The organism is Persicimonas caeni (genome assembly GCF_006517175.1).
Taxonomy (GTDB): domain Bacteria; phylum Myxococcota_A; class Bradymonadia; order Bradymonadales; family Bradymonadaceae; genus Persicimonas; species Persicimonas caeni.
The window spans coordinates 7,927,844-7,985,514 of the sequence record NZ_CP041186.1; the positions used below are offsets into that span (position 1 = coordinate 7,927,844).

At 63.7% G+C, this 57,671-nt stretch carries 46 protein-coding genes and 1 pseudogene (1 of these 47 cut by a window edge); 23 read left to right on the forward strand and 24 right to left on the reverse strand.

What is annotated here, in order from left to right; genetic code table 11:
• The first annotated feature begins 201 nt into the window (after nucleotides 1-201).
• The 3 genes from fsa to FIV42_RS29455 are packed head-to-tail and all read left to right on the forward strand — an operon-like array spanning nucleotide 202 to nucleotide 2,071.
• Nucleotides 202-849 (forward strand): fructose-6-phosphate aldolase, encoded by a 648-nt coding sequence (gene fsa, locus FIV42_RS29445; RefSeq protein ID WP_141201165.1) that lies wholly within the window; start codon nucleotides 202-204, stop codon nucleotides 847-849.
• Nucleotides 850-876: 27 nt separating this feature from the next.
• Entirely contained in the window at nucleotides 877-1,404 is a 528-nt protein-coding gene (locus FIV42_RS29450) for an FxsA family protein (RefSeq protein WP_141201166.1), read from the forward strand.
• A gap of 28 nt (nucleotides 1,405-1,432) precedes the next feature.
• On the forward strand, nucleotides 1,433-2,071 hold the full coding sequence (locus tag FIV42_RS29455; protein ID WP_141201167.1) for a PHP domain-containing protein: 639 nt from the start codon (nucleotides 1,433-1,435) through the stop codon (nucleotides 2,069-2,071).
• A gap of 21 nt (nucleotides 2,072-2,092) precedes the next feature.
• Here the strand turns inward: FIV42_RS29455 and FIV42_RS29460 are convergent, their stop codons facing one another.
• Nucleotides 2,093-2,980, reverse strand: a complete 888-nt coding sequence (locus FIV42_RS29460) for a carbohydrate kinase family protein (protein ID WP_168211026.1) — start codon at nucleotides 2,978-2,980, stop codon at nucleotides 2,093-2,095.
• A gap of 371 nt (nucleotides 2,981-3,351) precedes the next feature.
• Between FIV42_RS29460 and FIV42_RS29465 the strand changes: the two genes are divergently transcribed.
• Nucleotides 3,352-6,576: a beta-propeller domain-containing protein gene (locus FIV42_RS29465; protein WP_168211027.1), complete on the forward strand. Its 3,225-nt coding sequence runs from the start codon at nucleotides 3,352-3,354 to the stop codon at nucleotides 6,574-6,576.
• 1,045 nt (nucleotides 6,577-7,621) lie between these two features.
• Here the strand turns inward: FIV42_RS29465 and FIV42_RS29470 are convergent.
• Both FIV42_RS29470 and FIV42_RS29475 read right to left on the reverse strand, forming a co-directional pair.
• Nucleotides 7,622-8,491, reverse strand: coding sequence for a mechanosensitive ion channel family protein (locus FIV42_RS29470; RefSeq protein ID WP_141201170.1), 870 nt, complete (start codon nucleotides 8,489-8,491; stop codon nucleotides 7,622-7,624).
• 2 nt (nucleotides 8,492-8,493) lie between these two features.
• Nucleotides 8,494-11,928 (reverse strand): coiled-coil domain-containing protein, encoded by a 3,435-nt coding sequence (locus FIV42_RS29475; RefSeq protein ID WP_141201171.1) that lies wholly within the window; start codon nucleotides 11,926-11,928, stop codon nucleotides 8,494-8,496.
• 219 nt (nucleotides 11,929-12,147) lie between these two features.
• Between FIV42_RS29475 and FIV42_RS29480 the strand changes: the two genes are divergently transcribed.
• The 7 genes from FIV42_RS29480 (at nucleotide 12,148) to FIV42_RS29510 (ending at nucleotide 18,350) form a co-directional block, all read left to right on the forward strand.
• Nucleotides 12,148-13,152, forward strand: a complete 1,005-nt coding sequence (locus FIV42_RS29480) for a tetratricopeptide repeat protein (protein WP_141201172.1) — start codon at nucleotides 12,148-12,150, stop codon at nucleotides 13,150-13,152.
• On the forward strand, nucleotides 13,149-13,889 hold the full coding sequence (locus FIV42_RS29485) for an ABC transporter ATP-binding protein (RefSeq protein ID WP_141201173.1): 741 nt from the start codon (nucleotides 13,149-13,151) through the stop codon (nucleotides 13,887-13,889). The genes FIV42_RS29480 and FIV42_RS29485 overlap by 4 nt, the downstream gene beginning before the upstream one ends.
• A gap of 3 nt (nucleotides 13,890-13,892) precedes the next feature.
• The gene (locus tag FIV42_RS29490; RefSeq protein ID WP_141201174.1) at nucleotides 13,893-14,663 is read left to right on the forward strand and encodes an MlaE family ABC transporter permease; all 771 of its coding nucleotides are present in this window, start codon (nucleotides 13,893-13,895) and stop codon (nucleotides 14,661-14,663) included.
• 4 nt (nucleotides 14,664-14,667) lie between these two features.
• Nucleotides 14,668-15,504: an MlaE family ABC transporter permease gene (locus tag FIV42_RS29495; protein WP_141201175.1), complete on the forward strand. Its 837-nt coding sequence runs from the start codon at nucleotides 14,668-14,670 to the stop codon at nucleotides 15,502-15,504.
• Nucleotides 15,505-15,779: 275 nt separating this feature from the next.
• Nucleotides 15,780-16,451 carry a hypothetical protein gene (locus tag FIV42_RS29500; protein ID WP_141201176.1) on the forward strand — a complete coding sequence of 224 codons (672 nt, stop codon included), beginning with the start codon at nucleotides 15,780-15,782 and terminating at the stop codon, nucleotides 16,449-16,451.
• A 5-nt stretch (nucleotides 16,452-16,456) separates the two neighbouring features.
• Nucleotides 16,457-17,212 (forward strand): ABC transporter ATP-binding protein, encoded by a 756-nt coding sequence (locus FIV42_RS29505; RefSeq protein WP_141201177.1) that lies wholly within the window; start codon nucleotides 16,457-16,459, stop codon nucleotides 17,210-17,212.
• Between the two features lie 88 nt (nucleotides 17,213-17,300).
• Nucleotides 17,301-18,350: an MlaD family protein gene (locus FIV42_RS29510; RefSeq protein WP_141201178.1), complete on the forward strand. Its 1,050-nt coding sequence runs from the start codon at nucleotides 17,301-17,303 to the stop codon at nucleotides 18,348-18,350.
• 51 nt (nucleotides 18,351-18,401) lie between these two features.
• On the opposite strand, the gene FIV42_RS29515 is transcribed toward FIV42_RS29510, so the two are convergent.
• Nucleotides 18,402-20,582, reverse strand: coding sequence for an O-antigen ligase family protein (locus FIV42_RS29515; protein ID WP_141201179.1), 2,181 nt, complete (start codon nucleotides 20,580-20,582; stop codon nucleotides 18,402-18,404).
• A gap of 261 nt (nucleotides 20,583-20,843) precedes the next feature.
• On the opposite strand from FIV42_RS29515, the gene FIV42_RS29520 reads away from it, so the two are divergent.
• Nucleotides 20,844-21,848 (forward strand): SDR family oxidoreductase, encoded by a 1,005-nt coding sequence (locus FIV42_RS29520; protein WP_141201180.1) that lies wholly within the window; start codon nucleotides 20,844-20,846, stop codon nucleotides 21,846-21,848.
• On the opposite strand, the gene FIV42_RS29525 is transcribed toward FIV42_RS29520, so the two are convergent.
• Together FIV42_RS29525 and FIV42_RS29530 are read right to left on the reverse strand one after the other, a co-directional pair.
• Nucleotides 21,825-22,631 carry an endonuclease/exonuclease/phosphatase family protein gene (locus FIV42_RS29525; RefSeq protein WP_141201181.1) on the reverse strand — a complete coding sequence of 269 codons (807 nt, stop codon included), beginning with the start codon at nucleotides 22,629-22,631 and terminating at the stop codon, nucleotides 21,825-21,827. The genes FIV42_RS29520 and FIV42_RS29525 overlap by 24 nt on opposite strands.
• A gap of 4 nt (nucleotides 22,632-22,635) precedes the next feature.
• On the reverse strand, nucleotides 22,636-24,813 hold the full coding sequence (locus FIV42_RS29530) for a VTT domain-containing protein (protein ID WP_141201182.1): 2,178 nt from the start codon (nucleotides 24,811-24,813) through the stop codon (nucleotides 22,636-22,638).
• Nucleotides 24,814-24,989: 176 nt separating this feature from the next.
• Here FIV42_RS29530 and ku point away from each other — a divergent pair, with 176 nt between their 5' ends.
• A complete protein-coding gene (gene ku, locus FIV42_RS29535) occupies nucleotides 24,990-25,817 on the forward strand; it encodes a non-homologous end joining protein Ku (protein ID WP_168211028.1) in 828 nt (275 codons plus the stop codon).
• Here ku and FIV42_RS29540 read toward each other — a convergent pair.
• The gene (locus FIV42_RS29540; protein WP_168211029.1) at nucleotides 25,814-27,898 is read right to left on the reverse strand and encodes a hybrid sensor histidine kinase/response regulator; all 2,085 of its coding nucleotides are present in this window, start codon (nucleotides 27,896-27,898) and stop codon (nucleotides 25,814-25,816) included. The two genes, ku and FIV42_RS29540, sit on opposite strands and share 4 nt — an antisense overlap.
• Before the next feature lie 133 nt (nucleotides 27,899-28,031).
• Nucleotides 28,032-29,237, reverse strand: a complete 1,206-nt coding sequence (locus tag FIV42_RS29545) for a 2,3-bisphosphoglycerate-independent phosphoglycerate mutase (RefSeq protein ID WP_141201185.1) — start codon at nucleotides 29,235-29,237, stop codon at nucleotides 28,032-28,034.
• Nucleotides 29,238-29,526: 289 nt separating this feature from the next.
• Between FIV42_RS29545 and lepB the strand changes: the two genes are divergently transcribed.
• From lepB to FIV42_RS29560, 3 genes are all read left to right on the forward strand, one after another.
• Nucleotides 29,527-30,522: a signal peptidase I gene (gene lepB, locus FIV42_RS29550; protein WP_168211030.1), complete on the forward strand. Its 996-nt coding sequence runs from the start codon at nucleotides 29,527-29,529 to the stop codon at nucleotides 30,520-30,522.
• Between the two features lie 154 nt (nucleotides 30,523-30,676).
• Nucleotides 30,677-32,590, forward strand: a complete 1,914-nt coding sequence (locus FIV42_RS29555; protein ID WP_141201187.1) for an ABC transporter ATP-binding protein — start codon at nucleotides 30,677-30,679, stop codon at nucleotides 32,588-32,590.
• Entirely contained in the window at nucleotides 32,587-34,479 is a 1,893-nt protein-coding gene (locus FIV42_RS29560; protein WP_141201188.1) for an ABC transporter ATP-binding protein, read from the forward strand. The genes FIV42_RS29555 and FIV42_RS29560 overlap by 4 nt, the downstream gene beginning before the upstream one ends.
• A gap of 100 nt (nucleotides 34,480-34,579) precedes the next feature.
• Here FIV42_RS29560 and FIV42_RS29565 read toward each other — a convergent pair whose 3' ends face one another.
• The gene (locus FIV42_RS29565; protein WP_168211031.1) at nucleotides 34,580-35,266 is read right to left on the reverse strand and encodes an LON peptidase substrate-binding domain-containing protein; all 687 of its coding nucleotides are present in this window, start codon (nucleotides 35,264-35,266) and stop codon (nucleotides 34,580-34,582) included.
• A gap of 141 nt (nucleotides 35,267-35,407) precedes the next feature.
• Between FIV42_RS29565 and FIV42_RS29570 the strand changes: the two genes are divergently transcribed.
• Nucleotides 35,408-36,433: a histone deacetylase family protein gene (locus tag FIV42_RS29570; RefSeq protein ID WP_141201190.1), complete on the forward strand. Its 1,026-nt coding sequence runs from the start codon at nucleotides 35,408-35,410 to the stop codon at nucleotides 36,431-36,433.
• A 14-nt stretch (nucleotides 36,434-36,447) separates the two neighbouring features.
• Here the strand turns inward: FIV42_RS29570 and FIV42_RS29575 are convergent, their stop codons facing one another.
• From FIV42_RS29575 to hisG, 10 genes are all read right to left on the reverse strand, one after another.
• Complete coding sequence (locus tag FIV42_RS29575) at nucleotides 36,448-36,981, reverse strand: helix-turn-helix domain-containing protein (RefSeq protein ID WP_141201191.1); 534 nt, start codon at nucleotides 36,979-36,981, stop codon at nucleotides 36,448-36,450.
• A 12-nt stretch (nucleotides 36,982-36,993) separates the two neighbouring features.
• Complete coding sequence (locus tag FIV42_RS29580) at nucleotides 36,994-37,296, reverse strand: DUF4258 domain-containing protein (protein WP_141201192.1); 303 nt, start codon at nucleotides 37,294-37,296, stop codon at nucleotides 36,994-36,996.
• Nucleotides 37,297-37,937: 641 nt separating this feature from the next.
• Nucleotides 37,938-39,191, reverse strand: a complete 1,254-nt coding sequence (locus FIV42_RS29585; protein ID WP_168211032.1) for an ankyrin repeat domain-containing protein — start codon at nucleotides 39,189-39,191, stop codon at nucleotides 37,938-37,940.
• Between the two features lie 72 nt (nucleotides 39,192-39,263).
• Nucleotides 39,264-40,535, reverse strand: a complete 1,272-nt coding sequence (gene hisD / locus FIV42_RS29590; RefSeq protein ID WP_141201194.1) for a histidinol dehydrogenase — start codon at nucleotides 40,533-40,535, stop codon at nucleotides 39,264-39,266.
• A 3-nt stretch (nucleotides 40,536-40,538) separates the two neighbouring features.
• On the reverse strand, nucleotides 40,539-41,801 hold the full coding sequence (gene hisE, locus FIV42_RS29595; protein ID WP_141201195.1) for a phosphoribosyl-ATP diphosphatase: 1,263 nt from the start codon (nucleotides 41,799-41,801) through the stop codon (nucleotides 40,539-40,541).
• A gap of 72 nt (nucleotides 41,802-41,873) precedes the next feature.
• Nucleotides 41,874-42,635, reverse strand: a complete 762-nt coding sequence (hisF, locus tag FIV42_RS29600) for an imidazole glycerol phosphate synthase subunit HisF (protein ID WP_141201196.1) — start codon at nucleotides 42,633-42,635, stop codon at nucleotides 41,874-41,876.
• A complete protein-coding gene (hisH, locus tag FIV42_RS29605) occupies nucleotides 42,629-43,228 on the reverse strand; it encodes an imidazole glycerol phosphate synthase subunit HisH (RefSeq protein WP_141201197.1) in 600 nt (199 codons plus the stop codon). The genes hisF and hisH overlap by 7 nt, the downstream gene beginning before the upstream one ends.
• Nucleotides 43,229-43,230: 2 nt before the next feature.
• Nucleotides 43,231-43,818 carry an imidazoleglycerol-phosphate dehydratase HisB gene (gene hisB, locus FIV42_RS29610; protein WP_141201198.1) on the reverse strand — a complete coding sequence of 196 codons (588 nt, stop codon included), beginning with the start codon at nucleotides 43,816-43,818 and terminating at the stop codon, nucleotides 43,231-43,233.
• Nucleotides 43,815-45,530: an aminotransferase class I/II-fold pyridoxal phosphate-dependent enzyme gene (locus tag FIV42_RS29615; RefSeq protein ID WP_141201199.1), complete on the reverse strand. Its 1,716-nt coding sequence runs from the start codon at nucleotides 45,528-45,530 to the stop codon at nucleotides 43,815-43,817. Before FIV42_RS29615 ends, hisB begins: the two co-directional genes overlap by 4 nt.
• Before the next feature lie 11 nt (nucleotides 45,531-45,541).
• Complete coding sequence (gene hisG, locus FIV42_RS29620) at nucleotides 45,542-46,432, reverse strand: ATP phosphoribosyltransferase (protein WP_141201200.1); 891 nt, start codon at nucleotides 46,430-46,432, stop codon at nucleotides 45,542-45,544.
• Nucleotides 46,433-46,594: 162 nt separating this feature from the next.
• Between hisG and FIV42_RS29625 the strand changes: the two genes are divergently transcribed.
• From FIV42_RS29625 to FIV42_RS29635, 3 genes are all read left to right on the forward strand, one after another.
• On the forward strand, nucleotides 46,595-47,869 hold the full coding sequence (locus tag FIV42_RS29625; protein ID WP_141201201.1) for a TraB/GumN family protein: 1,275 nt from the start codon (nucleotides 46,595-46,597) through the stop codon (nucleotides 47,867-47,869).
• A gap of 380 nt (nucleotides 47,870-48,249) precedes the next feature.
• Nucleotides 48,250-48,771 (forward strand): hypothetical protein, encoded by a 522-nt coding sequence (locus tag FIV42_RS29630; protein ID WP_141201202.1) that lies wholly within the window; start codon nucleotides 48,250-48,252, stop codon nucleotides 48,769-48,771.
• Between the two features lie 15 nt (nucleotides 48,772-48,786).
• A complete protein-coding gene (locus FIV42_RS29635) occupies nucleotides 48,787-49,713 on the forward strand; it encodes a hypothetical protein (protein WP_141201203.1) in 927 nt (308 codons plus the stop codon).
• 253 nt (nucleotides 49,714-49,966) lie between these two features.
• Here FIV42_RS29635 and FIV42_RS31535 read toward each other — a convergent pair.
• Nucleotides 49,967-50,271, reverse strand: a pseudogene (locus FIV42_RS31535) (type II toxin-antitoxin system RelE/ParE family toxin).
• Nucleotides 50,268-50,459, reverse strand: a complete 192-nt coding sequence (locus FIV42_RS29650) for a hypothetical protein (protein WP_141201205.1) — start codon at nucleotides 50,457-50,459, stop codon at nucleotides 50,268-50,270. The pseudogene FIV42_RS31535 and the gene FIV42_RS29650 overlap by 4 nt, the downstream one beginning before the upstream one ends.
• Nucleotides 50,460-50,821: 362 nt before the next feature.
• Between FIV42_RS29650 and FIV42_RS29655 the strand changes: the two genes are divergently transcribed.
• On the forward strand, nucleotides 50,822-51,889 hold the full coding sequence (locus FIV42_RS29655; RefSeq protein WP_141196007.1) for an IS110 family transposase: 1,068 nt from the start codon (nucleotides 50,822-50,824) through the stop codon (nucleotides 51,887-51,889).
• Between the two features lie 447 nt (nucleotides 51,890-52,336).
• Here the strand turns inward: FIV42_RS29655 and FIV42_RS29660 are convergent, their stop codons facing one another.
• Nucleotides 52,337-53,683 (reverse strand): hypothetical protein, encoded by a 1,347-nt coding sequence (locus FIV42_RS29660; RefSeq protein WP_141201206.1) that lies wholly within the window; start codon nucleotides 53,681-53,683, stop codon nucleotides 52,337-52,339.
• Between the two features lie 89 nt (nucleotides 53,684-53,772).
• Here FIV42_RS29660 and FIV42_RS29665 point away from each other — a divergent pair, with 89 nt between their 5' ends.
• Complete coding sequence (locus FIV42_RS29665) at nucleotides 53,773-54,141, forward strand: hypothetical protein (RefSeq protein WP_141201207.1); 369 nt, start codon at nucleotides 53,773-53,775, stop codon at nucleotides 54,139-54,141.
• Nucleotides 54,142-54,474: 333 nt separating this feature from the next.
• The gene (locus FIV42_RS29670) at nucleotides 54,475-56,337 is read left to right on the forward strand and encodes a hypothetical protein (RefSeq protein ID WP_141201208.1); all 1,863 of its coding nucleotides are present in this window, start codon (nucleotides 54,475-54,477) and stop codon (nucleotides 56,335-56,337) included.
• Here FIV42_RS29670 and FIV42_RS29675 read toward each other — a convergent pair.
• The gene (locus tag FIV42_RS29675) at nucleotides 56,319-57,134 is read right to left on the reverse strand and encodes an RNA methyltransferase (RefSeq protein WP_141201209.1); all 816 of its coding nucleotides are present in this window, start codon (nucleotides 57,132-57,134) and stop codon (nucleotides 56,319-56,321) included. The two genes, FIV42_RS29670 and FIV42_RS29675, sit on opposite strands and share 19 nt — an antisense overlap.
• A gap of 77 nt (nucleotides 57,135-57,211) precedes the next feature.
• Nucleotides 57,212-57,671: the final stretch of a cell division protein FtsZ gene (gene ftsZ, locus FIV42_RS29680; RefSeq protein WP_141201210.1), read on the reverse strand. It continues 839 nt past the right edge of the window; only the last 460 of its 1,299 coding nucleotides appear in the window; the start codon falls outside the window, past its right edge — the gene reads right to left on this strand; the stop codon is at nucleotides 57,212-57,214.

Sequence of the window (57,671 nt, forward strand, 5' to 3'; positions counted from 1 at the left end):
ATTTCACCACAGGGGCCACCGAGCACACGGCGAACAACTCGTTTTTGATTTCCCCCGTGTCCCCAGTGCCCTCCGTGGTGAACACTCTTTAATCGCAACCGCCTTGTACGCGTTGCGCGGCCGGGGCCGAGATGTTAGAGGACAGCCCAACGAGAAGGATGTCCCCTGCGTTCTCCCCCGGATTCAACGAGGTAATTGGCCATGAAGATCTTTATCGATAGCGCAAACGTCGACGAGATTCGCGAGGCGGCGAGTCTTGGCCTGGTGGACGGTGTGACCACCAACCCGAGCCTGGTTGCCAAGAGCGGCCGCGATTTCCGCGAAGTGATCGAAGAAATTTGCTCGCTGGTCGACGGCCCGGTCTCCGCCGAGGTCACCGGCCTGCAGGCTGACGAAATGGTCGCCGAGGGCATGGAGTATGCCGCTTGGGCCGACAACGTGATCATCAAGGTGCCGCTGACCCGTGAAGGCCTCAAGGCGTGCAAGCGTCTGAGCTCCGACGGCATCGGCGTCAACGTCACGCTGTGCTTCTCGGCCAACCAGGCGCTCCTGGCTGCCAAGGCCGGCGCGACCTACATCAGCCCGTTCATCGGCCGCCTCGACGATATCGGCCACGACGGCATGCAGCTCATCTCGGACATCGTCGAGATCTATAACCACTACCCGAACCTCGAGACCGAGGTTCTGGTCGCATCGGTGCGTCACCCGCGCCACGTGACCGAGGCTGCCAAGCTCGGCGCCGACGTCGCCACGATTCCTTTCCCCGTCCTCGACAAGATGCTCCTGCACCCCAAGACCGACTCGGGGCTGGAGAAGTTCCTGAAGGACTGGGAGAACGCTAAGTCGTAACTTATCGGCCCACGTCCAGGAGGCCCTGTGCTTGCCAAATTGCTGTTGCTCTTTACGATCATCCCGATCGTCGAACTGGCGATCCTTATCCCGCTCGGACAGTGGATGGGGTTGGTGCCCACCGTGGCCCTCGTGGTGGTGACCGGAGTGTTGGGCGCGGTGTTGGCCAAGCGACAGGGGCTCGCCGCCTGGAATCGCCTGCACGGCGATCTCGGCGAGGGGCGCCTGCCCGGCGACTCCCTCTTGGACGGGCTGGCGGTGCTCATCGCCGGCGCATTTCTGGTTACCCCCGGCGTGCTCACCGACATCGCCGGCATGGTGCTCCTGATTCCGCCGCTTCGAAAGCCGCTCAAGCATTACCTCAAGAAGCGTTTCAAACGCTCCTTGGAATCGGGCTCCGTGACTTATATCAACTTCGAGGGGCCGTTTGCGCAGAACCCGTTCGACCAAGCGTCTCCCTTCGACCAGTCGTCTGCCTACGACGACGGTGAGGTTATCGACGTGACCCCCGACGAGTCGGAGACGCACGAGTCGGACCGACGACGAATGAATTGACTATTTTATTGGACCCCAAGACTGCCAAATGCTTGTAGACATCCACGGTAAATCCGCCCTCTCTCCCGACGTCAACCTCTCCCTCGAAGATGTCGTCGTGCAGGCCAAGTCCTGCGGCATCGGCGCCATCGCCTTCTGCGAGCGGCTGTCGACCAACCTCTGCGAAGACGCCATCGCCATCGGCCGAAGCCACGACATCACCATCTTTATCGGCGTGGAGATCCCCACCGACAAAGGTATTTTGTTGGGGTTCGTGCCCGAGATCGACGGGTTTTATCTGGGCGAAGAGTGGCGACGTCTGGCCGACGTGACCGCCCCGCCCGCCGAGGCGGTCCTCGACCTGTTCGACAGCCGAGGCGGCGCGGTCATCGCCGCGCGCCCCTACGACCTGGACATCCCCTTCAACATGGGCGACCACGTCTTCACCTTCGATAAATTGTCGGCGGTGGAGGTGTTCAACTCGCGCGTGGGCGAGATCCAGCAAGACTTCGCCATGGAGGCAGCTTCCTTTATGGAGGTCTCGTCGGTTGGCGGAAGCGACCCGACCGATTCGCTCGCCGCGGTGGGCAAATACGCGACCTTCTTCGAGGACGACCTGGCCACCCAGCGAGACTTCGTCGACGCGCTCAAGAACGCCGAGTACTGGGCGGTCAAGCTGGGCGAATAAGCCCGCCTCGGTGTCACCCCACTAGCTCTCCTGAATCTCCGCGATCGAAAAGATGGCGCTTCTCCCGCCGATATCCGTGCAGGAGAGCGCCGCTGCTTTGTTGGCGAACTCGATCATGTGGGCGAAGTCCCACTCGTGGAGCAGTCCGTAGGCGAGCGCGCCCAAGAAGATATCGCCTGCCCCGGTGGTGTCGACGACATCGACCGGGTGGGCTTCCTGGCGGATCATCTCCTGGGCGTCGGCGTCCATGCCGACCACGCCCTCATCTCCCATCGTCACAATCACGCGGCACGGCCCGCGGTCGAGCAGCGCTCGGCACAGGCTCTCGAGCCGGCCGACGCCGGCGAATTGGCTGGCAAAGCGCTCCGAGGCGACCAGACAGTCGGCGTTGGCCACCAACTCGGCGGCGTCGCGCTGGCTGCGGTTCGCCTCGAACATCACGGTGATGCCGCGCTTCTTCGCCTCGCGCATCAGCTCGAGCTGCGCGGCCTTCTGTTTGCCGTCGACGAGCAGCAGGTCGACGTCGTCGAGCACCGACACGTCGATCTCGTCGGGCTCGAGCCCCGAGACACTGCCGCGCGTGTAGACCGTCTGCTTGCGTCCGCTTCCGCTCTCGATGAGCACGAAGCGAAACTGGCTGATGGCGCCTTCCTCGTGAATCATGTCGCTGGTGTCGACGCCCTCGTCGGCCAGCGTCGACTCGATGAGCTTGCCGCGCGGGTCGTTGCCGACCTTGCCGATGAACTTGGTCTCCACGCCCCAACGCGCTAACGCGGCGATGGCGGTGGCCGCACATCCGCCGCCCTGGACGCTAAACTTCGACATTTCGGCTTTGAGGTTCGGCTCGGCGAACCGTTCGACGACCCCAAGGTGGTCGAGAGTACAACTTCCAACACTCAGTACACGCATCAGCATCGCTCCCGTTGGTCGACCGCGAGCCGCTCTCGCGCGGCTCACAGGGTCGAATCCGCAGTATCTTCTCGCGCAATGAGACTACAGGTTTGCGCCCCATCCACGCAAGCGCGGGCGAACTTTTCCGCCCTCTGGAATACACCTTCGCGCCACCTCAAAACTCTGAGAGTGCAGGCGCAAAGATTTCAGAATTTCGGCAACCCCTGCAGGTTCTCCGCGCACCCACCCCCGCCCGAAGCTCACGAAAGGCGTGTCGACAGATATTTACGGCGTCGGCATCGTTCTTGCTTCATATCCCAGTGCCAGATCACATATGACCTTTTGCGAAACGAAACTCACACACTGAAAGTGAGGGCAAGATGCACTGGATGAATACGAGAAAGACCGTCGTGCTAATCGCGGCCACCCTGATGGCATGGTCTCTGGGGGCATGCTCGCCGTCGGACGGCGACCCCGGCGCCGCGGAGCACAAGGACCGCTACGTCGGCCAGACCGACTTCGTGTCGGCCGACGGCCGCAACGGCGACCAGACCCAGGACAACACCGAGGGCGAAGACGACGGCAACTTCGACGGCGACACCGCCGCCCCCGGCGCCGACGAAGGCGGCGGGCGCACCGTCGAAGAAGGCGACATCTACCAGGTGATGGCCAGCCACGATTACGTGCTCAACCTGAACAGCTATCGCGGCCTGCAGATCATCGACTTTGGCGACCCGTCGAACCCCTCCATCATCGGCCGCGTGCGCGTCACCGGCCACCCGGTCGAGATGTACCAGGTCGGCGACCGCGTCTACGTGCTCATGAACAACTGGCGCGGCTACTACGGCACGCGTGACGACCTTCTGCCGACCCAATATCAGGGCGGCATGGTCATGGCCGTCGACGTGAGCGACCCGCAAAACCCCTCGGTCACCGGCCAGGCGCAGGTCCCCGGCAATATCCGCACCAGCCGATTGACCCGCGGCAACAACCAGGAAGCGCTCTTCGTGGTCGCCGACGACTACAACAACGGCTCGGAGACCTACGTCAAAAGCTTCACCGTCTCGACCCAGGGCCAGCTGACCGCCAAGAGCGAGCTTCGCTTCGGCGGCCACATCGGCGACATCCAGGCGACCCCCGAGCGGCTGATGGTCGCGCGCAACGACTACCAGAGCAGCACGGGCTACGAGACCCAGGTCTCGCTCATCGACATCAGCAACCCCACCGGCGAGATGGTCGAGGGCGACTCGGTGCAGGTCAAAGGCATCGTGCGCAACCAGTTCAACATGCATATCCAGGGCGACGTGATGCGCATCGTGTCGGCCGGCAGCTGGGCGGGCTCGGACACCAACCACCTCGAGACCTTCGACGTCTCCGACATCCAGAACATCACGCCCATCGACCACGACACCTTCGGCGACAACCAGGACCTGTTCGCCACCCTCTTCCTCGAAGACCGCGCCTTCTTCGTCACTTACTTCCGCCAAGACCCGTTCCACGCGTTCTCCATCGACGCCAACGGCCAGGCCGAAGAAAAATCCGAGTTCATCGTCTCGGGCTGGAACGACTACTTCCAGGCCGTCGCCAGCAATACGCGCCTTATCGGCATCGGCAAAAACGACGAGAACGGCAGCACGATGGCCGTCAGCCTGTACGACATCACCGACCTGACCAACCCGCACCCGCTCATCGAGCGCAAAGAGGTCGACCTCGACTGGAGCTGGTCGGAGGCGAACTGGGACCACCGCGCCTACTCGGTGCTCGAGAAGGGAACGCGGGTGACCGCGCCCACCGGCGAGACCGAGACCGGCCTGGTCCTGCTCCCCTTTAGCGGCTGGGACGACGACGAAGACCGCTACGTCTCGGCGGTCCAGATCTTCACCTTCTCGAACAACACGCTCACCCTGCGCGGCACGATGGACCACGGCTCGCGCGTTCGTCGAAGCTTCGTGGCCGACCGCGCGGCCCACACCACCGCCAACCTGTCGGAGCAGGAGCTCAGCCTCTTCAACACCTCCGACCCCGACTCGCCCCAGGAGCTTGGCCGCGTCGAACTCGCCCCCAATTACAACGGCTTCTGGATCTTCGGAAACCACGGCGTGCGCCGCCAGAGCAGCCGAAACTACTACTATTACTACAGCAACGACGCCGGCGAGACCGACACCCTCGAGGTCGTCGGCCTGGCGGGCGACCCGGACACCGCCCAGTCCTTGGCCGAGGTCGAAATCCCGAGCAACGCCCAGGTCTACAAGGTCGACGACCTGCTCGTGACCGCCACGCTGCACCAGATCGACAATGCGTCGAGCAACCAGCGCCGCTACGAGACCGAGATCAACGTGTGGGACTTCAGCACCCCGACCGCCCCGACCTTCCGCGGCTCCCTGACCACCGACCAGATCCAGAGCTCGTACTACCGTGACTACGGCTACGCCGAGGACTGCTACGACTGCGGCTACTGGTACGGAAGCGTCGACGGCCGCGTCGTCGACGACGGCCTGGTCTTCGTGAGCGCCGAAACCGAGCGCGAGCGCGTCGGCACGATGCACTACCGCTACATCCACCCCGACAACGACGACCGGTACAACGCGTGCTGGGACAACGGCGAGCGCCAGGCGTGCACCTACCTGGTCGGCGGCATCAGCTGCCGGCAGACCGAGCGCCTCGACGGCACCATGGAGCCGGAGGTCTGCGAGGGCACCATCCGCGAGTGCACCCGCGACGAGAACGGCCAGACCGACTGCGTCGACATCGACGCGTCGACCATCGAGACCGAGGAGCGCACCCACAGCTACGACCAGTACCGCTACTGGAGGCACTACGACCTGCAGGCCCTCGACCTTCGCAACCCCGCCCAGCCGACCCTGGGTGCCAGCGTCGAGATGCCCGACAGCGAGGACGACGTCAACTTGTTGGCGCGCGGCAACGACATCTATATCACCCACCGCGAGTCGACCCGCGTGCCCAACGACAACCGCCCCTACGTGCGCTACTTCTTCAAGAAGATCGACTTTAGCAGCCTGTCGAACCCGCAGGTGGCCGCGCCGGTCAACATCCCCGGCCAGCTCATCGAGGTCGACGGCGACACGATAATCACCCGCGACTCCCTGTGGGGCGAGAACATCGTCGAGACCTCCATCAACAAGCTCGTGGTCCACAACGGCCTGGCCTACCTGAAGGGCACCAAGCGCTACCGCGACCGCGAGGTCAACCAGGTCGCCCTCGACGGCGCCGGCCACGTGCTGGTCAGCCACCGCCTGGGCTGGCGCGTCGCCTACGACGAGCACGGCTCGAGCTACTACGAGGAAGCCGACCGCTCCAACTACCTGTCGGTGCTCGACATGCAGACCAACAGCCTGCCCGAGCTCGCCGACTTCGAGGTCGACCGCTGGGCGAACCTCCAAGACGCCCGCGCCGGCCGCGCCCTCTTCTCGATTCCGGGCGGCCTGCTCGTCGTCAACCTCAACAACCCCGCCGCCCCCTACGCCCAGGCCTACTTCCCCACCCGCGGCTGGCCGCGCGACATCACCGTCCACAACGGCGACGTCTACTTCGCCGGCGGCTACTACGGCATGTACAAGTTCGGCCTCAACGAGACGAACTTGAGCGCGCAATAAGCGCGCACGACATACCCGCCTAACACGAAAGGCGCCGGCCTCCTCGAGACCGGCGCCTTTCGTCCGTGATCGTCGTCGTGATCGTGATCGTGATCGTCGCCCCCGCCCGCACACCTCTTTGTCCACCTCGCATCACACATTTTCGCGCCGCACACGCCTTTGCTCGCCTCGCATCACACATTTTCGCGCCGCACACCTCTTTGTCCGCCTCGCATCACACATTTTCGCGCCGCACACGCCTTTGTCCGCCTCGCATCACACATTTTCGCGCCGCACACCTCTTTGTCCGCCTCGCATGCCCGTCGTAGATTCTGCACTCCCCTTTGTTCGCCGCGCACGAGCGTCGTAGATTCTGCACTCCCCTTTGTACGCCGCGCACCGGCGTTGTAGATTCTGCACTCCCCTTTGTACGCCGCGCACCGGCGTTGTAGATTCCGCGCGACCCGATGTCCGCCGCGCACCGGCTTCGTAGATTCTGCACTCCCCTTTGTACGCCGCGCACCGGCTTCGTAGATTCCGCGCGACCCCATGCGCCCCAAGTTTGCACATAGAACGCCGGCCATCTCACCCAAGAGACCCCGGCGGGTTCAACCTCATCCTTCGCCACATTCTTTCGTCCACGTTTAGCTCTTCTAGACGCAAGAGCGATGGAAGGCCTCCGACTCGATGTCTTCTGATGAGCGGAGCCGGAGGCGGAGCGACACCCGGCGGTGTTTGCCGGGTCTTTGTAGCCGGGTGTGACCGAAGGGAACGCCCGGAGCGCCAGAGACCCCTCTCCGCTACGCTACGAGGGGTGGCGCTTCGGCTTGCGCCTCCGCTTATCAAGACGACTTCAGATTTGTGGGGAAGGATGAGGGCCCTCTATTGAGGTAATTAGCATTGAAGGGCGGACGATTCGCGGCGTTTGCGCGAAACAACGCAGACAGGCAATAGCCACGTGGCTGATCTGCACGCCCACCGCCACACGCACACGCAACGTATCGTCCGCCCTTCAATCGTAATTCCACCTCAATAGCCGGCGTGAACCCACTGCAAGACGTTCAATCTACGCCGCCGCCGTCGAAATCCCCACCCGGGGATATTCGATGCCGTGCTCCCGAAACGCCCGCTTGACCCTTGCGGTCACATCCGTCTCGAAGGCCTTCTCGTAGCGCACGTCGATGACATACGCCTTGCACTGGATGATCGTCGAGAAGGCCATGCCGGTGACGTCGTCCTTCATGGTGATGGTGACCGGCTTGTTCAGGTAGACGTATTTGGAGGTGACGCACGCCTCGTAGATGATGCGGCGGGCCAGGTCGAAGTCCTCGTCCATCGAGATGTAGAACTTGATGACGATCATCATGTCGAGCGCGCCGGAGTTTCCGGAGGTGACCGCCTCGGTCAAGAACTTGTTGTTGGGGATGCTGACTTCGCTGTCGTCGAGGGTCTGGATGCGCACCGAGCGCAGCCCGATCTCGGTAACCTCGCCGTAGGTGTCGCCGAAGGTGACCCGGTCGCCGACCTGGAAGGGTTGGTCGACGAGGATGAGGATGCCGGCCATGACACTCGAGGCGGTGTCTTTGAGGGCAAAGCCAATGGTCACCGCCAGCGTGCCGCCCAGACCCAGGAGCGCGGTTTTGTCCTCCTCGGCGTCGAAGAAGGTCATCACGAGCATGTACAGCGCGATGGCGAAGATGGCCACGCGTGAGAAGCTCGCGACCTTCTTGAGCATCAGGCGGCGCTTGGCGTTGCCCTCGCCCATCTTCTCGAGGGTGGCCTGCAACACCCGGCTTGCGACCACCGCCGCGCCGATGATGGCCAGCGCCCAGATGATCTTTTCGAACTCGAACAGGTCGGCCTTCTGGGCCAGCTCGGCCACGGTCTCGGCGTCGGCCTGGGCGACGAGCGGGATGTGATGGAGGAGGTGGAGCATGATCAATCCCACAAGAAGTTGGAGGCGCTGAGCTTCTTGACGACCTGGCGGAAATACAGCGGGCTGAGGTAGGCGCGCCGGCCCGACGGGTCGAGCTCGACGATCTCGCGCTCTTCGAAGTAGTTGAGGGCCATCTCGCAAAAGGCGCGGTCCGAGTTGATGATCTCGGCGATCTCACCGGCGTCGAGCGCCCCGTGCTGGGCGATGGCGGCCAGGGCGAACAGGTAGTCGTCGCTCAACTGCTGGACCGGCTGCATCGACGGCTTGCGGAACAGGCTCACCTGCATGTCGCCGTCGGCGTTGGGCTTGACGCTTCGCTTCCAGAAGCGCAGCGCCACCATCGGGTTGCCGCCGCTGAACTCGTGCAGCAGGCGGAAGTAGCCGTTGGCCGTCTTGATGATCTCGTAGAAGTCGTGGTCGCCCTCTTCGTGAGCCACCACCAGGTCGGTGAAGCTGATATTGCGCCCGGCGAGCGCGTTTCGGCGCTGGACGAGGTCCTGGATCTCGCGCTCGTTCCAGGGGCGAAGCTCCAAGATCTGGCCGAAATAGTGTTTTCGGGGGCGCACCCGGTTGATGTAGTTCCAGGCGTATTTGTTGAACGTGAGCACCCAGTAGTGGATGTCGTCGGTCAGGTTGACGACCTCCAAGAAGGTGTCCAGGCCGGCGAAGCCGCCGATTTCGCGCACGAAGAAGTGGTGGCAGTCGTCGATGAGCAGCACGCGCGGCTCGAGCTCGCGAAGCGCTTCGACGAGCTCGACGCGCGACTCGGGGACCTCGTCGAGCTCGAAGAGGTCGGCCAGAAAGCCGAGCACGCCGTCGTCGACGACCTTCGAGGCGAGCGAGGTGTACTTGCGCGTCAGGTCGGGGAACTCCTTGGCGAAGGCGCGCGAGACGTCGTTGAGCAGGCTCGTCTTGCCCATGCCCTGCTCGGCGCTGATGGCGAGCGAGCCCTGCGGGCGCCCGTCGCGCAAAAAGGCGCGCGCGTCGGCGACCACGTACTCGAGCTGGTCCTGGCGGATGACCTTGTAGTTCTCGTCGTCGAGCGGGCGCTGCTCGAAATAGGCAGCGTAGTCGTCGGGCAGCGGCTCGCTCGTCGTGCTCGTGTCGACCTCTTCGCCGCTTCGCTCCTTTTGCTGCATCTCGATGCGCTTTCGGAACACGAAGTTGCTCACCCGCTTGCTCCACTCGGTGTCGCTGGCGTGGGTGCGGGCGAATTGGCCGATCTCGCGAAACGCCACGTAGATAAAGGCCACGGCGATGACGAGCACGCCGTAAAAGCGGTCCTTGTGGTTTTTGACGAACTCGACCGAGCGCGGCAACCGGTCTTCGGCCAGGCGCACGAACAGGGCGGCGATATCGTCCTTCCAGGTCGACAGGACCATGTAGACGACGATGGCCAGGCCCCACACGAAGAAGGTCTTGACCAGCCAACTGATGACCGAGTGGCCCACCAATTCGGTGACCGCGCGGGGCACGTAGTGCTCGAGCAGCCAGAAGACCAGAATGATGCGCACGCTGCGCACGAGCTTCTGGGCGCGGGTGATCTCGATGGTGATGACGTCGACCGCCGACAGGGACTGACGCCCGTCGCTGGCGCCAATCTGGACCAGGTCGGGCGCCGGAGAGCGGCCGGCCTGCTCGCGGTAGCGCCGGGGCAGCACCATGACCTTGACCAGCGTCATGACCACCCAGAACAAGAAGAAGGCGTCGACCGCCCAGCCCAAAAAGACCAGCTCGCCGAAGGCGTCGGCCACGTAGGCGACCAGCTTGTCGATGACCAGGTAGAGGACCACCGGGCGGATGATCGAGCGCAAGACCTCGGCGGCCTTGATGGTCACCCGCGCGTAGCGTTGGAAGAAGCGGCGTCGAAGCGCCCAGCCGGTCAGCTTGCGGATGAGCGGATCGGTGTAGTGCTGCGAGACGTAGATGACCCCGCCCAGGAGCAAAAACCAGCCGAGCAGCCCCAAGATCCAGCCCCACAGCTCCACCGAGGTCAGCCGGGTGGGAAGCTCGAGGGCCTGCTGCAGGCGCATTTCGGCGATATCGACGCTGCGCTCCAGCGCCTGAAGCACGCCAAACCAGGCGCTCTGCCAGTTCTCGTCGCTGAAGATGGAGTAGAACTTGTCGCGCTGCGCGTCGCTGATTCTGGGGAGCAGCCGCTCGATCGACTCGTTGTAGTAGTCGAGCTGCTCGCGATCGAGGGCGAGCTGCTTTTGGCGCGCCTGGGCGATGTCGCGGTAGGCCTCGAGCTTGCGCGCCTCGAGGTCGCGTTGGGCCTCGGCGAGCTTGACCTTCTGCTCGCCGACGACCGTCTGGCCGAGCTCGTCGAGCTCCTCGCGGGCCGTCTCGACCCGTTCTTTGGTCAGCTCGAGCGCCTCGTTGGCCGCGTCGAGCTTGTCCTGGGCGTTGTCGACCTGATTTCGGTGCAGCCGCAGCGAATCGCGCACCTCGCGGCGGTGCTCGAGCAGCTTGCGAAAGACCGGGTCGATAGCCTGCTGCGCGTACGACTGCGTCGGGAAACCGGGGAACGCAGAGATCTTCGCCTCGAACTCCTCGCGCGCCTTGGCGAACTCCTCGACGCGCTCGGCGCGGCGCTCGCTGGCCTCCTGGATCTGCTCGGTCTGGTGGCGGGCGACGTCGGCGATTTGCTCGAGCACCTCGCGGCGCTTGGAGATGAGGCGTCGCACCTGGGCGTCGCGCTCGCGAGCCTCGCGGGCCTTGGCGCGCTCGGCCTCGGCCAGCGCGGCCTTCTCGGCGGCGGCCGCCTCGTTGATGCGCACCTGCTGGCGCTGGGCCTGGTCGGCCACGAGTTTGGCTTCGCGGCGCAGGTTCTCGGCGCGCTCGGCCAACAGATCGATGAGCTTGCGGCGGCTCTCGATGGGCGCTCGAATCCCGGCGACCATCGCCTCGGTCATCCCCAGGCGAGCGCGCATGGTGGCGGCCTTGCAGGCCAGGCTCTGGCGAGCTTCGTCGGGCAGACTCTCGTCGGAGAGCTGCTCGTCGAGCACGACGCTGGAGGTCTCGAAAAAGGTCAGCCGCTTCTCGAGCGGCTCGAGGCGCGCCTCCAGGGCGGCGATCTCGCGGTGCGCCTGGGCGTCGAGCGCCTTGACGCGATCGAGCGTGGCCACCTGATCGGCGCTGATGCCGTGGTCGGCCACCAACTCGCCGAGCACGCTGTTGGGCGCAGGGGCGCCCTCGGCGGCCTTAGTCGCCTCGGAGCCGTCGCCGGAGGAAGCCTCTGCGACCGCTTTTGCTTGTTCTGCAGAAGAGCCCGATGAGGAATCAGATGAGGATGGCTCGGGCGAAGATGTCGCCTGGCCATCGTCGGTCTCTTGTGCGACAGCCGTCAGAGGCTCTACAAAGGAGACCGCGAGAATCAGCAGCAAGCCCGCGAGGACGAGCTGCCGGAAGGCGAGTTTGGCCGAAGTTGAGGTCATAGACTGCTACAGCACTCGCGTAACCAAGGCGCGCCCGATTCGCAGGAAACTCTGCGACGATCGAATGCAAGTGGCGCGCGACGTCTTGATTTTATACGATTTGGCTCCCGGTAAGTCACATAAAATTCCAAATCGGACCACCTGCCTGACGCAGTACACTTGAACCAAACGACCTCTAAATTACTTCCAAGGCTCACCTTTTGGGCGCTCGCGGTGCTCATGATGGTGCTGTACGGCTGCGGCCGCGACCGCGTCGTCTATAAGTGGAACGAGCGCGTGCTGGCCGCAGGCGAGTTGCAGGACGAAGGGAAGCTCGACGAGGCCGAAGCGCGCTACAGGAAGCTTCTCGAGTCCTCGCCCGACGCCGACGCGCGCCGCCACGTGCTCAACGAGCTGGGCGCGATTGCCGAGGAGCGGGGCGACTGGAAAAGAGCGCTCGCCCTCTACAAAAAGGTCTGGACCGAAGAGATCGACGACGAGGCCGGCGGCCACGCGCTGTACCACGCGGCCACGATCGTCGACGAAGAGCTCGGCCAGACCGAGCGCGGCCTGGCGATGAAGCGCAAGGTCGCCAAGCGCTACCCCAAGTCGGTCTCCGCCGAGTTCGCCGCACGGGACCTGGTCGGGCATTACGAGGCCAAGGGCGACTTCGACGCGATGCGTGCGGCCGTCGACGCCTTGTACGAGGACGTCGCCGACACGCCGGTCGCCGACAATATCCTCTTTGCGGCCGGCGAGTCGCTCGAGGTCGAAGCCAAAGACGAAGACGCCGCCCTGCCCTATTACCGAAAAGTCTACGACACCTACCCGGAGGGCGGCCTAGCCGACGACGCGCTGTGGCAAGCGGCGATGATCTATCACCGCCGCCAGCAGTGGGCCCCGGCGATACGCCTGCTCACCCGGCTGGCCGACAACGTCGAGACCTCGTGGTTCGTGGGGAGCTACAACTCCCCGTGGGCGAACGACGCGCGCTTCGAGCTCGGCTTGATTCACCTGATGTACCTGGACGACTACGACGCCGCCCTGGCCCACTTCGAGCGCTACTTGGAGGATTTCCCGACGAGCCTGCAGCTCGACGACGCCGGCTGGCATATCGTGCACCTGTATCGGCTCATGGGCGACCAAGAGCGCTACCGCGAGGCGCTCGGCGAGTTCATCGAGCGCTACCCGGAGAGCCGGTACGTGCGCGATGCTCGCGAACTGCTCGAGGGGGACGGCCAATGATTCGGGTCGAAAATATCACCAAATTCCACCTGGGCCGCCCGGTGCTGCGCAACGTGTCGCTCGAGGTACCCGAGGGGTCGAACCTGGGGCTCATTGGCCCTGGCGGCGCGGGCAAGACGGTCTTGCTCAAGATCATCAGCGGGCTGATTCGCCCCGACGCCGGCAAGGTGTTCATCGGCGACGTCGACGTGCACAGCCTCAAAGAGACCGAGCTTGCCGAGCTTCGCCAAGACCTGGGGATGCTCTTCCAGAACTACGCGCTCTTCGACTTCATGACCGTCTCGGAGAATATCGCCTTCCCGCTGCGCCAGGAGGGCGAGGTCGACGACGAGACGATCGATAGGCGGGTCAAAGAGCTGCTCCAGGAGATCGGTTTGCCGACGGCGGCGGACAAATACCCCAACGAGCTGTCGGGAGGCATGAAGAAGCGCGTCAGCTACGCTCGCGCGGTGATTCAGGCCCCGCCGATTCTGTTCTACGACGACCCTACCGCCGGCCTCGACCCGGTGACGAGCTCCAAGATCTTCTTGCTGCTTCGGCGCATGCAGGCCGAGTACGGCACGACCTCGATCACCATCAGCCACGACATCGAGGGGATCAAAGATATCTGCGACCGCTTCGCGATGCTCGAACGCGGCGAACTTGTGTTCTATGGTACCCGGGACGACATCGAGACGACGGATCACAGCCTCGTCCGACAGTTCTGGGACGGCTTTAGCGACGACGAGCTTGGATAAGGAATGCTCAACCCCGTTCGCTACATAGGTGAGAACTTTCTGCGCTGGTGCCACGATATCGGTGGCCTGGTCATGATGATGGGCAAGGTGTTCATCAACTTTGCCCCGTGGAAGCTCGACAAGCCCCAGATCTGGCGAAATATGTACCGCGTGGGGGTCAAGAGCTTCCCCATTGTCGTGGTCACCGCGCTCTTGACCGGCGCGATCATGGTCATCCAGAGCGGGCTGTATATCGAACAATACGGCGCGCACGGCCTGCTGGGCTGGGGCGCGGGCTACAGCGTGCTGCGCGAGGTCGGCCCGATCATGATCGGGCTGATGTTCTCGGGGCGAGTGGGCGCCAACAACACCGCCGAGCTCGGCACGATGAAGGTCACCGAGCAGGTCGACGCGCTGCGCGCGCTGGCCATCGACCCGATCAGCTACCTGGTGATGCCGCGCGTCATCGCGATGATCGTCATGATGTTCCTGCTGGTCATCGTCGGCGACTTCACCGCCCTTCTGGGCGGCGCGGTCACCAGCCAGGTGCTCCTGGGCGTGGACATGAAGCTGTTCGCCTGGAGTATCGTCACCTACATCGAGTTGGGCGACTTCACCCACGGGCTGTGGAAGGCGGTGGCGTTTGGCTACGCGATCGCCATCATCTCGTGCCACTTCGGCATGAACACCAGCGGCGGCGCCGTGGGCGTGGGCCGCGCGGTCAACGCCTCGGTCGTTGGCAGCGCGATCGCGATCTTTGTTTTGGACTACTTTATTACGTTCATGGTGCTGTAAGCCCGTGGCCAACGAATCCAACAACCAATCCGCCCAACCCGGCCTCGTCGCCCGCGGCCTCGCCAGCATCGGTGCGCCGGTGCTCGAAGTGCACCGCACCGTCAAGGACATCTTCCGGGTGTTGTGGCTGACGTTCTACTACATCCTGCACGGCAAGAAGGGAGAGCGGCGACGCAACGAGATCTTCGCCCAGATGAACGAGATCGGGAACCGCTCCCTGGTGTTCATCGCGGTGACGCTGGGCTTTTTGGGGATGATCCTCATCTTTCAGGCCGGCTACCAGGCCAACAAGATCACCGGCGACCTGCAATTGCTGGGCGCCCTCTTCTTGCAGCTGTTGTTGCGCGAGTTCGCCCCCACCATCACGGCCATGATGATCGCCACGCGCGTGGGCACCGGCATGGCCGCCCAGATCGGCTCGATGGTGGTCACCGAGCAGGTCGACGCACTGCGCATGAGCGGCGCGCAGCCCATCGATTATCTGGTTGTGCCCCGCTTCATCGCCTCGACGGTGATGATGGTCGTGCTGACAATATTTGCTGTACTCGTTTCATATATCGCTGGGGCGCTCACCGCCTATTCGTTCTTCGGCCTGAACCTGCGAACCTTCTTCGATCTGTCGATGATCGGCTGGTTCGACATCAATATCGGGTTGGTCAAGGCCGTCGCGTACGGAATGGCTGTGCCTGTCACCGCCTGCCAAGCCGGTCTTTCGGTCGTCGGGGGAAGCGAAGGCGTCGGACAAGCCACCACTCAGGCGGTCGTCAACGCCAGCCTCGCCGTGGTCATCCTCGACTTCATCATCTCGGGGTTGGGTTACGTCGTACTGGCGTTTTTGTGAACGGAAGAACGGAGGCGTCGGCCTTGCAAGGTTGACGTCCGCTATTTGGGGCGCCTGAACTGCGGCGCGGAACTACAATTTGAGGGTCGTTTCAATGCGGCTTTTGTGATGGGTGAGGCGACCCTCTAATCGTTGTTTCGTGAGGGCGTTGTTTGCCCTCGCCCCTAATAGCAGGCGCTACTGGCCTGCAAGACCATCATCGAAAGAAGCATCAATTATCGAGAGAAGTCTCAATTACCAGAAGCGCCAATTTCTTGATCTCGGGGGGGGACCACATGGCACGCAACAAACCTAAAGCGACACATCAGACTTTGCTCAGACTCCTCTCGACATTCCTCTTGGCGGCGGCGCTGGCCCTGCCCGCAGCGGCCAACGCGCAGTCGGTCAAACTCCCCAAGAAGGGGATGCAGTATTTCACCTTCGGATTGAGCCTCAATCCGGGGTTTCTGTACGACGACACCGCCGAGATGCGCGGCGTACCCAACGCCTCGGCCGCCGCGGCGAGCATGGCCCAGATTGGCGTGACCCAAATCGTGACGCGCACCTTCTACATGAGCGCCGAAGCGCAGGCCGGACTGCAGTGGCTCAACGACAACACCGCCGACAAAGACGGCAACGCGCCGTCGTCGACGAACTTCGCCTGGCAGTTGGGCCTCTACATGAATTGGCTTCCGCTTGGAGAAGAGCTAGGATTCGTGACCACCGGCGGCATCCAACTCTTTCAGGCGCACCTCGACGACGCCCCGCTGCAGATTCTGGGCGGCGAGCTTCGCGTGGGAAAATATATCTGGACCGCGGAAGAAGACTTCTTGCTCGTTCAGGCCGGCTACACCGCCCCGTTTATCCAAGGCCTCGACCGGCCCACCGAGTTTGGCGAGACCTCCGAGTGGTCTGACCGCAACTGGTCGTTCCACCGCTTCAGCATCGGCTTTCAGTACGGGTTCTAAGGACGATGGGTAGTATCGAGTTCAAAGGCATCTACAAGAGCTTCGGCGACAAGCATGTGCTTCGCGGCGTGGACCTGACGGTCAAACCCGGCGAGGTGATGTTCATCATCGGGCAGTCCGGCGCGGGAAAGAGCGTGCTGGTCAAGCACCTGGTCGGCCTGCTGCGCCCGGACAGAGGAAGGGTCTACCTCGACGGCGTCGACGTGACCGACTTCACCGAAAAGGAGTTCTATCCCATCCGCAAACGCTGCGCGATGGTGTTCCAGAACTCGACGCTCTTCGACTCGATGACGCTCGTAGAGAACGTGATGCTCCCCATCCGCAAGCACCGCAAGGTGACTGACGAGGAAGCCCACTCGCAGGCGATGGAGCAGTTGCAGAAGGTCGGCATGCAGCGCTACGCCGACCGCTACCCGGCTGATTTCGGCGATGGCATGCGCAAAAAGGTCGCGATTGCGCGGGCGCTGACCCTCGACCCCGAGTACGTCATCTTCGACGAGCCGACCACCGGCATCGACCCCATCTCGGCGGCGATGGTCGACAAGCTCATCCGCCACCTCGCCGACAATCTGGGCGTGACCAGCATCGTCATCTCCCACGATTTGCGCAGCATCTTTGGCATCGCCGACCGCGTCGCCATGCTCTACAAGGGTGAGTTGGCCGAGGACGGCACCCCCGAGGACTTCAAGAAGAGCACCAACCCGGTGGTCCAGCAGTTTATCCACGGCCGCCCGGAGGGCCCGATGGAGGAGCCGAACTGAGGCCCTCAGGTGACACGACAGTTGCGCTCCAGTACCTTCTGGACCAAGATAAGCCGTACTAAAAACTCTCAACAACGCAGTTGGTTAAATGCAGAACAAAGAAACCGCCATCGAAGTCAAGGTGGGCGCCCTGGTGCTCTTCTCGCTCGGCCTGCTCGTAGCCTTCGTGCTCGTGCTGGGCGATTTCTCGTTCTCGGACGAGTTTACCTTTCACGTCGATTTCGAAAACGCCGGGGGTCTGAAGCCCGGCGCGGACGTGGCCATCGCCGGCATCAACGTGGGCAACGTCGAGAGGCTGGAGTTCCAGCCCAACAAGGGCAACGAGGGTCAGCCGGCCGTCGAGGTGCGCGCCACCCTGCGCATCAGCCCCGACTATGCGGACGCGGTGCGCCAGGACAGCGAGTTCTTCATCACCCGCCGCGGCGTGCTCGGCGAGCCGTATATCGAGATCGAGACGAACTCGTTCGACGCCCCGCAGGTCGAAGAAGGCGCGGTGCTACGCGGCGTTCAGCCGCCGCGCATGGATGTCATCGTGGCCAAGGCGACCGAGCTGCTCGACACACTCGACGATCTGCTCAGCGACCCGGACATCCCGGCCTCCGAGCTGATCGGCAACGCCGCCTCACTGATGGGCAACCTCGACAAAGTCATCGTCGACAACCGCCAGGACATCGACGGCACCATCGAAGGGGCGCGCATGTCGACACAGGAGGCCGCCAAGCTGCTCCAGGCGCTCAATTATGCGGTCGAGGAAGGCGAAACCCTGCGCCGCACCCTCGCCGATGCACAGGCGACGGCGGCCAACGCGCGCGCCATTTCGAGCAAGGTCAACGGCCAGGTCGACCCGGTCATCGCCGACGTCCGAGCCGCCACCGAGAACGCGCGCAAGGTCAGCGAGACGGCCGCGCGCGTGCTGGGCGACAACGAGCAGAAGCTCGACGAATCGATCGCCAACGTTCACGCCAGCACCGAAGACTTGAAGAATATCTCCGAGGGCGCCAGCACGGTCGTGGGGCGCATCGAGTCGGGTGAAGGCACCGTCGGTCAGCTCCTGGCCGACCGCGAAATGTACGATGATATGAAAGAGTTGCTGCGCACCATCAAGCGCCGGCCCTGGAAGATTATCTGGAAGGAATAGTCTAACTATCCAGCAGCTCTCCCCGAGCCGGCCCGCCTGGCCTGCTCGACATCAATGCCCATGTCCTTCGTGGCCGCCCTTGCCGGGAACCGGCAGTGGCGGCTTTCCTTCGCGCATCCTGCGCTGATTCTCGATCAGCGTGTCGATCCCCTTGAGCTTGTCTTTCAACTTGGCGCGCTGCTGGGGGTTCTCGATGAGGTTATAAGCACGCTCGTAATGCTTTTTGGCGTCGGCGGGACGCTTGAGCATGTCGAGGTAGAGGTCGGCAGTCATCATGTGAAGCTGGGCGCGGTCGTCGCGCGGCGGCTCGCGCTCGAGGATTTCGAGGGCCTGCTCGACCGCCTCCTCGTAGCGTGAGCCGACGTCGAGCGCGGCGACCAGCAGTTTTCTGGCCTCCACGCTATTCGGATAGGCGTCGACGGCGCGCTTGCCGAGGCGAATGGCCTTCGACTTGTCCTTGTCGCCGAGCTCAGCACGCCCGTAGAGCGCCAGCGCTCGTACATCGTAGGGACGAAGGTCGACGGCCAGCTCGATCATCTCCTGATTCTTCTCGAGCTTGCCCTCCCGCTCGTACGCCAACGCGATATTATAGGGCACGTCACCGAAGGCCGGATACCATTTGCCGGCGGCGCGATAAGCCTCGATGGCGTCGGGGTACAACGTGCGAAGCATGTACTGGTCGGCTTGGCCGCGATAGTAGCCGGCGCCGAAATTGAGCACCGTGGGCACGAGCACCCCGAGCCCGACGAGCGCGGCCAGCGCGCCGGCGAGGTTGGAGTTGCTGGCGAATCCGCCGTCGCGGCCGCTTCGGGCGGCCCAGACGCTCGACCAGCCGCGGAAATCGTTGAGCGACGCCGAGAAGCGAGTGAGCACCGCCAGCCCTGCCACCCACGTGAGCGCCGCGGGAGCCAGTTCGATCAGCGGCGTGAAGAACATAAAGGCGAGTCCGGCGAGCGCGGCGGTCAACAGCGCCCAGTGCTCGACAATCCAGCCGGTGCGTTCGGTGCGCCGGGCCAACGCCCCCAACGTGACAGCAAACGTGGCCATCAGCCACAAGACGAAGAGCGCCAGGCCCACCACCCCGTACTCGACCAGTAACTTGGTGACACCGTTGTGCGGCGTGCGGAACGCCGGATAGTGGGCGAACATCGACTCGACGAACGGGTGGTCGATATTGGGAGACTCGGTCTGCAGCGGCCACCAACTTCCGGCGCCGTGACCGACAATAGGCTTCTCCGAGAACAGATCCGTGCCCACCGCGAGCAGATAACTGTGCGCGCGGCTGCTCGTGACCGATTCCCACCGGTCGGGCGCGAAGACGGTGTTTCGGACCTCCCCGCCCATCTTTCGAGGGTCGGCCGCCCCTGTCTGGACCAGTCGTGGAAGGCTCGTCGCCGGGCTGGTGCGCTCGGGCTGCGGCAGGCCCCACTGGGCGATGGCCACGAAGACGGCGACCACGCCAAGCAGCACCATCACGGGCCACAACACCATGACGGCCTCGGTGCGCTGGAAGGCGATTACGATCAGAGCGGCGAGCACGCACGCCCCGGCGAAAACCGCCGCCCAGGCCCAGCTGCTGACCAGCGCGAAGTGGAACCCAGCGAGCGCGAAGCAGACGCCAAAGAAGATGCGAGACTTCGAGGGGAAGCGAAACGTCGCCCCCAGAAGCACCGGAAGCGCGACCGCGTAATAGGCCGAGGCAAACTCCATGGCGTCGAAGGCGCCGGTGGGCCCGGGCGGGTCCCACACGATGGTAAAGAGGCCGATCCCAGCCAGGTCGAGAAACCCGAAGATCGACGCCAGAGCGGCTCCCACGCCGGTGGCGACCGCAAAGTCGTAGAACCGAAGCGGGCGTCCCACTGGTGATGTCACGATGAGGACCACCCCGGCCAACGCGACGAAATGGAGCGAGTCCCACAGCCCCAGAAGTTGATTGTCAGCCCACAGCGACGCGGCCAGCGCGTACAAGCCGAAGGCGAGCACCAAGACCGTCACCCGCCCGGCCATCATCGACACGGCACGAGCACGAACGGCCTGGATGCCCCAAATGAGCAACGCCAGGCCGACGCCGCCGGTCAAGACGAGTTCCTTGAGCAGTTCGTAGTTCGAGAAGCCCGTGGCGAACGCCGGCGGTGTCAGGGCGAGCAACACCAGCACGATCCACGAAGGAATCGCCAGCGAAATCTCGGCCTTGGCTTCCTTTTTTGCACCGTCGCGACTCGATTCACTCATCACATCATCCAGTGTTGTCTAAGATTGACTCGTCGGCCCGGCGCCGGCGAAAGCACCATGCCGAGTAGGTCCGTATAGCATCGACTGCCCCCACAAATGAAGGCATTGGGCCCCGTTCGTCAATCGTCGCGCGCTCGGTGTGGGGCCGACCCGCCGTCTTTTCAGCCTCTGGAGTGTGCTTAAACTGTAGGCACAGCAACAGGATCTCGGCACATCATCTCGATTCGTTCCACATCCGCCATCGACTCGCAGGGAGAGCAGATGACCCAACGCAGCCATCCGGAGGTAGTCGTCATTACAGGTGCCACCGCAGGCGTCGGACGCGCCACCGCAGAGGCGTTTGCGCGCCAAGGCGCCCACATCGGACTGCTGGCCCGGGGCCAAGAGCGACTCGAATCGACCCGACGCCGGATCGAGGAACTGGGAGGAAAGGCCATCGGCATCTCGACCGACGTGGCCGACGCCGAACAGGTCGAGCGCGCGGCGGCGCGCGTCGAGGAGGAGTTCGGCCCCATCGACGTGTGGGTCAACAACGCCATGACCTCGGTGTTCTCGCCGGCCATCGAGATCGAGCCCGAGGAGTACAAGCGCGTCATGGAGGTCAACTTTCTGGGCTTTGTCCACGGCACGCAGAGCGCGCTCGAGCGTATGCTGCCGCGTAACCGCGGGTCGATCGTGCTGGTCGGCTCGGCGCTGGCCAAGCGCGGCATTCCGTTGCAAGCGCCCTACTGCGCCTCGAAACACGCCATTCAGGGCTACTTCGAATCGCTGCGCACCGAGTTGCTCCACGATGACAGCGACATCAAGCTATCCATCGTGCACTTGCCGGCGATCAACACGCCGCAATTCGACTGGGTCAAGAGTCGGCTGGACAACCGCGCTCAGCCCGTGCCGCCCATCTACCAGCCGGAGGTTGCTGCCGACGCCATCGTCTACGCGGCGCATAACGACCGGCGTGAGGTCTACGTCGGAGCGCCGACGGTCAAGACGATCTTCGGCAACAGAATCGCGCCTTGGTATGCCGACCGTTACCTGGCCAAAAACGGCTACGATGGCCAGCAGACCGACGAGCCCGAAGATCCCAACCGCCCCAACAACCTGTGGGAGCCTGCGCCTGGCGACCCCGGCGCCCACGGCCGCTTCGACGACCGCAACCCTCGCGCACGCAGCCCGCAACTGTGGGCGACCCAGCACCGCACCGAGCTGGGCCTGGCGGCCATCGGCATCGGCTTGGCCATCGGTCTAACGGCCGGCCTGCGCTCCTAACTCGAGACGCGCCCACACCGGCAGGTGATCGGAGGCGACGCGCGTCAGCGCGCCGTCCTCCACGCCCGAGTCGACGAGCACCGTCTTGGGCACCGCCCAGATGCGATCGAGCGAAAAGACCGGGCGCGACGACGGGAAGCTCGCCCTTCTGGGCTGAAAGCCGAGGTAAGTGTTGAGCCGGCGAAGGTTTCTGCTCCATCCAAACCACTCGTTGAAATCGCCCATCACCGCCACCGCGCGACCGCGTGGATGACGGTAGAGGTGGCTCAAGAGCCGGCCAATTTGGTCGGCACGCTCGCGCGTGGCCAAACCGAGGTGCGTGGCGACCACGCGCAACGTCACACCGCCCACGTCGATGTCGACATCGAGCGCGCCACGCGGCTCGAACCCTGCGACACTCAAGTCCAGCCGGCGCTCACGACGCACGGGGAAACGCGTCAAGATGGCGTTGCCGTAAAAGCCGCCCTCGCGGGTCATCGTCGGCCCAACGACGGGCTCGAGGCCGGTTTCGGCCGCCAAGACGTGGAGTTGGCCGAGCTCGGTTCGGCTGTCGAGGCTCGTGTCCACCTCTTGGAGAGCGACGATGTCAGGCTCGAGCGCGTTGAGCACCTGCGCGACGCGGCCAGGATCACGCTCGCCGTCGGTGCCGATGCAACTGTGGACGTTATAGCTCACCAGGCGCACGTCGTGCGCGTCGTCCTTCTCCCTCGGGTTATCGGGCTCCGTCGGGTTATCGGGCTCCGTCGGGTCAACGGGCTCTGTCGGGGCATCAGAATCAGACATCGACTCACGCCTCCGCCGAGGCCGCCGCGAGTGATCTCGGGTCGCCCTCCCCCGCGTCGGATTCCGGCCGGGGCGACGGTTTCGCGCTCCCCTTCCCTCGGGTCCATCTACGAATGAAGAAGCCGCCGACGGCGAAAAGCCCCACAATGCCGACCAACACCACCAGGCTCACCAAGTCAGGGTTGGCGATGAAGTCGGCCAGCTCGTCTCCGAACAGGCCCTTGAGGATGATGCCGGGGGTCATTCCGATGAGCGTGCCCCACATAAAGTCCCGCAGGGGGATGCGCGAGGAGCCCACGGCGAGGTTGACGACGCCATACGGAGCCACGGGGACCATGCGCACTGCGACCACTGACCACACGCCGCGCTCGGCGACCCAGGTATGGATCTGACCAAAGCGCTTTCCGGCGATTTTTCCGACGCTATCTGCACCAATCGCGTTACCGATTCCATAGGAGGCCGCCGCGCTCAACATGGCGCCGATCAGTCCGTAGAGCGAGCCCCACAACGCCCCGAAGATAAAGCCCATCGCCAGGATGAGAACACTGGTGGGAAAGGCGAGCACGCTGAGCGCGACGAAGGTGAGGATCGCGAGCGGCACGGACCACCACGATTGCGAGATGGGCTCGACCATCATCGCCAAGTTGCGCGGGCTGGCCCACTCGCCGAGCGGGGTCCAGTGCCACAACGCAGCAAGCACGACGAGCACGGCCAGCAGCCCGACCAGCCCGGCGTAGTTGATGCTCGTGCGTTTTTCATGAGCCGGCAACAGCCGCTTGGCGACTTGTTCGGCGTGCCACGGCGTCTCGGGGTCTAGGAGGCGCTCGTCTGCCCACTGACTCGCCGTCTCCGGGGAGATGTCGAGATGGAGCGGCACGAGCCGGCGCTCGCCACTTTGGTGGGCGTCGAGTACGGAGACCAGCGAGCCGCCGGATTCGATTTGCTCGGCCACCTGGTCGGGACTGAGTCCGAGATGGTGGCCAAGCAGGCGGTTGCGCACGTGGGTAATCTGTTGTCGGGTGTGCTCATCGTGCGCCTCGAGCACGAAATCGCACTCGCTGTCTACACCCAGCGAGCGGTTCGACAGGTTGGCGGAGCCGATATGGAGCAGACGATCGTCGACCACACAGATCTTGGCGTGCACGTAGACCTTCTTGCAGTCGCCGTCGTCTTCGACCTCCGGATGAACGATGCGAAAGCGATCATGCTCATCAGCCTCGCGCAACCGCTCGACGGCTCGAGCTCGCAGGGAGTCGAGGGTCGCCTCCTCGATCATGCCGGCGGCGTCCTCGGGAACGATGATCACGATCTCGGGTCCGTCTTCCTCTTCGAGCCGCCGCGCGAGCCCGTCGGTGAGCTTCGACGACGACAGATATTGGCTCTCCAAGTAGATTTGGTCTTGGGCTGCAGCGAACGAATCGAGAAAGAGCGCCTCAATTTCGCGCACCTCCTCCTCTACGAGCCACTCGGGTAAGGTGCGCGCGATGCCGACCTCGACATCCTCGAAGTCAGGCTCGAGGTCGCCCGGCCACAGCCCCTGACGAGGCTGCGCCGCCTCGATTTGCTCGTCGAGCGCATGCTGCCAACGCCAACGCGCGAATTTGGCGACCTCGCGAGCGGCGTCACCGTTGAAGACGGTGTGGGCATCGTGAAACGGATCGAAGCTCAACCGATTGGGGGTTTGGCGACGCTCGTCGTGAACTCGATGCTCAGCCGTATCCCAGCGCCGCTGGGCTATGTCGATACCTCCGACAAACGCCAACGAGTCGTCCACCGTCACGATCTTTTGGTGATGGGACGTCCCCATCGGCGCGGTCTCGTCGTGGGCGAACTCGACGTTGTCGGGTGCCTTTTGCCAAAACCGCAATCGCTGCATCATCTCGCGCTCGAAGCTGTAGATGATGTCCTCTTCCCAGACCAGCACCCGCACCTTTAGCTCGGGGTGCTCGCGAGCGCAGTCGTTGATGAGTTGCAACAGGTCGCGCGCGTCGTCGTCCCGTCGGCGCATCCGAACGCGCGAGTGGATATCCCAGCCGATGATCACAATCGACTCGCGGGCCAATTCGAAAGCGTCGGCGACGACCTCGAAAAACGTGGCCGTGTCGTCGAGCACCGACGCGCGTTGGGCCATCGCGGTCTGCCAGCAGTTTTCGCCGGCTCTGAGAATGTGCGAGTCAGTCATCAAAATCCCACGTCGAAGGCGCAATCTTCTCGCGCTCCTCAATGTAAACGTCGGTCTTGCTGCTGCAATGCAGCAGCGCCACAGCCCGGCGACCTTGCCGGAAAGCGATCGCTGTGAAGATTTGACGCCGTAGGCGGTGTGCACTGCTCACTTCCCCACTCGCTCGAGGAGTCGCCGTGCCCAAGGTCATCTGGAAGGGACATATCAACTTCGGTTTGGTCAACGTGCCGGTCCGGCTCTACTCGGCCACGCGCAAGCGTAAGCTCGACTTTCACTTGATCGACAAGCGAGATCAGAGCCCGGTGGGATATCTCAAGATCAACAAAGATACGGGTCGGGAGGTACGCCCCGAGGAGGTCGCGCGCGCCATCGAGGTCGATGGCGAGAAGGTTGTCGTGGAAGACGACGACTTCGAGCAGGCCGAGGCCCACACCGCTCAGAATATCGACATCCAGCACTTCGTGCGCCGCGAGCAGATCAACCCGGCGTTTTTCGAAAAGCCCTACTACCTTGCCCCTATGGAAGGGGCCGAGAAGAGTTACACGCTGTTGCGCGAGGTGATCGAGCGCACCGGCCGCGTGGGCATCGCCAAGGTGGTGTTGCGAAAGCGAGAGCACCTGGCTGCGCTGATGGTCCAAGACAACGTGGTGGTACTCGAGATGCTACGCTTTGCCGACGAACTTCGCGACCCCTCCGAGCTCGACCTGCCCGCCGAGAGTGCGGGCGACCTGGGTGTCACCACCGACGCTCTGGAGATGGCGACCGAGCTCGTCCAGCGCATGACCCGAGATTGGAAGCCCGATCAGTACCGCGACGAGTACCGAGAGGAGTTGCTCGAGCTTATCGAGGACAAGGCACGCCGCGCGCGCGCCGGGACCGCGGAGCCATCCTCGCAGCCCGAAGAGAGTCGGCCGACGTCAGGTGAACCGGGAACCACCGAAGGTGCCGACCTGACTGAACGGCTGCGCCAGAGCATCGAGCGCGGAGGCGGCTCCCTCGCCTAAATCGGTTGGCGCGCATCGAGGATCACCCTGAGCTGGGTGAGCAAGTCGCGCGAGCTCATCGGCTTGGCCACAAACGGCAAGTCGGCGAGCAGTTGCTCCTCCTGAAAGAGCTGCGCATCGGTGTAACCGGAGGTCATCACGAACGGGATATGCGAGTAACGGTCGACCAGTTGCTCGCGCAGCTCTTCGGTGCTCAGGTTCGGCAGCACGACGTCGCAGATCACCGCGTCGATGCTATCGTGGTACATGTCGAGCAGCTCGAATGCCTTGATCGGGCCCCGGCTGGCGATGGCATCGTAGCCGTGGCGCTCGAGCACATCGGTCACAAAGTCGAGCACGTCGGGGTCATCCTCGACGACGAGCACCACCTCGTCCCCCTCGAGTTCGACTTGCTCGTCGAACTCCTCGTCCTGTTCGAATTGCACGGGTTCAGCGCGCGGGAAAAAGAGCTTGAAGCATGACCCCTGCTCCGGCCTCGAGGTCACTGCGATGTCTCCTCCTGCATCCGTGATAATGCGGAAGACCGTCGCCAGCCCGAGACCGGTGCCCTGTTTGGCCTCTTTGGTCGTATAAAAGGGTTCGAAGAGATGTTCGAGCACCTCTTCGGTCATGCCCACTCCGGTATCACGCACTTCCAAGACGACCGGGTCATGGCCCAACAGCTCGGCCCGCTCGAGTTTGTCGAGTTCGTCCGGGCGCGCCGAACGGGTCAGCAGCGTGATCGTGCCCTTGCCCTCGATGGCATCGCGAGCGTTGACGGCCAGGTTCAAGATCACCTGCTCCAGATCGCTCGGATCGGCCTCTACATAATAAGACGCACCGTCGACCACGCAGTTCAGGGCGATATTCTCGCCGATGAGGCTGCGCAACATATCGTAAAGGCTATGGACAGCCGCGTTGAGATCGAGGACGCGTGGTTGGCGTACTTTGCGTCGGCTGAAGGTCAAGAGTTGGTCAGCCAGGTGCTGCGCCTTCTCCGAGACGTGGTGAATCTTGCACAGTTGCGCCCGCCGGGCATCGCCGTCGGGCAGGCTGGCCAGCAGCAACTCGGAGTAGCCCTTGATGACCGTCAGATGATTATTGAAGTCGTGGGCGACGCCGCCGGCGAGCAGCCCGAGGGCCTCGAGCTTCTGAGACTGGCGCAGTTGCTCTTGGAGTTGTTTCTGCTCGGAGACGTCTCGCAGAATGGTCGCAAAGCCGACGGCACGGCGCGTGCCAGGCTCCCGAAGAATGATAATCGTGGTTTCGGTCTGATGGGTGGAAGACGAGTCGAGGCTGACGACTGTCAACGGCCCACTCCAAGACCCGCGGGCGCGAACCTGAGGCACGATCTCGCCGAAAAGGCGCGCCGCTTCATCATCGGGGAGAAACTTCTCGACCGCCCGACTGACCGGCTTGCCGTGCTCGACTCCGAACAAGGCACAGCCTGCGGGGTTTAGATAAGTGACCTGCCCCTCCATGTCGGACATGCCAATGATGTCGGTGGCGTTTTCGACGAGCAGGAAAAAGCGCTCGTACTCCGCCTCAGCCAGCCGCTTTTCATCAACTTGGTTCTTCTCGCGCTCGATGCGCTCCAAGGCGACACCGAGCAAGTCACAGACCATCGCGACAAACCTGGTGTGCTCCTCGGTGACTTGATTTGCGTCCTGCCAGAACAGCTCGCAGACGCCCCACGCCTGTCCGCCGGCGCTGATCGCCACCGAAATCCCACTCTTGCAGTCATGTCGAGAAGCGACCGGCGAGGGCAGGAAGCGACTCTCGGTGTCGGTGTCGTCGACCACCAACGGCTCATCGAGTTCCAAGGCGAAGTCGGAGGCTGTTCCGGCGCCGACGTCGACCATGCGGGTGCCCAGCAACGAGTCTTCGACGCCCCAACCGGCCAACAAGTCGAGCCCCTCGCCGTCCGCCGAGCAACGGAGCGCGGCGACGCAATCGACGGCGAGCGGTTCACGCAGAATTTCGACCACGCCAGCCCACAACTCCTCCTCATCGACGGCTTCGAGGGTGCACTTTCCCAGCTCGACCAGCGCAAGCTGCGGGTCACTCAAGTCCTCGGACCAAGATGAGGCCGTCTGCTCCATATTAATCTGTCCCCCCTTTGGGGCGGGCGACGCGCCTACGGGCGTCGGAGTCATGCTGATTCCTCAGGAGGAGTCGCAAATTCGCATGACGAAGCTATGCACAGGCGCGAAGCGTCAATTGATCAGATTTTGATCATGCACCGAATTTGTCGAGGCGCAAGGCGTTGGCCAGCGCCAAGGGCATCAAATCGACCGCCGGAAGCCGAGCGCCCAAGCCGCCGCGTAGGCAGTCGCGCTCGCCGAAGGTTTCGACGCCGTCGGTTCGGCATTGCTCGGACCACAACAGCACCGGCACCGGATGCCAGCTATGGTACGCCAGTTGGGCCGGCGTGGAGTGGTCACCCGTGACAATGACCACGTCGGGCTCCAGATCGAGCAGCGCTTGAAGCTGCGCGTCGGCCTCCTCGATGGCGCGCACCTTGGCTTCGAAGTCTCCGTCTTCACCACGGCTGTCGACGCTCTTCTTGTGAATGAAGAAGAAGTCGTAGTCATCCCAGTGCTCGCGCGCCACGGCAGCCTTCTCTTCGATCGATGCCGGCCCCTCGAGGGTGTCCATCCCCAGAAGCTTGGCGACACCGCGGTACATGGGGTAGCTGGCGATGGCCGCCGAGCGAAGCCCGAAGGCCTCCTGGAAGGTCGGCCAACCGGGACGCTGGGCGAAGCCGCGAAGCAGCAACATATTGGCCGGCGCGTGGTCGGCGAGCTTCTCGGCCGCCTGGTTCAAGAACTCCTTGACCAGCCGCGAGGTCTTCTGCGCAGCCTCGGTGGCCGGCACGGGCTCTTCGGGCTTCTTGCCGGTCTCCTGCGGGTCGGTGTCGTTGATCTCGTCGGACAGACCCTCACCACGCAACACGAAGAGCATGCGGTGCTCTTTGACCGTCTCGATGTGAATCTCGGCCCCTTCGACCTCGATCTCGCGCAGCAACTCGCACAGTTCCTCGTTCTTCTCGGTGCTGATGCGTCCGGCGCGCCGGTCGGTCACCAGGCCCTCGTCGTCGACGGTGCAGAAGTTGCCTCGCGCGGCGACGTCGCCGTGCTGCAAATCGAACTCGACGCCCAGCGCCGACAAAACACCCCGGCCGACCTTGTATTCGGTAGGATCGTAGCCGAACAGACCCAGGTGGCCCGGGCCGCTTCCCGGCGTGATGCCCGGGCCGACGGGCACGTGCAGCCCGCAGATGCCACGGCGAGCCAATTCGTCGAGGTTCGGGGTATTCGCCGCCTCGAGTTCCGTGCGCCCCTGGGGGCCGCTCGGCAGCCCGCCGAGGCCGTCGAGCACCAGAAGCACGATTTTGGAGTCGGCGGGTTTGACCAGATTTTGGATAAACTCGAGTTTCATGACAGCACCTGCCCTGATTGCTGGGTTGTTTTCATTTGTCGCGAAGGCTCCGTGAGCCTAACCGCACAGGCCCTGTGGTCAAGGGTCTTCGATGCCTCGACCCCGCCACGCTCTAGACTGGCTTCGCAGGGTCATGCAGGAATGTCGAATGTGGCAGAGTCGTTTTCGAGCAGGAGCAGCAATTGACCTGCGATCGACCTGGATCTACATTTTTCTTGAAGCAACGCCGCTCTGTGCCGTCGATTCACGGCCTCGGCCTCGTTCCTCCTTTCCATGCAGGCACCGACTCGTGACCACTGCCGACGCCACTTACAACGGAGAGACCAAGCCCCGCAGCAAGTGGGTCGCCATCGCGCTGACCTACCTGTGCCCCGGCCTCGGCTACATGTACGTCGGCGAGTTCATCAAGGGCCTGACCGTCAACCTGCTCTTCTTGTTGATGCTCGAGGTGTTCATCATCTCGTTCAGCATCCTCAAGTTCTTCCCGCTGCTCCCGTTCCTGGTCGTGGTGGCTGCGTGGCTGATCTTCAGCACCCTGATCGCCATGGACATTGCCCAAAAGGCGGACCGCGCCGGCGACAGGTATGTCCTCAAAGGATATAACCACTGGACGATCTACCTGGTCGTGTTCCTGCTCAGCTTCTTGGTGCCCATCGTGCTCACCCTCGACTTCACCCGCTCGAGCCTCTGGACGCTCGAACGGGTCGAGAATGGGGCGATGTACCCGACCATTCAGCCGGGCGATACGGTGCTCGTCGACCTGAACGCCTTTCGTGAAGCCCCGCCGGTGCGCGGCGAGGTAGTCGCGACCGCCCCATCGGAGAGCGATGACTTGCAGTTTCTGAGGGTCGTCGGCGTCCAAGACGACGTGGTGCGCATGGAGGGCAACACCTTGTACGTCAATGACGAGGCCGTGGGACACTCGCCGCTTAAAGAAGAAGAGATCGCCCACGCCGAGCTCGACAAAGAGAGCGGGCTTCTGGCCTGGGTCGAGCACAACCAGGGTGAGCGTTACGTCATCTCGGTCTCGCCGCGGGTTTATACCGAGCTGACCATGCCGCCGACACGCTTGGCCTCCGACGAGTACTTCCTTCTGGCCGACAACCGCAGCCAAGTGCCCATTCAGGGCGTGCAGACCGAAGAGCGTGACAGCCAGATTCGCGACAGCCGCAACTTCGGCAAAGTCTCCGGGCCCGAGTTGGCCGGCGTGCCACGTTTCATTTTCTGGTCGCGCGGCCCCGACGGCTCGATTCGCTGGGACCGCATCGGCCTTCGCGTCCACTGATCTTTCCGAAGCTTTTCCCCTCCAAAACTAACAAGTTCCGGAGCCAACGGGCGCGAACACACTGTTTCGCTCCCCGAGGCTTGCTCCATCGTACAGAACGTGTTTTAACCCCCGGTGGTCGACCCGATCGTACCGGTGCATTACCTCCAAGCCCATGACTCAGCAAACCGACTCCGACAACAACGACGCCGACAAGCCGTCGGTGGACCGAACGGTTCGCAACCGCAAGCTGTGGGAGTATTTCTCGCGCTACAAGGGCTGGTTTGCCATCGGCGCGGTCTTTCTGGGGCTGACCAATATTCTCAACCTGGCCATCCCCGCCTATATCGGCGACGCGGTGCAGATGATGCGCGACGCGGTCGGCGGTGAGGGGCTTGGCACCGTTCGCGGCGACCTCATCGACATCGGCTTGATGATCATCGCGCTGGCCATCGGCGGCGGTATCGCGCGGGTGTTCAGCCGCATCTTCATCTTCAACGCCGGGCGCCACATCGAGTTCGACGTACGCAACGAGATGTACAGCAAGCTCGGCACGCTCAGCGCCAAGTTCTTCAACGGGATGCCCACCGGCGATATCACCAGCCGGTCGGCCAACGACGTCAGCTATATCCGGCTGCTGTACGCCATCTCGTTTCTGCACGTCATCAACACCACCATCGCCTACAGCATCGCCATGTCGCGCATGGCCGACATCAGCTGGAAGCTCACGCTGGTCTGTCTGGTGCCCTACCCGGTCATCCTCTACTTCCTGCTGATGATCATGCGCGCGCTCTTTCGCCAAACGAAGATCGTGCAGGCGCAGATGTCGGACATCTCGACGAAGGTCCAGGAGAACCTGGGCGGCGTGTCGGTGGTCAAATGCTACGCCATCGAGGACCGCGAGAAGGAGTCCTTCGGCCTGATGAACGAGGACTACTACGGCAAGAGCATGAAACTGGCGACCATCCGCGGCGGCATGCAATCGCTGATGACCCTGGTCGCCGGCGTGGGCACCTTTGCGGTGCTCATCGTGGGCACGGGCATGGTCATCGACGGGGATTTGAAGCTGGGCGCGTTCGTCGAGTTCAACTCCTACGTCGTCGCCCTGGCCTTCCCGACCATCGCGATGGGCTGGGTCTTCTCGGTGTGGAACCGAGGGCTCGCCGCCTTCGACCGCGTGCTCGAGATCCTGCAGATCGAGCCCGCTGTCCTAGACCCCGCGCCCGACGAGCAGCGCGAACTCCCCGCGCTCATCCCGGGCGAGAAGCGCGGCGCGGTCCGCCTCGAGAACGTCTCGTTTGCGTACCCCGATGAAGACGAGCCGGTACTTCGCGACATCGACATCGACATCGAAGCCGGTTCGACCGTCGCCATCGTCGGTCGCACAGGCTCGGGCAAAACCACCTTGGTCAAGCTCATCTCGCGGCTGTACGACCCGACCGAAGGCACCGTGTATATCGACGGAGAGCCGCTGCCGAAACTGCCCCTTCGCGACACCCGCAGCGAAGTCGGGTTCGTGTCGCAAGAGCCGTTTTTGTTCTCGATGACCATCGGCCAGAACGTGCGCTTCGGCGTCGACGCGCTCGAGTACGACGAGACCGTCCACCGCGAGCCCCCGACGCGAGCGCTGCTCACCGGGGACAAGCGCGAGGACGTCTCGCAGCAAGAGCGCATCGAGCAAGCCGTGCGCGTGGCCGGGCTCGAGCCGGACATCAAGGGCTTCACCAAGGGCCTCGACACCCTCGTGGGCGAGCGCGGCGTGACGCTGTCGGGCGGCCAGAAACAGCGCGTGACCATCGCGCGCGCCCTGCTCGTCGACCCGCGCATCCTCATCCTCGACGACGCCCTGTCGAGCGTGGACACCAAGACCGAGGAGGTCATCCTCGACCACCTCGACGAGCTGATGGCCGACCGCACGAGCATCATCTTGACTCACCGCTTCAACGCTCTGGCCCGGGTCGACAAGATCTTCGTGCTCGAGGACGGCCGGGTCGTCGAAGCCGGCTCCCACGACGAGTTGCTCGCCAAGGGAGGCACCTACGCCGAGATGTGTGAGCGCCAGCGCCTCGAGGAGAGTTTGAAGTCGTGAGTGACGAAGCCAAACACAACAAGGCCGACAGCTCGAAGCCAGCGAAGCCAGAGAAGCAAGAGAAGTCAGAGAAACAAGATCGGCCCAAAGACGCCGCCATCGGCTCCGGCTTCAAAGAGCAGAAGCTCGGCAACGTCACCGATGCCACGCTCATCAAGCGGCTGTGGACGTTCATGCGTCCGTACCGCTTCACCTTCCTGCTCTGCCTTCTGCTCTTGCCGGTACTCGCCGGCTTCAAGCTCGTCCAGCCGCACCTCTTGCAGGTGGCCATCGACGATTACCTCGTCCCAGGCGAGTACGGCGGGCTGACCTGGGTCATCGCTGCGTTCGGCGCGGCGGTCTTCTTGCAGGCCGGCACGGGCTTTTTGCAGTTCTACCTGATGCAGAAGGCCGGCCAGCGCGCGCTGTACGACCTTCGCCAAAAGGTCTTCGACCACGTGCAGTCGCTGTCGGTGAACTTCTTTCACCGCCACCCGACCGGCCGGCTGATGACGCGCATGACCACCGACGTCGAATCGCTCCAGGAGGCGCTCTCCTCGGGCATGATTACGATGATCGGCGACATCATCATGCTGGTGGGCATCGTCGTCATCTTGCTGCTCAAGGACTGGAAGCTCGCGCTCGTCAGCTTCACGGTGGTGCCCTTTCTGGCGGTATTGACCGCCATCTTCCGCCACTTTCTGCGCAAGGCCTTCCGCGAGATTCGCGTCAAGATCGCCCGGCTCTACGCGCACCTGCAGGAGTCGGTGACCGGCATCGAGATCATCCAGCTCTTTGTGCGCGAGAACGTCAGCGCCGAAGAATACCGCGACATCAACGAGGATTATCGCGACGCCAACGTCCTGTCGATTCGCTACGACGCCATGCTCTACGCGGTCGTCGAGGCGGTCGGCGCGATCAGCGTGGGCGCGATCATCTGGTACGGAAGCGGCCAGGTGCTCGACGATATCCTGACCATCGGTGTGCTCGTGGCGTTCATCGAGTACATGCAGAAATTCTTCGTGCCCATCCGCGACCTCGCCCAAAAGTACAACCTTTTGCAGAGCGCGATGGCCAGCAGCGAGCGCATCTTCGAGCTGCTCGACTCCGACGACCAGATCCCGCAGCCCGACAACCCCAAGCCGCTGCCCGACGAGCCGCTGCATATCGAGTTCGAGAACGTCTGGTTCGCCTACAACGACGACGAATGGGTCATCAAAGACCTGAGCTTCGAGGTCAAATCGTGCGAGAAGGTCGCGCTGGTAGGCCACACCGGCGCAGGCAAGACGACGATCATCAGCCTGCTGATGCGCCTGTACGACGTCACCCGGGGACGCATCCTCATCAACGGGATCGACATCCGCGAGTTCGACCTGCACGCCTACCGCCGCGCGTTCGCCGCGGTGCTGCAGGACTCGTTTTTGTTCCAGGGGAGCATCCGCGAGAACCTGACGCTGGGCGAGGAGAGCATCACCGACGACGAGCTCGTCGAGGCCGCCAAGATCGTGCACGCCCACCCGCTCATCTCGCGCTACGCCGACGACTACGACCACCGCATCGCCGAGCGCGGCTCGAACCTGTCGTCGGGCGAAAAGCAACTGCTTTCGTTCGCCCGCGCGCTCGTCCAGAAGCCCGAGATCCTCATCCTCGACGAGGCCACCGCCAACGTCGACACCGACACCGAAGCGATCATCCAGGACGCCATCGACAAGCTGATGGCCCGCCAGACCTCGGTCGTCATCGCCCACCGCCTGTCGACCATCCAGAAGGCCGACCGCATCATCGTCTTGCACAAAGGCGAGATCATGGAGCAAGGCACCCACCACGAGTTGCTCGAGCACGGCGGCCACTACGAGACGCTCTACCGGCTCCAATACGCCTTCGACGCGGACGCGCAGGCGGCTGAGTAAGCCCCCCTTCCTCTGCGGAGCGGGGGCTTGCCCCCAGCGGAGCCCTCGCCCGCGCAGCCCCAAGGCTTGCCTTGGGGCAAACCTCCGCTGAAGGCGTGGCTCAATTGACCGTTTGTTCCGAAGGAACCTGCTCATCCACCGACCTCGCAATCAACTCCACGAGACGATCGAGGATGCCCTCGAGACGCGCCACCACGTCCGGCTCGCTCAACGCGCGCTGGCGGTTGAGGCTGTCGCCGAAGACCACCGCCGCCAGCACGTCGGCCACGGCGCCGGGCGTGTCGACCTCGGTGAACGCCTCGACGAGGAAGTCGACGACCTCGGAGTTGTCGGTCTGGACGTTGAACAGGCAGTTCTGGATGGTCTTGAGCAGGATATCGGCCTGTCGAAAGTCGCCGACGCGGTCTTCGAGCAGCTCGGCGCGCACGCGCCGGTACGGCGTCGCCACGTCGAGCTCCTCGACGATGCGCGCGCGACCGACGCCGCGCACCAAGATATTGAAGCGCCCGCCAGCCAACTCTTGGTGGGCGATGATCTTTCCGGCGCCGGCGACCTTGTGCAGATGGGGACGCCCTTGCGCGTCGGAGCGGCCGTTCGCGACGATCATCGGCACCAACATCGGCGCCTCCTTGTCCAGGCAATGCTCGACCAGCGCGCGGTAGCGCGGCTCGAACACGTGCAGTCGAATGGTCGTGTGCGGGAAGAGAATGCCGTCGGGGAGAGGGAAGATGGCAAGATCTTCGAGATCGTGCGGCTCGATGGCCAAAGTGGGCAAGGCGTGGTTCATATTTGTTCCCGCGAGCGTTCGGCGTGGGTCTGCCTCGACTATACCACAGACGGCGGGCCAAAAAACCTGCGCGTTGAAGGGAAGCCTTTGGGCGGCTAGCTTGTTGAGGGGAAGGAACCATCCTGCTCGCAGTGTAGTATCATGCCCAAAAACGTAGTCCTGCTGTACGACAAGTTGATGCTCTCCCACGATACCGGCCAGCTGCATCCCGAGCGGCCGGATAGGCTCTACGCCATCCAAGACGCGCTTCGCTGCGCTGAGGTACCCGGCGTGCGCTGGCAAGCCCCCAAGCCGGCCACCCGAAAACAGATCGAGCGCATCCACACCTGCGACCACGTCGACCAGATCGAAGCGTTCCGCGGCCGCGCCGGGCGCCTCGACGCCGACACGCCGCTCTCCGAAGACAGCGTGGCGGCCGCCTACTTGGCCGCCGGCGCCGCCATCGACGCGGTCGACGTCGTCCACAAGAACCCCAGCGAGAGCGCCTTCGCGCTCGTGCGCCCGCCCGGCCACCACGCCGAGCGCGACCAGGCGATGGGCTTTTGCCTGTTCAACAATATCGCCGTCGCCGCCGCCCACGCCGTCGATACGCTCGGCTACAAGCGCGTGCTCGTCATCGACTGGGACGTCCACCACGGAAACGGCACCCACTACTCGTTTTACGACCGCCGCGAGGTGATGGTCTTCAACACCCACCGCTACCCGTTCTACCCGGGCACCGGCCAGGCCAAGGAGACCGGCATCAGCAACGGCGCGGGCTACACGGTCAATGTGCCGCTCCCCCCGGGAATGGGCGACGGGGACTACAAGCACGCCTTCGAGACCGTCCTGGAGCCCATCGCCGACGCCTACGAGCCCGATCTGGTGCTCGTCTCGGCCGGCTTCGACTCGCATCGCCTCGACCCGTTGGGCGGCATGGAAGTCACCTCCGAGGGCTTCGGCGGCCTGTGCACGATGGTCCAGCGCATCGCCGACAAACACGCCGACGGGCGCCTCGCGCTCATCTTGGAGGGCGGCTACAGCCTCGAAGGCCTGTCGCAAAGCGTGCTCAAATGCGTCGAGGTGCTCGCCGGCACCCCCTACGAGATCGACGACGAGCCCAGCGAGAACGGGTACGCGGCGATTGTACGCGCGAGGCGACAGCTTCGGATGTATTGGAACGTGTGAGGCCTACAGAGACGTTAAGCTCGTGGCTGGTCGTCACAGAGAAACAAGTCATTCTCGCCAACTCGGCCACAGTCGCCGGCGTCGAGTTCGACGACTGTCCTCTCCGCATTGCGATCGAAGGCGGAGACTCCTTCGATCCGGTGAATGAACCCTTCCCGACCGCGCTCGTTTGCTTCAAACCTCTCCCAAACCTCTTCAGGGAGCGCCTCCAGGATACGGCAGCGAAGCAAGATCTCAGTGCTCTTGTGCATCCCTGTCGGTTGGTTCTCCTTTGCCTCCCACTTCATCACCGACTGGTGGGAAGTCATGCCCACGAGTTGGGCGAAGTCGGCGAGCGTCTTCTGCATCCACTGGCGGATGAACCGAACCTGGCGTCCACTGAGAGGTTCTGGGCGATGCGCCAGCAACCACAAGACTGCGTGCTGGAAGTCATGGGCGTTGACCTGCGGCGCGACATCCCCTCGCACCTGCGCCATGGGTACGTTCTTGAGAAGCACCGGAAAGCCGAGGCTCCAGTCTTCAAACTCGTCTCGAATATGAGTTTGCATCGCATTTCCTTACTAGTTCAGGTCGATCACGGTGACCACGAGCATGTCATCATCGAACGTCACGATGATACGAAGCTCGCGCTCGTCAGCCACCGTCTTGCCTCTCACGGCGTAGTTCCAAGCCTGATAAGTCTCGTCAAAGCGGTCTTTTCTCTTCTCGTGCCACCCATGCGTCAGCACAAATTCGACTTCCGGACGAGTGATAGCCCGCTGTGCGCCGCGTTGTTGGGCGTGAGTTGTGAGCAGATAATCGCCGGACTCTACATGCTCAGAAACGACCTCCAACAAATTGTCGAGCTTCTTCGGTCGCCCCATTTCTTGCAGCTCCCTTGGCGAAATGTAACCTAGTTACACTCTCATGACAACGTGCGGCCGATTGCCGCCCCCTCTTTACTGTTTTCGGCAATCTGCAGAAATTGTTGCGTGGAAGCCGAGAAATCAGCCCGTGGCAAGACGTATGGCGGGATATTTTCTGTTTCGGAGTAAGTGGCGTCCGTCGACGTCTTCGAGCAATCTGCCCAAGACTCGACACACGCCTCGCGAGGTGCACGAACGATCGAGCCGCGACTCGATACAGCTCCGGAAAGGTGGACGAACCAATAAGGTCGCGAAGAATTGCGTCGGGCAAGCTCCGAGATATCGCGACCTGAGACCCGCCCCTCAGATTTGGATATGCCAGATCTCCGCGCCCGACACCCCGGTCGGAGTCTGCAACCCCGTAGGACTCTCCGTTCACCATCGGACGTCAGCCCGAGATATCCGACCATTTCGAGGTTGAGTGTCGACAGGCGCCCTGAAGGGTGCTCCCACTCGCCAGGAGTCTATGGGACTCGAACTCGGACGTCCTCAGAACCTTCCGGACGCGATTTTTCGCGACCCAAGAAGGTCGAAGAGCTCTTCGCTGGGCGTCGGGTGTCAGCGAAGAGCTCTTCAAAGTTCGTTTTGAAGGTCTGCCCTCAACCTTGCTGGGCGGTCAACAGCTGCAGAATCTCGTCGAGGCCGAGCATCTCGGCCAGGTCGGCGGGGGTCTTGCCGTTCCACATCGCGGCGGTGGTGTCCGCGCCCTCCTCGACGAGCAACTCGACGAGCACGAGGCTGCCGTCACGCGTGGCGATATGCAGCGGCGTGGTGCCGTCCTGGGCGGCCACGTTGACGTCGGCGCCCCTTTTCAAGAGCTGTCGCACAATGGACACGTCGCCGCCTTCGACCGCCCAGGTCAGCGCCGTCTGCCCGAAGCGGTTGGCCAAGTGGCAGTCCGCGCCCGCTGCGAGGAGCAGGTTCGCCACGTCGTGGTGCTCGGCCTTGAGCGCCTGAATCAGCGGGGTATCGCCCTCGGGCACGTACTCCCATTGCCCTTCGACGGTGCGCGTGTTGATGTCGGCGCCGTTCTCGAGAAGCTTGCGGACCCGCGCGACGTCGCCCTCACGCGCCGCCTCGACGAGCGCATAAGCCTCTTCACCGACATCTTCGATCACCTGGGCGCGGTGGTCTTCTTCGCCAGCCGCAAGCCGACGCTCGAGCTCGTCGACGGGCACGTCCCAGTCGACGCCCATCAGAGCGAGATGCTCGGCGGCGGCCTGCGCCGACTCGACGGTGACCACCGAGATGTCGTTGGGGACCTCGAGCAACACCAGGTTGTCGGCGTCGCTCACCGATACGCGTTTTCCTTCGTCGAGCGCGTCGAGCCACGACAAGACCACCTCGCAATGCGCCGGCGACAGCGACGTATCGTGCGACCACGGCATCGTGAGCACCTCACCGAACATCGCCTCACGCGCGTCGAGGCCGAAGCCGGCCAACTGCTCGAGCCCGTCGGCCCAGTTGGTGTTCATCGGCTGGCTCATCCCACACTCGTCGCCTCGGCACCACAGCCCCGCCGACGCCAGGTGCTCGACCGCCTCGGCGGCGTACTCGCCGAGCTCGCGAAGCTCGTCGGGCAGGTCCTCGAACCGCTCGAGCGGCTCGCGCTCTTCTTCGGGTAGATAGGCTTCGTAGTATTGGGACTCGTCCGACGCCGCCAGCCCCACGAGCGCCTTGTCGTTCCAGGCCAGGCAAAAGTGCTCGCCCATGCCGTTGTCGAAGACGTAGCGCCCGTCCTCGGCGCTCTCCTGCCAGTCGCCGGCGTTGATGCCAAAATACATCATGCTCAAGCTATACAGCGCATGATGCAGGCGTGCCTGACGGACCACTCGATCTCGAGAAAACTCCATCGCTTCCTCCCACTTGGTAAGGTTCAATTTTGTACGACGTGGGAGGAATCGTAGCATCGATGGACGAGGTCGTCATTCATCCAATTTGCGGCGCTCCGCGGAGCGCGCGTGGCCTTCGAGGCCCTCGAGCCGCGCCAACGCGATCGCGTCGTCGACGAGTTCCTGGGAGGCCTCGAGGTCGTCCATCTCCATCCAGGTGCGCACCCGCAGGAAGGTGAAGACCGACAGGCCGCCGGTCGAGCGGGCGGTGCCGCCGGTGGGCAGCGTGTGGTTGGGGCCGGCGCCGTAGTCGCCCAAGACCTCGGCGGTGCCGTGGCCCACGAAGAGGCCGCCGTAGTGGTTGACCTTGTCGGCGACCTGGGCGGCGTCTTCGACGATGACCTCGAGGTGCTCGGCGGCGATGCGGTCGCACAGGTCGATGCCCTGCTCGACGCTCTCGGCGATGACGGCAAAGCCGTTTTCGAGGGCGGCCGAAGCGGTCTCTTTGGTAGGCAGAATGTCGAGCTGGCGCACGAGTTCGTCGTCGACGGCCTTTACGAGCGCTTTGTCGAGCGAGATGAGAATCGGCAGCGCGTCGGGGTCGTGCTCGGCCTGCGCGAGCAGGTCGGCGGCGACGGTGACCGGGTCGGCGGTATGGTCGGCAAAGACCACGAGCTCCGAGGGCCCGGCGAGCATGTCGATGCGCACCCGCCCGCTGACGAGCTTTTTGGCCGCGGTGACCCAGCGGTTGCCGGGGCCGACGACGACGTCACACGCGGGCACTTCGCCCGCACCGTAGGCCATCGCGGCGATGGCTTGCGCCCCGCCGATGCCCAGCAACGCGTCCGCGCCGGCGACCGCAGCCGCGGCGAGCGTGACCTGGTCGGGCTTGGGCGAGGCGACCCAAACGGTCTCGACGCCAGCGACGCGTGCGGTGCACGCGGTCATCAGCACCGACGACGGCAGCGGGAAACGCCCGCCCGGCGCGTAGCACCCGGCGCGGTCGACCGGCACGACGGTGTGCCCTGCCCGGCCGCCTGGAATCGGCACGTCGACGTCGGTAATGGCGTCGCGCTGCGCCTTGCAGAACGCCTCGATCCGCTCGGCGGTGCGCTCGAGCACGCCGCGCTGCTCGTCGGGCAGCTCCTCGAGCGCGGCCTCGAGCTGCTCGCGCTCGTAGATCGCCGGCTCGCCGTGCTGGATATCGCCCAGGCGCAGCCCGTGCTCGTACAGCGCCTCTTCGCCGCGCTCACGCACGTCGTCGACGATCTTCGCGGCCTCGCGAAGGGTGTCGGCGTCGACGGCGTCGCGGCGCAGGTAGGGGACTTCGTCGGGGGCGAGTAGTTTGAGGAGTTTGGTTTTCATCGTTCACTCTTTTGCGTCGCCTTTGCGGCGGGTGACCTTCAGGGCGCGGCGGTCGAGTTCGCGTTCGACGTCGCGCAGGCTCACGCCTGCTTTGGTGGCGGCGACGAGGGCGAAGTAGAGGACGTCGGCGGTCTCCCAGGTGACTTCGTCTTTGGTGTCCGCCTCGGCGAGTTCGCGGGCTTCTTCGAGGAGCTTCTTGCCCAGAAGCTCGGGGTCTTCGAAGAGTCGCTTCGTATAGGAACCTTCCGGGGCGTTCTCGAGGCGGCTCTGCAGCGTGCGCTCGAGGGCGGTGAGCCCGTCGTCGTCGCCCCAGCAGGTGCGCGTGTCTTTGTGGCAGAAGCCGGGCCCGTGCTGGCGCACGCGGAAGCGAACCGCGTCGGAGTCGCAATCGAGGTCGATGCTCAGCAGGTCCTGGGTCGCCCCGCTCGTCTTGCCTTTGACCCACAGGCCGCGCGAGCGCGACTGGTAGACTCCCTGCTGCAGGTCGACGGCCTCGCGCAGGCTCTCGTCGCTCGAGTAGGCTAGGCCCAGCGCCTTGCCGTATTCGTCGCACACCACCGTCGGGTAGAGCCCGTCGGGGCGGTCGGAGCTAATCGGCGCGCAGATAGCGTCGGCCAGGTGAATCTTGTCGGTGTAGAGCGCCATGCCCACCTGGGCGTCGACGCCCAGCTTGTGCAGCGCGGCGAGCTCGTCGAGCGTGCTCACGCCGCCGGCGACCGTCAGGTGAGCGTCGCCGGCTGCTTCGAGCAGCGCCTCGACGCGCTCGAGGTCGGTGCCCTCCAGGCGCCCTTCGCGCTCGACGAAGGTGACCATGAAGCCACCGACATACTCGCGAAGCTCCTCCATGCGCTCGACCACCCCGCGGCCCGTCTTGGTCTGCCAGCCCTCCACAACGACCTCGCCGTCGACCGCGTCGAGCGCGGCGATGACGCGCTCGGGCGGAAGCTCGCGCAGGATCTCCGGCCTGGCGGCGGTGCCCAGAATGATCTTGTCGGCGCCGGCGTCGAGCCACTCGATGGCGGTGTCGACGTCGCGGATGCCGCCGCCCACGCGGACTCGGCCCATCGAGCACAGCTCGCGGATGAGCTCTTTATTCGAGCCCTTGCCGAGCGCGGCGTCCAGGTCGATCACGGCGACGTCGCCGGCGAGGCGAAACTTCTCCATGATCGGGCGCGGGTCGCCGGCGTCGACTTCTTTGTCTTCGGCTTTGCCGCCTACGAGTTGGACGGCGTTGCCGTCCATGATGTCTATGGATGGGATGATCATTGAAAGTCCAAGCCTTTGGAGGCAGACCTTCCAGGTCTGGTCCAGCGCTGGAAGCGCTGCCTCCTATTGTCGTCAGATGCTCTGTCGAACCTCGAAGCCAGCTTCCGCCAACTCCTCTTTGACCTCGGCGACCGTGTAGTCGCCCTCGTGGAAGATCGAGGCGGCGAGGACGGCGTCGGCGCCGGCGTCGAACGCTTCGGCGAGGTGCGTGGGGTTGTCGGCGCCGCCCGAGGCGATGATCGGGATGGGGACGGCGTCGGAGGCGGCTTCGAGCAGCGTCAGGTCGTAGCCCTCGCGGGTGCCGTCGCGGTCCCAGCTCGTCAGCAGGATTTCGCCGGCGCCGCGGCGGTAGACCTCGCCGATCCACTCGATGGCGTCGATGCCGGTGGGCTTTCGGCCGCCGCTGACGACGACCTCCCAGCTCCCCTGCCCGTCGCCTTTGGCGTCGACGGCGATGACGGTGCACTGGCTGCCGAAACGCTCGGCCATCTGGTCGACGATGTCGGGGTTTCGGACCGCGGCGGTGTTGATGGAGACCTTGTCGGCGCCGGCGTTCAGAAGTTGCTCGGCGTCGTCGAGCTCGCGCACGCCGCCGCCGACGGTCAGCGGGATCGACAGGCGCTCGCGGATCTTGCGCACGGTCTCGAGCTGCGTGCCGCGGCCCTCGGGGGTCGCCGAGACGTCGAGCATGACGATCTCGTCGGCGCCCTGCCCTTCGTAAGCCGCCGCGAGCTCGTCGGGCGCGCCCTGGTCGCGAAGGCCCTGGAACTTGACGCCTTTGACCACGCGGCCGTGTTTGACGTCGAGGCATGGAATGATGCGTACGGTCAGCATTGTAGCCACCTCTCGAGCAAGCCGAGGCCCCATTTGCCGGAGATCTCCGGGTGGAATTGGCAGGCCAAGATATTTTCGCGCTCCATCGCCGCCACAAAAGGCCCGCCGTGCTCGGCCGTCGCCGGCGACCAGCCCTCGGGCGCCTCTCGGAGGCGGTAGGAGTTGGCAAAATAGGCGTAGCCGCTGGTCAGGAGCCGACACGATTCGTCGGCGGCCACGCGGTTCCAGCCAAATTGGGGGATGCGCACGGTGTCGGGAAAGCGCGTGATCTTGGCGGGCACGATGCCCAGGCCCTCGACGCCGGCGCTCTCCTCGCTCTCCGCGCACAGGAGCTGCAGGCCCAGACATACCGCCAAGAGCGGTTTTCCGGCCGCGGCGCGCTCGACGAGCGCCTCGCGCATGCCCAGCTCCTCGATGCGCTGCATGCCCGCGCCGAACGAGCCGACGCCGGGGAGCACGACCCAGTCGTCGCCGCGCACATGGTCTGGATTTTCGGTCAACTCCGGCTCACCGCCCAGGCGGCGAAACGCGGCCATCATCGAGGCGATATTGGCCACGCCGGTCTTGATGATATGGACCTTTTTGGTCGCCATCGTCACAACACTCCTTTGGTGCTCGGCACGTCGTCGGTCCCGGTGCGGGCGACGGCCTTTCGAAGAGCAATCGCCATCGCCTTGAAGGCAGCTTCGGCCCGGTGGTGGTCGTTGTCGCCGCGCAGCACGTCGACGTGAATCGCCGCGCGCGCCTCCATGGCGAACGATTGGAAGACATGGCCGATATTCTCGCAGGCCAGCTGGCCGATCGACTCACGCTTCAGCCCCAGGTTGACGACTGCGTAGGGCCGGCCGGACAGGTCGACGACGACGCGGGCGAGCGCCTCGTCGAGCGGGGCGTAGGCGTGGGCGAAGCGCTCGATGCCGCGGCGCTCGCCGAGCGCCTCGTGAAAGGCACGGCCCAGCGCCAACGCGCAATCCTCGACGGTGTGGTGGTCGTCGACCTCCAGGTCACCGTCGCACTCGAGCTGCAGGTCGAAGCGGCCGTGCTTGGCCATCGCGCCCAACATATGATCGTAGAAGCCGATGCCCGTCGAGATGTCGGACGTGCCCTCTCCGTCGAGGTTCAGGCGTAGCCGAATATCGGTCTCGCGGGTGGTTCGCTCGATTCTGGATTCACGACTGCTCATGGCAAATACTCCTCGAGTTCGTCGACGCCGTGCAACACGACCGCGCAGCCCGAGCGGGTCAGCGCCGGCTCGAGCACGTTGTGGTCGTGGCCGGGCGCGATCATGCCGATGGGAAGCACGCGCGCGCCGCGCGCGGCCTTGGCGTCGTCGGGTGTGTCGCCCACGAGCCAACCGGTACGCGCGTCGAGCCCTTCCAACAAGAGTTCGACCGGCTCCGGGTCGGGCTTGAGCTTGGCATCTTCCATGCAGACGACCGCGCCGAAATACTCGGCGATGCCCTTCTCGCTCAAAAAGCGCTCGGCGTCCTTGCGCGGCCGCCCGGTCACGATGCCGAGCTTGTAGCGCTCGGCCAGCGAGGCCAAGTACTGAGATTCACACAGCAGCGATTCGGTGCGCCGAAGCCCGGGCTCCTCTTCGGTGCCCTGATAGATCTGCTCGAAGCGCTCGGTCACCTCGTCCAGGCTCGCCTCGACACCGCGCTCGGCGAGCATGCGCCGGGTCAGAATCCAGTCGTTGTTGGCGTCGCCGGCGGCCTTGGCCTCGGAGATGTCTTCGGGGGTGAGCTCGACGCCGAACGACTCGGCCGTAGCGACGATCGATTTGCGGTACGACTGGGAGACGTCGGCCAGAACGCCGTCGAGGTCGAAGAGGATCGACTCGGGGGCGAAGATCGTGTCGATCGCGTGCTGCAAGCGCTCGAAATTGGCCTCGTCGCCCGGGCAGGTGATGCGCAGCGCGTCGTCGAGCAACTCGTTGCCCGGAAAGGCGCGCACCATGATGCCCATGCCGGCCAGTGCATCGCGCACCCAGAGGGCGTCGTCGGTGCGCGCGAACACGAAATTCCCCTGCGACGGCGTGACACGAAGCCCCGCCTCGCTCAGGCGCGCCTCGAGTGCGCCGCGCTCCTCTTTGACGCGTTCGACAAACGAGGCGACCCGGGCGTCGCCCTCCTCGAGCCTGCGCGCCACAAAGGCGAGCGAGGGACCCGAGACCGCGTACGGCAGGCCGGCGGTGTGCATCCAGTCGATGACCTGCGGGCTGCTCAACGCGTAGCCGACGCGCACGCCGGCCATGCCCCACGCCTTCGACATCGTGCGCGTGACGACCGTGTTCGGGTACTCGAGGGCGACCTGGGTGAGGTTCTCCTCGCCGAACTCGACGTAAGCGTGGTCGACGATGACGAGCGCGTGCGGCGCGGCTTCGGCGATGCGACGCACGTCGTCTGCAGTCGCCACGGCGCCTGTCGGGTTATTCGGGCTGACGATGGCCACCAACGTGGTCTGGTCGTCGATGGCGTCGAGGACCGCCTCGGTCGGATACTCCGGCCCCTCCCAGGGCACCGAGACGACCTCACCGCCGGCCCGCGCGGCGAACCGGCGAAACATGACGAACGTCGGCTCGGGCAGCACCATATTGCGGCCCGGGGCGAGCAGCGCCCGGCAGATGCGGTCGAGCGCGTCGTCGGCGCCGGCGGTCACGATGACCTGCTCGCGGTCGACCCCCTCGCGCTCGGCGATGAGCTCTTCGAGCGGCTTGGCGTTGGGGTAGTCCCGGAGCAAGTCGACGCCGCGCTCACCGAGCGCGTCCAACACGGTGTCGGTGGGCGCCGGCCCCTCATTGCCGTGGAGGTACAGGTCGACCGGAATCTCCGGGCGCGGCACCGAATAGGCGGTGATGCCAGTGATGGCTGGGGATGGTTTGAGTTTTGGCATGGGTTCGCCGTTCAAGGAACAATCTGAGCCAACGAAGTCACCACGATATCCGTCCCGCCATGCTCTTTGAGCTCGGGAATGACCGTCGGCAACACGTCGCGCGGCACGGCCGCTTTGACCGCATAGCCCGACTGACTGTGCAGCGGCGAGATGGTCGGCTCGCGCATGCACGGCAGGACATCGACGAGCTCGTCGAGGCGGTCGGCGGTCACGTTGACCTCGACCATGACGCGAGCGCGCGCCTCGAGCACCGAGCGAAGCACCATGACCAGCCGGTCGACGGCTTCTTTCTTGTCGGGGTCCTCGAGTACGTCGGGGTGGGCGTACAGCCGCGTCGACGAGGTCATCAGCTCACCGACGACCTCCAGATCGTTGGCTTCGAGCGTCGAGCCGGTCGCCGAGTTGTCGACGATGCAGTCGGCATCCTCGGGCGGGAAGACCTCGGTGGCGCCGAAGGACTTGACCACGCTGGCGTCCAGCCCCTCGTCTTCGATCCACTGCTCGGTCAGGCGCACGTACTCCGAGGCGATGACCAGGTGACGGTCGGGCAAGCCGCCGTCGTGGGCGTCGAGCAGCTCGCGCGGGGCGGCGGCGACCAGACGCACCGGGTCGAGGCCGGTGTCGAGCACCTCGACGAGCTCGGCGTCGAGCTCGGCGACCCAGTCGGCGCCGGCAAAGCCGATGTCTCGCGATCCCAGATGGAGCATCTCGACGATATTCTGCGGCTTGAGCAGCTTGACCTCGACGCCCTCGAGCGAAATCTTGGGACGATAATTGCGGCTGCCGTGATGCAGACGGATGCCGGCTTCGGCCAGAAGGTCGAAGACGGCCGTTTTCATGTGGCCTTTGGGCAGAGCGAGGCGAAGTAGCGGGGTTTCTTGGGTTTCGTCGCGGGCAGGCATCGTCGTGCTCCTGTGTGTAGGTCACAGTGGGTCGCTGAATGTATATGCCCTCGGGCACTGGGAATCAACTGCAGCGCTTCCCAAAAGGCCCGGAATCCTGTACCACATCGCGTTGTTGAACTGATTCGAGATTGTCTACCCAGCCACCCTTTGTTGGCGAAGATGAACGATATATCCAAAGCAGACCAGCCCCAATCAGACCAGCAAGTTGACCAGCCCGACGCTGACCAGCCCCAGTCAGGCCAGCAAGCTGACCAACAGGAACAGCAAGTCGTCGAGACCGACGTCACTCGCGTGCAGCTCGGCGACACCGAAGTCATCCTCATCGGCACCGCGCATATCTCGCAGGAGTCGGTGGAGACTGTCGAGCGGGTCATCGAGGCCGAGCAGCCCGACGTGGTCGCCGTCGAGCTCGACAAGGAGCGATTCCAGTCGCTGCGAAACGAGACCAACTGGGAAGATCTCGACCTGCTCGAGATCATCAAGAAGGGTCAACTGACCTTCTTGCTGGCTCGCCTGGCGCTGACCGCCTTCCAGAAACGCATGGGCGGCTACACGGGCGTGAAGCCCGGCGCCGAGATGTCGGCCGCCATCGAGGCCGCCGAGGCCAACGGCGTCGAGGTCGAGCTCATCGACCGCAACGTGCGCACCACCTTGTTGCGCGCCTGGCGAAACACCCCCTGGTGGCGCCGCGCCGAGCTGGCCATGATGCTCATGATGGGCGTCTTCCAGCGCGGCGAGGTCAGCGAGGAGGAGCTCAGCGACCTGCGCGAGATGCAAAATATCTCGGTCATCCTCGACCAGCTCGGTGAGGCTCTGCCCGACGTCAAAGAGGTGCTCGTCGACGAGCGCGACACCTTCATGGCGCACAAGCTGCAGAATATCGACGCCAAGAAGGTCGTCGCCGTCATCGGCGCCGCCCACAAACCCGGCATCCTGCGCCAGATCGAGCAAGCGATTCCCGAGGCGACCGTCGAGGAGATTTCGACCGTCCCGCCCAAGCACCCGATCTCGAAGGTGCTCCCGTGGATCCTGCCGGCCATCGTCATCGGCGTCTTCGTCTGGGGCTTCTTCAACGGCGACACCACCCAACTCAAGACCGCCGCGTGGGCGTGGGTGCTGTCGAACGGCATCCTGTCGGCCCTGGGCGCGGTCATCGCGCTGGCCAACCCACTCACGGTCATCGCCGCCTTCATCGCCGCCCCGCTCACCTCGTTGAACCCCACGGTGGGCGCAGGCATGGTCACCGCGCTCGTCCAGACGATCGCGTCGTCCCCCAAAGTCAGTGATTTCCAGACCATCGGCGACGATATCGCCGAGTGGAAGGGATGGTGGAGCAACAAGCTCGGGCGGGTGTTGTTGGTGTTTTTGTTCTCGTCGATCGGCAGCTCGATCGGGACGTTTGTGGCGTTTGGGTGGTTGAAGAATCTTCTTTGAGAATCCCTTGCTTCCCGTCGCGTCCCCTCCGTCGGCTTCCGCTACGCTACAGCCGACACCTCCCCTCGCGCTGAAAAACGCGCTGGGGAGGAACCTGCACCTCTGAACCACCTACCTTCCTTGCAATCCCCTTCCCCAGCGCGCTTTTCAGCGCATGGGGAAGTGCCTCGCGTAGTCTGCGAGGCGAAGGGGACGTTACAAAAAGCGAGGGATTCACAGTAACAGCCGGGGCGCGGTGCTCTGCGCCGCCGCGATGCGTCTCGCGTCGCCTCGCGTGGTCGACCTGCTTGCCGACCGCGGCTCGACCGCGCAAGCAACCTCGTGTACGCTTCCTGCAAACCAAACCTTCGATACGCTCTCGAACCGTCGAGGGGGATCCCATGACGACAAACAGCTCTCTCGACTTCTGGCGAGGCACGCTTGCGGTCTTGGTGTTGGTCGCTCTTACGGGCACATCGGCGACGGCACAGGCCGATGACAGCATGCAGGACGAGTGGTACGGCTGGCAGATCATGCCCGTCGACGCCGCATCAGTTGGTCTGATGGTGTGTGGCATGGCCGAACTCGAACAGACCGCGATGTTCAGCGGATTCGCTGGCTATGCGCTGGGAGGGCCGATCGTTCATCTGGCTCACGAGCAGTGGTGGAAGTCGGTGGGTAGTCTGGGCCTTCGGCTCGGGGTTCCGACGACCAGTGTATTAATCGCCAGCGCTTTCAGCTCGAGCAGCGGCAATTCCCAGGCAGCGTTCGCTGATGCGATGGGCAAAGGGATCTTGGCGTTGGGGCTGGGCGCCGTAGCCGCGATGGCACTCGACTACATATTCCTCGCCCGAAAGCCCATGCCCTCGTCGAATAGCTCGGCTTCCCAGGTGCAGATGCTACAATTGCGATGGCAGTTTTGAGCTCGAGGTCTCACGGTGTCAGCCACCGTCTTGCCCGGCCTAGACACGAAGTGGGCGCGGGCGCTGGAACATGGTGCAACATACCATGGTGTTCGAGAGAAGGTGACGGAAGCGATGGCCCGGCAACACTACCACATCTTGTTGTTCACGCTCGTCTGCTGCAGTTGCTCGACAACGAGCGAAGTTGAACATGGTGCGACGCGCCCGTCCCGACCAGTGTCGGCAGCGACGAAGCCAGTCGAACAGCGTACTGAGGGGAACGCTGCTCGACTACCTCACACTGTTGGCATACGTGCCGAGAAGGCCGAGAATGATAATGTCGACAAGCCCTGCGAGATGTTGACGTGGAGCTTTGCTACACCGGACTCAGCAGAGTTGACTCAGTATCAGCCGCCTCAGTGTACCTACCCAGGGACCTATCCAGCGCAGCCCGTCTCACCGTCCGAAACACGCGTCTTTCTTCCTAGCGGCGACTCGAATGAATTCTATGTCGTCGAAGCGCCTCATCTAATGGATTTCTTGGGAGGCAAGCGCGGTCCGAGCCAGACCTTCGAGCCGCCGGTCAAGGAGGGATGCGATCAGCGATGGACTCCGGTGCAGTGGCTCGATGACTGCGCATTTCTCTTCGAGGTGGGCATCTGCGATGTCGAAGAAGCGTTTATCAAAGACTTCTGTACTGACGAGTTGTCACAAATAACAACGCGCGAACGCTCTCGCGCCGGAGACCTACAAATGCGCTCCTCGGTTTCAGGCGACTACTTGTTGATACGGCGTGGCGAACAATGGCGAATCGCCTCTCGCGAGGACGTCGCGGAAGGCGGCTTCGAGCAATCTCAGCCGATCGATGTTGGGAAGCAGCAGGAAGTCCGCGGCAACAATTTTCGGGCAGAGAGGTTGCCCGACGGCAAACTCGAAGTGATTTGGATATCGGCAGGTCAGTGACATTCACTTTGCATCTCGGCATCTGTCGTCTGTCATCCGCCGCAGATCCTGAGCCTCATTGTTCCTAGACCACGTTCGGCGGGCCGGAGGCGCCGCCGGCGGTCGCGACGACCGCGCCCCACCTCAGCTGAACGCCACAACCAAGCCGGGGCGCGGTGCTCTGCGCCGCCGCGACGCGTCTCGCGTCGCCTCGCGTGGTCGACGCGCGACCGCCCACACACGTTTGGCGGTCGGTCTAACAGTCTTGGTTGAACTACTCGTCGTCGCCGGTCGGCGGCGTCGGAGGGAGCTTCTGAGCGCCGTGCAGCACAGCTAACACTTCCACGGCGTCGTCGGTGGTGCGATAAATCACTCGGTAGGAGCCGCGCCGATCTCGCGAACAGAAGCCGTGCCGTATTCAGGCACAGCCCTGCCAGACTGAGGGAAAGTTTCCAGTCGTGTTGGAGCACTGAGAAGGTCGGCAACGACGCGATCGGCCTCAGCTGGCGCGTCTTCAGCGATGTACGCGCGAATCGACTCGAGGTTGCGAGCGGCGTTGGCGGTCCAGCGAACCTTCATTCGTCATCCAGACCAAGACGCTCGCGCAACTCCTCGGTGCTCATCGTACGTCCTGCTTCGGCATCTTGCAGACCCTGCTCGATCTGCTGACGCACGTGCATTGCGTACTCGAGGTCTTTCCATGTCGCGTCTTCGGGAAGCTCGTCGATTAGACGGTGTGCTTCTTCTTTGATGTTCGGGGTCGCCACAACAAGCCTCCGGTCTCGAGTTTCCCGACAATCTTACCACTTTGGCGTCAGTTTCCAACCTGGGAGCCGGGAGGTTGACGCAGTAAGATCCGCTACCGTTTCACCTCCCTTGCTGGCTGAGAAGTCCCCTCCGTCGGCCTTCGCTACGCTACAGCCGACACCTCCCCTCGCGCTGAAAAACGCGCTGGGGAGGAACCTGCACCTCTGAACCACTTCCCTTGCCTGCAATCCCCTTCCCCAGCGCGCTTTTCAGCGCATGGGGAAGTGCCGAGCGCGCCGGGAGATAGGATCGAAGAACGCCCCCTGAAGGGTGTACGGTGTGGTTGCGATTCCAATCCACCATTCACCCAAAAGGAGGCGTGATGAGTACTATGTACGTTGGCGCAGACATTCACAAGTCGACCTCAACCGTTGTGGTCAAAGACGAGCAAGGGAGGACGGTAAGCAAGTGGGTCGGCCACACCAGCGCAGAGAATCTGTCGACGCAGGTCATGGCCATCCCCGGTACAGTGCACATGACCTTTGAAGAGTCTCCGTACGCTGCTTGGATGTGGGATACGCTGCATCCGCTTGTCGACAAGCTGGTGGTGTGTGACCCGAGACGAAACAAGCTCATTGCCGAAGATGACAAGAGTGACGAAATCGATGCGGAGACCCTGGCTGATCTGCTCCGCGGTGGATTCCTCAAGCCAGTGTACCATGGCTCCCATAGCAGCCGTGATATTCGCCATCTGGTCAAGAGTTATCAGCAGGTCATCTCGGATCGAGTGCGCATTAAAAACCGTTTATGCGGGCTCTTCGACGGCTACGGTGTTCGGACAAACGCCAAAGAGCGCTACACATGTGATCAAAAGGCTCGCGAGACACTGCTCAAGAAGCTTCCAGGGCGCGGCATCCAACAGCGAGGGCGTCGACTCTATGTCCAGCTTGATCTGCTCGATGAACTGGTCGACGAGGCCCTTCGAGACATGATCGCTGAGGCTCGGCGCTTCGATGCCTTCGAATGGATCAAGAGCATCCCGGGATTCGGTGATAAGCGAGCTGCCGCGACCATCGGCTGGGTGCGCACCCCCCATCGGTTTCGAGGCAAGCGCCAGTTCTTCAAGTATGTCGGATTGGCTGTCGTGCATCGAAGCACGTCAGATTGGAGGCAAGGAGCAAAAGGCCTCGAGCGAAAGAACAATGGCCAGACGATGGGGCTCAACAACAAGTACAGCCGGCCGCTCAAAGATATCATCAAAGGCGCCGCAGTGACGGCCGCAACGACGGACCCGGCATGGGGCGCACATGAGGCTGCACTGATCGATGACGGGATGGACCGGGAGATCGCCCGGCTGACCATCGCCCGGAAGCTCGCGTCGATCTTATTGTCCATCTGGAAACGAGGAGAACACTACAACGCAGAAAAGACAGTGCTAAGAGGGTCGTGACGTCCACCTGACTCGGAGCGCCAGCTGGCGAGTCCGTGAACAGCGTGGGACGACCTGGTCGGGAAGAGACTCTCGTCGCTTCGTGAGCCGGCTCAAGCCAGCCGAGTTCCACTGGGAGATTAGTCCACCCGCATGACCAGAACTTATCTTGGCCCTCGAGGTCCAAATAGGAGCGTGGTCGGCACTTTTGCTACGACCCGATTTAGATAAATGCCCCCCATGAGCATTCACCCAGACTTGTCGCAGGAGATCTCCGAACATACGGGGGTTCCGGACGACACAACCGGTGTTGCCGGGGGCTAGAAGCTCAAAAGACGAGGGCCCCTTGGAACGAACCACTCTGCTCTTGACCTTCTTCTTCATAGGAGCGAAGCGACCAAGTACCCTTGGGGTGCAGTCTGCGAGGCGAAGGGGCCCGTGCAAAAAGCAAGGGATCTCACTGAGAGCTCACCGCCCCCCACCCTTCACTTCCACACCCGGCCTGCCGCCGCGGTCTTTCATGTTGTTCACGATAAAAACGCTGGCGCCGAACGGGCCGCATTGGCGCTGGTCGCGCCAGAAGTTCCAGTGGATGTAGACCTTGCCGTCGGGGCTGACGATCTCGCCGGGGGGGCTGCGGTGCGGCCCGATCATGTACGAGATGGAGACGGCCTCGGCGTCGAACATCAACTCGCCGGAGGATTCGACGATATTGACCGAGTCGACCTTGCCTGACTTGGCGTCGATGACGAACTCGAGCTTGCTGTTGAGGCTCGAGTCGTTGAGCGGGTGGCCGGCCGGGTACTGGGTGTCGAGGCGCGGCAGGTAGCTCGCGCCCCAGTGGGCGTGGATCTTTCGGTGGATGCGGCCGATGTAGTTGGCGTAGATCGCCGGCTTGGCGTTGACGCCGGTGTGGTTGCCCGGTTTGACCTCGGTGATGTGGTTCTCGAGGCTGGCGCGGACGGCCTTCTCGCGCTCCTTCCAGCCGGCCAAAAGCTTGCGGCCCCGCGTCTCTTCTTTCATCTGGCTTTTGAGCTTCTTGTCGGTCTCGCCGAAGACCTTGTCGTAGTCCTTGGCGGAGGGCTGGAAGAGCTTTTGCGGGTTGACCTTGCCCGACTTGCGCTTGACCACCGGCGAGTCGCTCGCCTCTTTGCGAGCCTCGAGCGCGCCCTCCTCGGCTTCGGCCTCTTCGGCCAGGGTCGGCTCGGAGGCCTCCTGGGCCTGGGGCGGCGTCGGCTCCTGTTCGGTGGGCGCGGGCTTGGTGGGCTCTTCGACGGGTTCGGTGCGCGAGGCGAGCTCTTCGGCCTCGTTGGATTTCTCCTCCGAGCCGGTCAGCTCCTCAATCTCCTCGGGGACGGTCTTTCCGGGGAGCACGTCCTTGGTCGTCGTCTCGCGGGCGCGGGTCTCCTCTTCGACCTTGTTGGCCTGCTGCGACAGATAGTCGGCCTTCTCGGGCATCTCCTCGTTGGTCTGCTGCTGGACCACCTTGCGGTTGAGGTCGACGTCTTCGAGCTCCTTCTTCTCTGTCTGTTCCTCTTTGGGCTCGGGCTTTTCTTCTTCTTTGGGCTCGATGGGCTCGAGCGGCTCGGTCTCGACGAGCTTGTCCGGCTCGGGGTCGGACTCCGGGTCGGGTTCGGCCTCTTCGAAGGTCGTGGTGACCTCGAATTCCTTGTTTTCTTCTTCTTTGGCCCGATTCTTCCATTCGGCGAGCTTGGGCGGCAGGAACACTGCCACGATGATCAAGTGGACCACCACAGAGACCACCACCGCGATCCATGCTCCCTTCTTGTTGTCGCGTTGTGGTCTTTGGGTCATCTTGTCATTGGCTCGCAACGGATGTACAAGCACGGGCCGAGGGCCCGTTCACCGTATGGCAGCGTCAGCTGCATGGACACAAACACACGATGGCTCAACATCTCTTCCATTCGAGGCCGCTTTTTCGGCTCGCCAGTCTTCTCCTCGCGGTCGCCTTCGCCGTTTTATGCGGCTGTTCGCCGTCGATAGGCGACGAGTGCGAGACCGGCTCGGACTGCCCGTCGGGCGTCGGCGCCATCTGTGACAACACCGTCGAGGGCGGCTACTGCACCGTCCCCAATTGCCAGCCGGGCACCTGCCCCGAAGAATCGGTCTGCGTGGTCTTCGATCGCGACACGCGCTTCTGCATGGCGATTTGTGAAGACGACGCCGAGTGCCGCGACGGCTACGCCTGCCGCATGGACAACAACTTCGAGGGCGAGCCGTTCGGCTACTGCTACGAGCCGCCGGCCGAATAAGCCTCACAAGCGAGCCCACCGGGTCGAATCATGGCCTCATTTTGACCGACACCGCAACTGAGAGCAACGTCTCAGACCCGCGCGTCGGTCTAATCTCTTCGATTCCCTAACAAAACTAAGGCACTCCTACTCCAGAACCAGAGTTTTGGCTTCGTCAGGCCAGTGTCTGTCGGCTTGTCCTCCTTCGACGGAGCGCTGCTACGCCTCAGTCGGCCAAACCAACATCCATCTGACCTGACTGTGCCAATTCCTCCGGCTTCCGAAGTAGGAGCGCCTTAGTCGCGATTGTTTTGTCACAACGTCATCGGGTACTCTTTGGGCGCGATGACTGATGTGAGTCGACATATCGTGGTGTGGCTGGCGTTTGTGTGCCTGGCGTTCGCGGCCGGCACCCTTTCGGGGTGCTTTACCGACTACTCGTGCACCGAGATCGGCTGCGAGGGCAACCTGCAGTGCAACGCCTCCACCGGCAAGTGCGAGGCGTTGGTGCGCTCGTGCCAGCCCGGAAGCTGCCCCAGCGGAACCGTGTGCAACGAGTCGACCGGCATCTGCCAGTCGGCCGGCGCTCGGTGCGTCGACGACAGCTGCCCGGCGCGCCAAGTGTGTAACGCGCAGACCGGATTTTGCGAAGCCCGCTCCAACTGCGAGCTCGATCCGTGCGCCTCGGCCGCCGAAGAGTGTGACACCCTCACCGGCCAGTGCGTGCCGCGCTCGTGTGCGGACGACTCGGAGTGCCCGTTTTCGTTCTATTGCGCCGCCTCGGGCGTCTGCCGCTCGGGATGCCGCGTCGACGAAGCCGACGCCTGTCCGGACGGCGAATTCTGCCGCGCTGCCGTCGGCGAGCCCATTGGACAGTGTCGCGAGCAATGCCATGCCGACGATGATTGCCCCCTGGGCCAGCAGTGCGAGCAGACCCGCGACGGCTCCTCCTGCGAGCTCGAGCCCCCCTGCGCCGAAGACGAAGACTGTCGCGGCCAGGCCGTCTGTCGCCAAAATCGCTGCCAGCCGCCGCCGTGCACCGCCAACGCCGACTGCGCCGGTGATGAAGTCTGCGACTTGGCCACCGGCACCTGTGTCGGCGGAAACTGCGAGGAAGACATCCACGCGCCCAACCAGACTCCGGATGAGGCCGCCGAACTCGACCCGGGAAGTTTCGCGCAGCTGCGGCTGTGCCCCGGCAAAGCCGACTGGTTCTCCTTGAGAATGCGCTCGTCGGACGCCTTCGAGCTTCGCCTGGAGCACGCCCCTTCGGCCGACCTCGACATCTTCGTCTGGGGTCCCAACGGCTATCTGCTGGCGGCCAATCAGCAAACCGGACCGGTGACCACCCTCGAGGTGAACTCGCAGGTCACGCAACAGGTCGCCGTCCAAATCGTGGGGCTCGACCTCGACGAGGAGACCTACGATCTCGAGGTGACTCGCAATCCCGACGCGCTCTTTTGCCGCGACGACACGTCCGAGGAGAACGACCACCCCGGCCAGCCGGTGGTGCTCCCCACCGATACGAGCGCGCCGTTCGAAGCCTCGCTGAGCGTCTGCGGCGCTGATGAAGATTGGTTTGTCTTGCCCGAACTGCAGCGAGACCAGGGGCTGGTCGTCGCCCGCTCCGAGGTGACCTCGCAGCTCGTCGTCGAGCTGCTGACGCCCGACGGTTATACCTACGCGCTCGCCCCTCCCTCGGCCATCGAGCCCGACGAGATCCGCCTCGAGCGCCTTGGCGCCGAGGGGGACTATCTGTTGCGGGTGCGCGACTGGTTGTCGCGCGCAGGCACCTATCGGCTGCGCACCCAGGTGCTCGCGCCCTTCGACTGCCCCGACGCCACGGCCCACAACACGGCCGAGACTGCGGTGCAAGTGCCTATCAACGCCGTCCAACTCTACTCGTTCTGCCCCCTCGAGCAGGCCTGGGAGATCGACTGGCTGGCGCTCACGCCCGCGCAACAAGACGGCACCCTGACCGCGCAAGTCGTGGCAGTCGGCGACCTCCCCGACCTCGACGTCGTCGTCTTCGAACAGACCGTCGACGGACTCGAGCGCGTGCGAAGCGCCGCGCGCACCGACCAGTACTACCAGGTCCGCCTGCCGGTCGAAGCCGGGGAGTCCTACCTGTTCCGGATCAGCGCCAACGGCGTGCCCGGCCGTATTGTCGACGGGGTGAACTACCAGGTCTTCTACCGCTACGAGTCGTCGGACTGACGGGCGTCGAGCGACTTCTGAATCTCGCGGAAAATCCCGAACCACAACGATTGCTCGCGCTGGTCGAGACCGGCGCGCAGCAGCACGCTGCGCACCGTGCGCATGATGTGTTCATTGGTGGGCGTCTTGAAGAAGCCGACCCGGTCGAGCACGCCTTCGGCGAGGCCGAACATATGCTCCATCGTCTCGAGTCGCGCCGGCGGATGTTCACTCTCGGGGCGAGTCAACTCGATGCCCGGCGCTTCGACGGCGATTCCGCTGGCGACGCGAAACACCTCCCAGACATTCAAGAGCACCGCCTGTCCCAGGTTCAGCGAGCTGTAGTCGGGACGCGTCGGGATGGTGACCACCGAGCGGCACCGATCGATGGCGGTATTCGGCAGGCCCGAATCCTCGCGGCCGAACAAGTAGGCGACCTTGCCGGTCTCGGCCACCTCGATGGCCTTGTGCGCCGCTCCGCGCGGCTCGGTGAAGACGCGCTGGTGGTGGCGCGGCCTGGCGGTGGTGCCGATGGCGTACACGCATCCCTCGAGCGCCTCCTCGAGGTCGTCGCAGCGCTTGATCTGCGAGATGACGTCGTCGGCCTTCGGCGCGCTGATGGCGATACGCTTCGGGTCGGCTTTGCGCGGGCGAACCAGTCGGATGTCGGTCACGCCGAAGTTCTTACAGGCGCGCACCGTGTTGCCGATATTGATGTCGTCTTGCGGCTCCCACAGCACGACGACCACGTTGTCGAGAAGCTCGCGGGCCTCCCGTTGCTCTCGTTGTTGGTCTCGGTCTTGCTTTTCTTCAGTCATGACGTCTTTCTCACGGTGCTTCAAAAGCAAAAGCCGCCCCGAAGGGACGGCCTCTGCTCTACGAATGTTTTGCGGACTTAGGACGAGCCGTCGTTTCGCCGCTTGGGCTTACGAAGGAAGGTAGGCACGTCCATTTGCTCTTCCTCGGTCGGCGTCAGGCCTCCGGTCGCCGGACGAACGCTGCCGGTCGGCGTGCGGATGAAGCTGGCGCGGCGGTCTTCGTCTTCCTGCTCGCGGTCCTGAGCTTCGAACGTCCCGCTGGTGACGTGGCGGCGACGTTGCCGCTCCTGAGTCTCGTCGGGCTGCGTCTGGTCGGCCTGCGACTCTTCTTGACGCGTCTGTCGCGCGGTGCGCCGGCTGCTTCGACCCTGGTTGCGGCTCTGGGCCTGGTTGGCGACCGACTCCTTCTTCTGGCGACTCTGCTCGAACCCGGTCGCGATGACCGTGATCTGGATCTCGTCGCGCATATCCTCTTCGATGACGTTACCGAAGATGATGTGGGCGTCTTCGTCCGAAGCCGACTCGATGAAGCTGGCC

Excerpts from the sequence above, each read along its gene's own strand:
- FIV42_RS29510 (WP_141201178.1), top strand. The coding sequence starts at position 17,301 with ATGCAGAACAAAGAAACCGCCATCGAAGTCAAGGTGGGCGCCCTGGTG.
- FIV42_RS29465 (WP_168211027.1), top strand. The coding sequence starts at position 3,352 with ATGAATACGAGAAAGACCGTCGTGCTAATCGCGGCCACCCTGATGGCA.
- FIV42_RS29665 (WP_141201207.1), top strand. The coding sequence starts at position 53,773 with ATGGCTCAACATCTCTTCCATTCGAGGCCGCTTTTTCGGCTCGCCAGT.
- FIV42_RS29540 (WP_168211029.1), bottom strand. The coding sequence starts at position 27,898 with ATGGAGCAGACGGCCTCATCTTGGTCCGAGGACTTGAGTGACCCGCAG.
- FIV42_RS29490 (WP_141201174.1), top strand. The coding sequence starts at position 13,893 with ATGCTCAACCCCGTTCGCTACATAGGTGAGAACTTTCTGCGCTGGTGC.
- hisE (WP_141201195.1), bottom strand. The coding sequence starts at position 41,801 with ATGATCATCCCATCCATAGACATCATGGACGGCAACGCCGTCCAACTC.
- FIV42_RS29515 (WP_141201179.1), bottom strand. The coding sequence starts at position 20,582 with ATGAGTGAATCGAGTCGCGACGGTGCAAAAAAGGAAGCCAAGGCCGAG.
- FIV42_RS29480 (WP_141201172.1), top strand. The coding sequence starts at position 12,148 with ATGATGGTGCTGTACGGCTGCGGCCGCGACCGCGTCGTCTATAAGTGG.
- FIV42_RS29530 (WP_141201182.1), bottom strand. The coding sequence starts at position 24,813 with ATGACTGACTCGCACATTCTCAGAGCCGGCGAAAACTGCTGGCAGACC.
- hisH (WP_141201197.1), bottom strand. The coding sequence starts at position 43,228 with ATGGCGACCAAAAAGGTCCATATCATCAAGACCGGCGTGGCCAATATC.
- FIV42_RS29545 (WP_141201185.1), bottom strand. The coding sequence starts at position 29,237 with ATGAAACTCGAGTTTATCCAAAATCTGGTCAAACCCGCCGACTCCAAA.
- FIV42_RS29565 (WP_168211031.1), bottom strand. The coding sequence starts at position 35,266 with ATGAACCACGCCTTGCCCACTTTGGCCATCGAGCCGCACGATCTCGAA.
- FIV42_RS29505 (WP_141201177.1), top strand. The coding sequence starts at position 16,457 with ATGGGTAGTATCGAGTTCAAAGGCATCTACAAGAGCTTCGGCGACAAG.
- FIV42_RS29455 (WP_141201167.1), top strand. The coding sequence starts at position 1,433 with ATGCTTGTAGACATCCACGGTAAATCCGCCCTCTCTCCCGACGTCAAC.
- FIV42_RS29675 (WP_141201209.1), bottom strand. The coding sequence starts at position 57,134 with ATGACTGAAGAAAAGCAAGACCGAGACCAACAACGAGAGCAACGGGAG.
- hisB (WP_141201198.1), bottom strand. The coding sequence starts at position 43,818 with ATGAGCAGTCGTGAATCCAGAATCGAGCGAACCACCCGCGAGACCGAT.
- FIV42_RS29485 (WP_141201173.1), top strand. The coding sequence starts at position 13,149 with ATGATTCGGGTCGAAAATATCACCAAATTCCACCTGGGCCGCCCGGTG.
- hisF (WP_141201196.1), bottom strand. The coding sequence starts at position 42,635 with ATGCTGACCGTACGCATCATTCCATGCCTCGACGTCAAACACGGCCGC.
- hisD (WP_141201194.1), bottom strand. The coding sequence starts at position 40,535 with ATGAAAACCAAACTCCTCAAACTACTCGCCCCCGACGAAGTCCCCTAC.
- FIV42_RS29575 (WP_141201191.1), bottom strand. The coding sequence starts at position 36,981 with ATGCAAACTCATATTCGAGACGAGTTTGAAGACTGGAGCCTCGGCTTT.
- FIV42_RS29475 (WP_141201171.1), bottom strand. The coding sequence starts at position 11,928 with ATGACCTCAACTTCGGCCAAACTCGCCTTCCGGCAGCTCGTCCTCGCG.
- FIV42_RS29570 (WP_141201190.1), top strand. The coding sequence starts at position 35,408 with ATGCCCAAAAACGTAGTCCTGCTGTACGACAAGTTGATGCTCTCCCAC.
- FIV42_RS29470 (WP_141201170.1), bottom strand. The coding sequence starts at position 8,491 with ATGCTCCACCTCCTCCATCACATCCCGCTCGTCGCCCAGGCCGACGCC.
- FIV42_RS29580 (WP_141201192.1), bottom strand. The coding sequence starts at position 37,296 with ATGGGGCGACCGAAGAAGCTCGACAATTTGTTGGAGGTCGTTTCTGAG.
- FIV42_RS29525 (WP_141201181.1), bottom strand. The coding sequence starts at position 22,631 with ATGTCTGATTCTGATGCCCCGACAGAGCCCGTTGACCCGACGGAGCCC.
- FIV42_RS29500 (WP_141201176.1), top strand. The coding sequence starts at position 15,780 with ATGGCACGCAACAAACCTAAAGCGACACATCAGACTTTGCTCAGACTC.
- FIV42_RS29630 (WP_141201202.1), top strand. The coding sequence starts at position 48,250 with ATGACGACAAACAGCTCTCTCGACTTCTGGCGAGGCACGCTTGCGGTC.
- FIV42_RS29555 (WP_141201187.1), top strand. The coding sequence starts at position 30,677 with ATGACTCAGCAAACCGACTCCGACAACAACGACGCCGACAAGCCGTCG.
- hisG (WP_141201200.1), bottom strand. The coding sequence starts at position 46,432 with ATGCCTGCCCGCGACGAAACCCAAGAAACCCCGCTACTTCGCCTCGCT.
- FIV42_RS29655 (WP_141196007.1), top strand. The coding sequence starts at position 50,822 with ATGAGTACTATGTACGTTGGCGCAGACATTCACAAGTCGACCTCAACC.
- FIV42_RS29520 (WP_141201180.1), top strand. The coding sequence starts at position 20,844 with ATGACCCAACGCAGCCATCCGGAGGTAGTCGTCATTACAGGTGCCACC.
- fsa (WP_141201165.1), top strand. The coding sequence starts at position 202 with ATGAAGATCTTTATCGATAGCGCAAACGTCGACGAGATTCGCGAGGCG.
- FIV42_RS29625 (WP_141201201.1), top strand. The coding sequence starts at position 46,595 with ATGAACGATATATCCAAAGCAGACCAGCCCCAATCAGACCAGCAAGTT.
- FIV42_RS29660 (WP_141201206.1), bottom strand. The coding sequence starts at position 53,683 with ATGACCCAAAGACCACAACGCGACAACAAGAAGGGAGCATGGATCGCG.
- FIV42_RS29460 (WP_168211026.1), bottom strand. The coding sequence starts at position 2,980 with ATGCGTGTACTGAGTGTTGGAAGTTGTACTCTCGACCACCTTGGGGTC.
- FIV42_RS29615 (WP_141201199.1), bottom strand. The coding sequence starts at position 45,530 with ATGCCAAAACTCAAACCATCCCCAGCCATCACTGGCATCACCGCCTAT.
- FIV42_RS29585 (WP_168211032.1), bottom strand. The coding sequence starts at position 39,191 with ATGGAGTTTTCTCGAGATCGAGTGGTCCGTCAGGCACGCCTGCATCAT.